Source organism: Halococcus sediminicola, assembly GCF_000755245.1.
In the GTDB taxonomy this organism is placed as follows: domain Archaea; phylum Halobacteriota; class Halobacteria; order Halobacteriales; family Halococcaceae; genus Halococcus; species Halococcus sediminicola.
Genome location: NZ_BBMP01000001.1, coordinates 115,344 through 173,014, shown reverse-complemented (window position 1 = coordinate 173,014; position 57,671 = coordinate 115,344). Strand labels below are relative to the sequence as shown.

Below are 57,671 nucleotides of genomic sequence, written 5' to 3'. Positions count from 1 at the left end.
GTAATCGTCGTAAGCGACCGTAAGCAGCCCGTCTTCGACAGTGAAAGTGTCGTTGTAGTTTTCGCCGGTAGGCTGTCCTGTGAACTTGGGCATCCAGCCGTTGAGATTCTCGCCGTTGAACAGTTGAATCCACTCGTCGTCGGTAGACTGTGCTCCGGCAGGCATGCCGGTTAAACTGGCCACACCCAGACCTCCGATCGCTTGTAGAACGCGTCGTCTGTTCGGAAGTCCGATTTGTTCTCTATCGTTTGTACTTGGATCTAATTCTTCCACGAAACCTTATCTGACCGAAAGTATAAATATTTTATGTCTATTTGGCTTCGTTAAAACTCCCTTCTACTTAAAAACACAATCACCATCGACATCCGGGCATTTTATCGGTTTCATCTGAATGGCATAGAAAGGGCTTCGACTTCCCCGGTAAACCGTGATCAGGCATCTCGATAAAAAACACTCGCCAGAAGCCGAACCGTGCCAGCAGTGGCTAATTCACGTTCTTAGCTGTTTTTCTTTTTACGCCATTCGACGATATCGTCGAAGTCGAGGCGGTCGTTGCCGTTGAAGTCGAAGTACTCGGCGTTGTTCTGCATCTCAGGGTCGTCGATGTGTTCGAAGAACAGTTCCCCGTCGACGTCGGTCACTTCGCCGTCACCGTCGAGGTCCTCGTAGAGTCCATCGCCGTCCGGATCGGTCGGCGCGGAATCCGAATCACCGATCACCGGTGGGCCATCGCTATCGCCGTCGTCCGAATGCTCAATGCGGTAAACCCCTGAATCGTTGTTCGGGCCGCCGAAGCCGCTTCCCCATTCGATGAGGTATAGCGCGCCGTCGGGACCGACCTTCATGTCCATCGGACGAAGGAATTCCATGTCCGGCAAAAATGGATCGATCTCGGTGACGTTGCCGTCGTCGTCGAAGGAGACGTACTTGATCCAGTTCTCGTTCCACTCCATTATGAAGAACTTCCCGTCGAACGATTCTGGTAGCGAGACATCGGAGTCGTAATCGTCCTGGTAGCGGAAGACCGGTCCTGCCATCGGCGCGCCGCCCTGTAGTTGCGGGAAGGGTGGTTCGTCAGGGAGGTATTCTTGAGCGTACTCAGGAGCGTCTAAGAGATCCTCCCAGGAGGCTCCAGAGTAGTATATCATCGCCTCCTGAGATGAAGGCAAATCAGTGAGGCCGTCGTTGTTCGGCGACTTGTTCACTGGATTGTCGGGGTCGAAGGGGTCGCCTGATTCTTCGGTCTCGAAGTCGTAGTCGATATACGGAATGCTGGGGCCAACGAAGTACGGCCAGCCATAGAAGCCGGGTTCGTCAGCTTGGTTGAACTCGACGATCCCCAGCGGGCCGCGCTCGGCGTTCCAACTGCCGGCATCGGGACCGTAGTCACCCCAGTAGAGCGTGCCCGTTTCCTGATCGACCGCCGCCCGATAGGGGTTGCGGTTGCCCATCGTGTAGATCTCGGGCTTGACATTGCCACCGCCGCCACCGCTGTCGCTTTCCTCAATCGCAACGTCACCGCGCATCTGGAACGGATGGACCGAACAGTAGTATTGTACCATTTCGGCCGTCGCCTCGAACTCGACCGAGGCCGTCCCGCCCTGCCCGGTCACGAGTTCGGTGCCGACGAGCTCGCTCTCGTTCTCATCGAGCATGTAGAAGTCGTGGGGTGCGCCGTCGAGGTTCTCGAAGGCGACTGTGTAGGTTGCGCCTTCTTGTAGTGTGAGCGTCGGATTGGTCTCACCCTCGATCGAACTCGGCGCTTCGCCGATCCATCCGCTGATTTCTCCGCCTAGCTCAATCGTCGTTCCCGGCTCGATGGCGTCGCTGTCACTACCGCCACCGCCGCTGCTGTCGCCAGGGAAGAGGTTGCTGTCGGGAACGGTATAGCTGCCGTCCTCCTGAGGGATGATTCGCAGGATTTTTCCCCGAAGATCGTTGGTGTTAGCAGCCGTACGCTGGCTATCATAGTTTTTCCGCCCGTCGCGCTCGTCAATCGGGGCATACCCACTCGATTCGAACGGATTGGTATCGTCGCCGGTGGTGAGGTAGAGCTGCTCGCCACCGGGGCCCCAGTGCATGTCCCCACCGGTGTGACAGCACGTCTCGCGCTGAGTGGGAACCCGCAGAATCTCGACCTCCGAGTCGGGATCTATCGTATCACCCTCCATCGTAAATCGCGAGAGGCGATTGTGAGGCCCGTCAATCTCGTCGTTGGTCGGCGAATAGTAGAGATACACCCATCCGGTGTTTTCGAAGTCCGAATCGAGCAGAATTCCTAAGAGACCGTCTTCTTGGCCAGCGTAGACAGTGAGGTCGAGGACCGTAGAGATTTCGTTGTCGTTTTCCTGATCAATCATGATTACTTCGGCGGGAGTTTCCTCACCGCCGCCGAAGTCACCACGCTCGATATAGAAGACACGTCCATCCGAAGCGATATCGACCATCGCGGGATTTTGGGTATCGGTGTCGAGGGGGATTTTCTCGTAGTTGTCCCAGACGGTGCCCGACGCGCCGCCACCGATGTAGCCCGCCGCCCACATCATCCCGCCCTTGAGGTGTTGACGGAAACGCCGGCTATCGTAACTGTCGTCGGTGTGACCACCGCCGGTGTAGAATGAGCGTGCGCCGTCGTAGTATTGCGCCCAGGCGATTGGATGGTCAATTCCGTCCATACCTTCGTTCTCGTAGGTGCTCTCGTCGAGAGCGGCAAGGACGTGAACGTCTCCACGGGGATTTTCTTGGTAGTCGTACCACTCATCGGTTCGTGTCCAGACGGCTGGGAGGTGACTCGTCGAAGGATGGGTCCGATCTGTCACATGCACTTCGGCCTCCTGGACCGAGGGGTGACTGCTGAAATACGCGCCAACGAGACCGCCGTACCACTCCCAGTCGTATTCGGTGTCAGCGGCGGCGTGGATACCCATGTACCCGCCGCCGGACTGGATATACTGCTTGAAGGCGGCCTGCTGGTCGTCATTTAAGACATCACCGGTGGTGCTGTTCCAGACCACCAGATCATACTGAGACAGCTCACCCGCATTGGCGGGGAACTGTGAGGCGTCGCTCTCGATGACGTTGACCGTAAAGTCGACATCGTTTTCGTTTCCGATTTCGGTAGCGAGTTCCTGAATCGCCTGATTACCCTCAGGAATAGAATTATGCCGAAACTCCGTAGTCGCCGAGAATACCAATATTGCAGGGTCCGAGCCGATCGCAGAGTCACCCATCTGTGCCTGAATTCTTCCTTTGGAGGCCTGCGAGCGAGCCGACCCGACGCCAGCGAGTCCAGCCACGCTGAGACCGCCGAGCCCCTGCAGGACTCGCCGCCGAGACGTGCTGGTTCTCGCAGTACTTTTTACGTTTGTAGCATCGCTGTTCACGATGTCACTAGTATCATAACTCATGCTGACAACACACATACAGTGCTCGCCACAGCACTAAAATGATTTCGGTTTGCGAACAAACATTGTAGTTAGAACAGATATACTAATCAATCGCCACCGTGCTCTTAGACTCAGGTTGACGAACGTTGGACGGTGCCAAGGCGTTCGAGCGGACCGAGGCGGCGTGGTGGGCATCGCTGGCCGAAACGCAGCTGTAAGTTCTTCGGGAGGGCGGTCACCACACGGCGTTTCGTAGCCGGAGCACTGACTGACGTCGATAATATTTGAAATTCACCCGACAATATTTGAACGGTTGCAACTTGCGGAGTAGTTCGTCGGGATTAGTCATCGCATGCAGCGAGCGGCGACGAGAGGCAATCGACAGGCGAACGTGTACCGGCCGTACGTCGAAGTAGCTGACAGAAGTCTTGCGAAGCCGCGTTGGCGTTCTTAGTTGTTGTTCTTTTTGCGCCATTCGACGACATCGTCAAAGTCGAGGCGGCCGTTGCCGTTGAAGTCGAAGTACTCGGCGTTGTTCTGCATCTCAGGGTCGTCGATGTGTTCGAAGAACAGTTCCCCGTCGACGTCGGTCACTTCGCCGTCACCGTCGAGGTCCTCGTAGAGTCCATCGCCGTCCGGATCGGTCGGCGCGGAATCCGAATCACCGATCACCGGTGGGCCATCGCTATCGCCGCCGTCCTGCACGACAAAGCGGAGCATCATCTCGTAGTCTTCGTGTTCAAGCATGTGGCAATGCCAGGGGAAATGTCCAGTATATCCATCGAAGCGTGTGAGGATTCGTACTGTTTCATTCGGCTCGACCCGAACGGTGTCCTTGTGCCCTCGTTCATTCGGGTCAGGAGGTTCGGTTCCGTCCGGTCCGCGCCCGATCACTCTGAACGTAACTAAGTGGAGGTGGATCGGATGTGCTCCGTTGGTCGTATTGGATAGCTTCCAGATCTCGGTCGCGCCGAGTTGCGGTTTCACGATCCCTTTCTCGTCGTCATCGACAGATTCGACGAACCCATATCCGTTCAACGTATGTTTGATCGACCCTACTTCTTGATTGTAGGTCAGATCGAGCGTCATCTCCCGCGTCACGCTCGCATCGTTCTCGTCGTATTTGCGAGAGAACGGCAGGTTCAAACTCGTCGGGTTCGCGCTCCTGTCCGCCGGTTCCTCGGTCGGGTTGGCAACTTGGAACTGCATAAGTTCGCTCAGATCGCTTCCCGAGTTGTTCCCTTCGTAGGGCAATTCGGCGTTATTAGTAAGGGTGAGTGTTTCTCCTGCGTAATCGGAGAAATCGACGATGACTTCGCCGCGCTCAAATGGCTGGATGACGAGCGAACTGAGATCCCCATTCGGACCGATCGGAACCACTGATTCCAGAAATCCGTGGCCAGGGGCGAACTGGTACATCATTGGGACACCTTGGCCCGACTCGTTTTCGAGTTTGAGGCTGAACGTCCGGTGGTTCGCGCCGTTGACGAGTCGAAAACGGTATCGTCGGGGTTCGACCTCCATGTACGGCCACACGCCACCGTTGATAACTGCGGTATCGCCGACGAAACTCGGAACAAACTCGTCGGGGTAGTACAACGAGCCATCCGAATTGAACGTCTTATCTTGTAAAAGAAGTGGTATGTCGTACTCGCCACTTGGGAGATTGAGGTCTTCGTCTGCTTGGCTCTGAATCGTGTACATGCCGAGCAGCCCGGCGTACGCGTTGAGCCGGACGATGCCGAGCGTGTGGTCGTGGTACGTCGAGGTCGTTCTGGCCTGATCCATCGGAAGCCGTTGCCACTCGTTGACGAATCCTGGACCTACGACGCCCTCGGGCGACGTCCACATCATGGACTGGCCGTCGTTCTCAGGCTCGACTTCGAGTCCGTGGAAGTGGGTTACTGCCCGGACTTCTGGGACGGAAACGTCCTTCCCGTATTGAGGATGGTTCTCGGCCGTCGTTCCGGGGATTGACTTGACGACCTTGAACATGTGTTCGGTCGGCAGCCCGCTATCGTCGAAGTGGACCGTTATCGGCTCGCCCCGCTGCGCTTCGATGAGCGGTCCGGGGTACGTGCCGTCAAAGCCCCAAACCGTGGTTTCCGGGAGGTCTGGATGTAGATTCTGAGTGAACTCCTCCCGCGAAATTCGGTAGGCGTCGGCTCCGTTTCTCGTGCCGTCAGGCTCCCTAATTTCCGGAATGGAAAGCGGTTGTACGAACTTATCGAGGTCGGGGGAAGCGGGGACCGATTGTGCGGCCGCTCTGACGGAGATCTGCGGGAGCGTCCCAGCGATCCCTACGGCTGCGCCGGTTCGAAGCAGGCGCCGTCTAGAGAGTCCCAGTTCTGTGTCCTCTGTCTGGCTATGGCGGTCTCTGTCTGTCATATCGAATCTTACTGAGAGATGCTAGCAGCCCGGACAAATTAATTTTCGGGATGAATCTGTAATAGTTCTACACGGGACGAACCATTGGCGTCCGTATAGTGGTCTGTAAAAGGATTGAATTCTGAGAGCGCGTAGAGGACTGATTGAGGGGGAACGTCAGCTGGAAGTCGCCGATTATTTCACTGAAAAGAGCTTGAACGAGCGATCAGTGAGTCACAGAAGATGGACGAGATGCGTCTCGTCCGCCGGTCTTGTTCCGGCAAGAACCCTACGCGGTAGATACAATTACGGAGGCTGGCCGTCACGCCAGTATTTCCCAGCAGACGACGAGCCACTGGGTACATATGTGGAACGAACATGGTGTAGAGGGCTTGATACCGAGCTCCGGGAGCCTACCGCCTTCGAAGTTCGGTGTCAGAACCCCGAGATTACCTCCCCTTCCCCATTCCAGCGATGTACCCCGCGAGCATTCGCCATTGCGTTTGTACACGGTTCAGGGGCCGAAATTAGGCTTTTGTCAGCGAGTGAAACAGAGGCGAGTTGGAGCTATACTAAGGTTTAGGGACGTCACGCCGCCTGTGGGGTGTAGGATGCAAGTCTAAAGCGGTCAGCGCCTACTCCTCGGTGTCGTATGGCTCGCCGACGGCGGCGGGAACCCGCGTGTAGCCGATGAACGTGAGCACCACGAGGACGGCCACGTAGGGGAACAGTCCTGTAATGCTTCCCGGCAGCGAGATGCCGATGGTCTGGAGCTGAATCTGGAGCATGTCCATCGCGCCGAACAGTAGCGAGGCGAGGAGGGTCCCGATGGGGTTGTAGTTCCCGAAGAGATACGCCACGATGGCGATCCAGCCCCGACCGTCGACGAGCGTCGCACCGGTGCCGGTGAACCCGTTTCCGATACCGATAGAGAGCGTCGCGCCAGCCAATCCGGCCATCGCACCGGAAAACACCACCGTAGCATAACGGACGCGGGTCACGTCGACGCCCGCGGTGTCGAGGGCGCTCGGGTTCTCGCCGGCCGCTTGCACCCAGTAGCCATACCGGGTTCGATAGAGTACGACCCACGCGGCGATGGTCAACAGGATAGTGAGCAACACCAGCGGTGAGGAATCGAAGAGTAGCCGACCGAGTACAGGTATCGAAGAGAGCAGGGGGACGGTGAGGTTGTCGATACTGGGAAGCGTCGGGCTGGACACGCCACCCCAGATGACGGTCGCGGTGAACGGCCCGAAGCCGAGGCCGATGAACCAGACCGCCAATCCCGCGACGATCTGGTTCGCCTCGTATGTCACTGTGAGCACGGCGAAGGCCACGGCCAGCACCGAACAGACGAGGATGGCCGCGATGATACCGACCCAGAGATCGGCTTGACTGATCGACCCACCGCCGGTGAGCAGCCACGGGACCGCGGCACCGACGAGCGCGCCGAATATCATGAACCCCTCCAGCCCGATGTTGAACACGCCGCTTTTTTCGGCGTACAGGCCGCCGATGGCCGCGAGCGCGATGGGCATCGCGGCCTGCAGCGTCCGCTGGAACGCACCGACAGTCAACAGCTCATCACCCGGAAACTCGAATAGCGTCGCGGCTCCCCCAACGAGTAATACAGCGGCGACGATGCCGGCGACGCCGACGGTGAGCCGGTTTCGGGTCGCGTAGTCAGCGACACTCATCGCTCCTCACCCCCGAGTCCGAGTCGCTGTCCGGCCATCCGAAACAGCTCCGGCGCGGCGACGAACAGCACCACGAGACCGACGACTCCATCGACCAGTTCCGGCGGCATATCGAGGGTGAACCCGATGTACTGGCCGCCAGCGTCCAACCCCCCAAACAGGAGTCCCGCCGGCACGACGCCGAGCGGGTTGTTCGCCGCGAGCAGGCTCACGGCGATGGCATCGAAGCCAAAGCGCGGGAACGTGTTCGGGTCGCTGTAGTAACCGAGGATCATGATCGCAAACAGCGCGCCCGCGAGACCCGCGACCACGCCGGAAAACGTCATCGTGGTCACGATAGTCCGCTTGGGCTCGACGCCCGAGTAGGCGGCGACGGACTCTTGGTGCCCAGTAGTAACGAGGTCGTAGCCGAACCTCGTCCGGGCCATGACGACGTAGACGACGAGAACGGTCGCCAGCGCGACGGCGAGACCGATGATCGAGAACGTGGCGCTATTGAATACCACGGAGGGAAGTTCGACGTATGACGGAAACGGCTCGGTGTTCGGTGCCGAGGCCCCTTCCGGACGGAGAAAGCCATCGACGAGAAAGAAAACGACGCCCGAGGCGATGAAATTCAACATGATAGTGGTAATGACCTCGTTCGCGCCCGCGTAGGCTTTCATCAGTCCCGGGAGCGCCGCGTACGCACCGCCGGCGACGACCGCCGCGAGCGTGCCGAGGAGAATGAGCACGACGCCGCCCACTGCTCCAGCGGGCAACACTGGCGCGAGAAAGAGGATGATGAGCGCCGTGGCGAACCCACCGACGATGAACTGACCCTGCACGCCGATGTTGAAGACACCGGCCCGAAAAGCGATGGCGACGGCCACGCCCGCAAGAATGAGCATCGTCGACTGGCGGAGCATGAACGCGATGTTCGAAGAGGTTCCCACCGCGCCGTAGACCAGCGCGGAGACGAACTCCACCGCATCGTAGCCCGACGCAGCCACGATGACCGCGCCCAACAACAGCGCCAGCGACGTCGATGCTACGGCGATTGCTATCCGTTCGAGCACCGACGCCTGGAGCATGCGGTCTGCGGCCCGTTCGAGGGCCGCACGCGCCCGCCCGCTGTCGGCGCTCACGAACGCACGCTCCTGTCACGCACCCGTTCGTCGGCGTCGGTCTCGGCGGCCTCGGACTCTTCGTTCTCTTCGATTTCCTCGCGCGTGCGCCCGGCCATCATGAGACCGAGCTGTTCTTCGGTGACGTCGTTGGGGTCGACGACGTCCACGAACTCGCCTTCGTACATGACCGCGATACGGTCGGATAGCTGTTGGATTTCGTCGAGTTTCGAGGAGACGAGTAGGATGGCCAGTCCCTCGTCGCGCATCTCTCGCAAGCGCTCGTGGATGAACTCGATGGAGCCGATGTCCACGCCCCGGGTCGGGTGTGTCGCGGCGACGAACGCCGGGTCGTGGCCGAGTTCGCGCCCGACGACGAACTTCTGTTGATTCCCACCCGAAAGCGATCCCGCCGTCGCGTCGCGGTCTGCGGGCTGGACGTCGTACGCTTCGATGATGTCGTCTGCGTGCTCGCGGACAGCCCCCCAGTCGAGGAACCCGTTGTGGGCGTACGGTTCGATGGTTTGGTTGCCCACGAGAGCATTCCGCACGAGGTCGTAATCCTGTACTAAACCTGTTTCTTGGCGGTCTTCCGGAACGTACGCGATACCCGATTCGATGCGGTGGCGACGGCTCGTGTCCGTGATGTCGGCACCATCGAACGTTATCGTCCCGGATGCAGCGTTTTGAATCCCGGTGAGCGCTTCGACGAGTTCGGACTGGCCGTTGCCCTCGACGCCGGCGATACCGAAGATTTCGCCCTCGCGGACCTCGAACCCGACATCCTCGACTCGTTCGAGACCGCGGTCGTCCGCGACGTGGAGACCATCGACGTCGAGGATGGTCTCGCCGGGCGAGGTGTCCCGGGCTTCGGTGTCGAAAAGGACGTCGCGCCCGACCATCATCCGGGCGAGTTCCTCCTGAGAGGTCTCGGCTGCATCGACGGTGCCGACGGCTTTGCCATCCCGGAGCACAGTGATATCATCGGCGGCCATCGCCTCGTCGAGTTTGTGCGTGATGAAAATCAGCGAGTGGCCCTCGGCGGTGAGTTCGTCCATCACGCCGAAGAGGTTCTCGACTTCCTGTGGCGTGAGCACCGCCGTCGGCTCGTCGAGAATCAACACGTCGGCCCCGCGATAGAGGCTTTTGACGATTTCGACGCGCTGTTGAATCCCGACGCCGAGGTCCTCGATGGGCGTGTCGAGATACTCGTCGACCTCGAAGCCGTAGGTCGAACAGATGTCCGCGATGGCAGAGCGGGCGTTTTCGGTGTCTACCAACCCGCCATCGGTCGGCTCGTGGCCGAGGACGATGTTCTGAACGACGGTCATGGTATCGACCAGTTGGAAGTGCTGGTGGATCATCCCGACGCCGGCGTCGATGGCGTCACGCGGCGAGTCGAAATCTCGATTCTCGCCATCGACGACGATCTGTCCCCCGTCGGGGTCGTAGAGTCCGTAGAGCACGCTCATCAGCGTCGATTTCCCCGCACCGTTCTCGCCGATGAGGGCGTGGACAGTTCCTTTTTCGAGCGTGAAGTCGACCCCATCGTTGGCGACGACATCGCCGAAGCGTTTGGTGATGCCATCGAGACGGACGGCGGGTGTTCGTGTGCTGTTCATGCTGTCTGTGTGGAAATTTGCGTCATCGATAGTGTGTGCGACGATGCTGACTTACTGGCAGCCGGACGCGGTACAGGGAACCGTGACGTCGCCGTCGAGGATGGCCTGTTTGGATTTCTTGAGGTTCTTCTCGACGACGCTCGGGAGTTCCGAGCCGACGGTCTGTCCGAGCACCACCGCGACGGCGTCCTGTTTGAGTCCGAGCACGTTGTTACCCTGCACGCTCTGCCAGTTGTCCTGTGTGACGGCTTTCGCCACCTGGTACGTGCCCTTGTTGATGTACTTGACCGCCGATCCCATGATGACGTCCTTGTATTTCGGAAGAGTCTTCGACTGGTCGGCATCGACGCCGATGGCAAACTGGTTCGCCCCTTGTGCGGCCTGGAAGACGCCCTGTCCGGCGGCCGAAGCAGCGTGATAGACGATATCTGCTCCGGCGTCGTACTGTGAGCTGGCGATGTTGTTCGCCGTCTGGGTGTCGGTGTAGTTGCCGATGTAACCGACCTTCACACTGGTGCTCTCGCTGACGGATTTCGCGCCGGCTTTGTACGCACGCTCGAAGGCGTTGATAAGCGCGCCGTCCTCGCCGCCGACGAAGCCGATGGTCGCGTTGTCGGGACTCGTCGAACTTCCCTTGAAACTGAAATCGCGCGTCGTCATCGTGCCGGCGAGAACGCCCGCCTGATACGACATCTGGTGATTCGCCCATGCGTAGCCCGCGACGTTGGGCTGCTCAACGTTGTCGTTGATGAGCATCCACTTCTGGTCGGGGTACTGGGTGGCGTTCGTTTCGAGGGCCTGCGTGTGATTGTAGCTAACGAGAACGATGAGGTCGTAGTCGGGACTTTGACTCTCGGCGAGCCGCGACTGCACAGTTTTATAATTCGATTGATTAGTTTCCTCGACCTGCTGGAGGTTGACGTTGAATTCTTTCTTTGCATTCTGGAGACCCTCCCACGCGAGGTCGTTGAACGCCTGGTCACCGAAGCCCGCGGGACTGGAGATGATGGCGATGTTCGTCGCGCCGCTTCCACCACCTCCACCGCCACCGCCGCCACCGCTACTGTTTCCGCCTCCGCCACCACCGCCGCTACCGTTTCCGCCTCCGCCACCACCGTCGCTATCGTTGCCACCGCCGCCGACACAGCCGGCGAGAGCCGCCCCACCCAGGAGTGCGGTCCCCGATTTCAGCACGCTACGTCTGCCGATACCGCTCGCTGTCAGTCGCTGCCTGTGCGTGCGCCCCGACTCCTTGTCCGAACTCCTGTTGTTTGCCATCTCGCCTCAAGAATTTCTTGGATTAGTTGTTAAATGTTTCGACAAAGTGTTCAGCTCCAACGGGGCTGATGGACGTGATGAACAGACATATCCGAGTGTTCTGTTCTGTTGCTATTGATCCGCTTAATCAAACCGGGCCACTTCGCCAATCTTGGTGTCGATCATTAACTCGGAACAAACTAAGTCGTAAGAATAACATTAACAGTTGTGTCTTCTCGGTGTAGTCGTCAAGAAATTCGAGCCATTGACTGAGCCATAGTTGTGCCAGTTCGTCAGGCGTGAATTCCCCACAGAACTCGCGCTCTTTCTTGGTCCAGAGCGACCCTTCATGGGTAATTTCGTTCTGATCGAGGATCGCGTGGGCTTTGTTCTTGCAATCGGTACGTTTCTCAAACTTTTTTCAGCCACGCGCTGGCGCGCGGCCTTTCCGTAGCTCGTCGGGCGGTATGTAGCTTTCGGCCGCTATATCAACCCGCAAGAGCTGAGCGAGCTTCTTTGCATCGACGTGATCGGCTTTTCGTCGGTTTCGGCGATCCAACGTGTCTTCAATGGCTTGACGAGCACCACCTCAAGATGCTCGTCAAGCGAGTCGTAGACTATAAAGTAGCTACCGGTAGCTTCAATCATGTCTTGTTGCAGCGGTAGCTGAGGCCGTTCTCAGCCGGTTTCTCTGGTGTTTTCGTGAGATTTGTGGGGATTTGGACGCCTTCTTACGATATGAGGTCGAAACGGCCACTTGCACGACAGTGTAAGAAGCTTGCCAAGCGCCACGTCGACGACTCAGGCGTACCCGCTGTCGCCGTTCGGCGACAGCGGGTACGCCAAATGGGTCCAGATCGCGTTGATTCTCATGCGCGTCGAACTCAACAAGAGCCTCCGTGAGACCGAGGCGTGGTTCAACGATTCAACCGTTATTCTTGACGAATTCGGCCTCGAACGCGCACCGCACTACAGCTCATTCTGTCGTTGGGAGCAGCAGTTCCAGATGCGTGAGCTACGCCGCCTGCTCCGCACTTCGGCGGAGCAGGCCGGCTGGAGTGGGAAAGCAGCCATCGACGCCAGTGGCTTCCAGCGCGATCAGACCAGCCACCACTACCGCAATCGTGCTGATTACTCCTTCCAGTCGCTGAAAACGACAACCTTGGTCGATATGAACACGCTGGTGATCGGGGACGTCCACTACACCACCCGAAAAAGCTGGGACGGCCACATCGGGATGCAGGTCTTCCGCCGGAACGCGGAAGACCTGCAGGTTCTGGCCGCGGACGCGAACTACTCGTGGAGTGCTCTCCGTGAGAAGTGTCACGGTGAGTCAACGCGACCGCTCATCAAGCACAAAGAGCACACGCCGTTGAAACAAGCACACAACGCGCGGATAGACGCCGACGACTACCACCAGCGGTGGATGAGCGAGACCGGCTTCTCGCTGCTCAAGGAAGACGATGGTGAGAAGCTCCACTCTCGGAGCTGGCACGGCCAGTTCCGAGAGCTCACTCGCAAGTGTATCGTCCATAATTTGTCGCAGGCGGCGAGTTAGGCTCGCCGCCTGCTCTCTTTCTCCAGCGTATTGGTCAGAGACATCGCCGTCATCACCGAGCGAAGTCCGAAGATGATGCTCTTCTGAATGTTCACAGAACGTTATCGGCGACAACTACTGCATCTTCTGATCGGAGGATCGTGCGTTTCTCGCTGTGAAGTAGCGGTCTACCGACCTCACCCCGCCGCTGTCTTGCGTTCAACAGGGCATTCAATCATGCTTCGCCGCCAGCGTATTTTTCGATGAATAGATAGTGTTTACAAAAACCCAAGCAATTCTGCGGTTTGGCGTTCGAACCGGCGACCAAACGGCTCGAACACGAATGTCTTCTGTGACATCCACACGAACAACGAGTCGTGCACAAGAGTGGCGTCATGCCTACGCGACTATTCGACATCGACCCACTCGCCGCGCTCATCGCTTCGCTCGATGGCATCGAGCACGCGCTGGACTTTGAATGCCGTCTCGAAGGACGGCTCGTAGCCCTTGCCCGCGGCGACCGCCGAGAGGAACTCATAGTCCTCGTGGACGAACGTGTGTTCCCAGCCCAGCACGTGGCCCGGCGGCCACCAGTGTTCGACGTAGGGATCCGATGCGTCGGTCACCAGAACGGTCTCGTATCCTCGATTATTCTCCCGGAGCACGGCCAGTTCGTTCAGCCGTTCGAGCGAGAACCGCAGACTTCCCTCCGAGCCGTGAACCGAAATGGAGTGGTCGTTTTTGTGCCCGCTCGCCATCCGTGAGGCCTCGAAGGTGCCCATCGCACCGTTTTGAAAGGCAGCCTGTGCGGTGTAGGCATCGTCGACGGTCACGGGTCTGGTTTCCGACTTGCCCTCTACGGGACGCTCCTCGATGAACGTCTCGGTGTGGCCGCTCACCCGCTCGATGTCGCCAGCGCGCTCGCCGACCAGAAAGCGCGCGAGGTCCACGGTGTGTGCCCCGAGGTCGCCGAGCGCGCCGCTGCCCGCGAGCTCTTCGTCCATACGCCACGTCCACGGGTCCGCGGGGTCGGTGCCCCAGTCCTGCAGATAGCTCCCGCGTACGTGGCGAATCTCGCCGAGTTCGCCCGCGTCGATGAGATTCTTCGCATACTGGATGGCCGGCACAAATCGGTAGTTGAACGCACAGCCCGCGATGGCGTCGCTTTCACCCACTACGTCGGCCATCCGTTTGGCATCTTCGATCGTGGGCGCGAGCGGTTTCTCACAGAAAACGGGAATATCAGATTCGAGCGCCGCAATCGACGGCTCGGGATGGAGGTGGTTCGGTCCGAGATTGTAGAACACATCGACGTTTTCGATGGCGGCCCCCCAGTCGGTCGCGGTGTTCGCAAAGCCGAACCGATCCGCAGCGTCCGCGAGCGCCGCCTCGTCGCGCCCGACGAGCGTGTGGCGTTCGATTTCGGGTGCGTCGTCGAAAAACATCGGGAGTCGCGCAAAGGCGTTCGAGTGGGCTTTGCCCATGAACCGATAGCCGAGGACGCCGATTCTAAGTGCCATGTCGGCCCTATTCCCGAGAGGGCCTTAGTCGTTCAGGGAACTACTCCGCCCAGTAGGCCTCGCCGGGCGTCGTTGCGAACATCGCTCTGTCGAGCACGTCCACCGCTTTTTCCAGGCCCTCCCGGGAACTCGTCAGCGAGTCCTCGTGTTCGATGCTGAGCGCGCCGTCGTAGCCGACCATTCTGAGGGTCGAAACGACTTCTTTCCAGTGGGATTCGCCGTGACCATACCCGACAGTCCGGAAGAGCCACGACCGGTCTGCCTCCTCGGTGTAGGAGGTCGTGTCGAGATAACCCTTCACGTCGGCGTTGGCCTCGTACAGGCCCGTATCCTTCGCGTGGGCGTGATGAATTGCCTCCCCCAAGTATCGAATCGCCTGCGGCACGTCAATGCCCTGCCAGTACAGGTGCGAGGGGTCGAAGTTCGCGCCGATGCGCTCGTTGGTTGCCTTGCGCAGCCGCAGCATGCCCGATGGCTCGTAAACCAGCATATTGGGATGCATCTCGATGGCGACGTTCACACCCTTCTCGTCGGCGAACTCGGCGAGGTCACTCCAGTATTCCTCGGCGACCCCCCACTGGTAGTCGTGTGCTTCTTTGTGTTCGGTGGGCCACGGCGCGGTGACCCAGTTCGGGACTTCGTCGTTCGGCCCGCCGGCGGGAAGCCCCGAGAAGGTCGTCACCGTATCGACACCCAACTGGTCTGCGAGTTCGATGGCTTCTCTGAGTTCCGTATCGGCCGTGGCGGCGTGGTCGTCGTCGGGGTGAATCGGATTGTTGTGCGTCGCGAGCGCGCTCACCCGGAGGTCGTGCTCGTCGAGGCGGTCGTGGAGTTTTTGCTGTGTGCTCTCGTTGTCGAGATACTCCGCGCGCGGGAGGTGGTCGTCGCCCGGACTGCCGCCACAGCCCAGTTCCACGGCACCGACGCCGAGGTTGGAGAGGTAGGCAAGTGTCTCGTCGGGCGACTGTCCGCCGAGGGGTACGGTGAGTACGCCAACGTCCATACGAACCTTGCCACGGGCGGGCGAATAAACCTTCAGGTTGTTATAGAGCTCGACCGTTGCTGGCGCTGCTCGCCCATGGATTCGCTATCGAACGGCTCTTCGAGTTCATCCACCACCTCCTCGAAGGCATCAGTGGTGGTAAACAACTGCCACCGTCTCGCTCTCGTCGACCACGAACGCAAGTTCCCGATATTCGTACTGGAAGCGGTCGATGGCCGCGCTGACACTCATCGTCGCCGCAAGCGTCATCGGCGACAAGGTAAGCGCCTCAAAGCTGATCCCCTCATCAACGAATTTCTCGAACCGACTCGTGACGGCCGGCAGATAGACTATCCCCTGGAAATAGTCCATACTCTCCAACCAGCGGGAAACATGAGGGGTTGGTCTTCGATGACCTCCAAGTTCCCGTCGATACCGTTTGCCGTCGAAAACAAGACGATCGACTCACGAGAACCAGACCCTCCCGAACAAGAATATCGCCAGCAGCAATACGGTCGTGTAAATGTAGGCGTGGGCCGCAATCATCCGAACTGAGCACTTGCACGAGGAGCGCTCCAAGGGCTGAATCAGCACGTTCGATCTCGTCGGCCGGCTGATCGTCAGCGCTTGCCCTTAATTACGCTGTGAAAGCACCGAGCAGGTTGGCCAAGTCGGTTATTCTGGGTTGTCGCTCAACCGTGGCGAGGGTGCGAGCTTCACGAAAACGTGTTCTGGGACTTGTAGACCTATATGGAGCTAACATGACCGATTGGCGGCAAACAGAGGACACTTGGGGCTTCGCCCATAAGTCACAACGCGAGCGGACGTCGCTAGAGCACGCTTACTGCGAGCATTTTGTGGTCTTTCCATCGAGAAGATTCGTGAGATGTACCGCGAGTCGATTAATCGATTACTGGACTGAGTAGCCGAGATGAAAGATTTCTACCAGCGAGGAGTTGTTGCGATCGATTTTACCGAGACTAACCCACTCACTGGAGATCAGTCTAGAAAAGGCTGCGTGTTCGGCCGCTGTGTCGGAGTTCTTAGCTGTTGTTCTTTTTGTGCCATTCGACGATGTCGTCGAAGTCGAGACGGCCGTTCCCGTTGAAGTCGAACGCCTCGACGTTGTTCTGCATCTCGGGGTCGTCAATGTGTTCGAAGAACAACTCCGCGTCGGCGTCAGTGACTTCGCCGTTGCCGTCGAGGTCCTCGTAGAGCCCGTCGCCGTCCGGATCGGTCGGTCGCGAGTCCGAGTCGCCGATCGCCGGCGGTCCCTCGCTACCGCCGTCGTCTACGGAGTCGATCTCGAAGCCGCTGAACTTCGAGTTGTGGACCACCGTGTTGGTGCTGATTGTGAGCGTGCCGTCGGTGACCTCAACGCCCTCGACCGTCTCCGTGAGGGCAGCATCGTGGCCGACCTGTTCGTAGATGTCGAGTTCGGAGAACGGCTGCTGGTCCTCAACGGAGACGTCGAACACGCGCGATCCAACGCCACCGTCGATTTGGCCCCCACCGAAATCACCGCCAAAGTAGATCTCGGCGAAGTAGAGCGTCACATCGTACATGCCGTTCTCGATGCTGACGTCGTACGAGAGGTCGCCGCCCCACTCCTCGCTCTGATAGAGTGCGTCGTGTTCAGTCCCCTCGATCGGGTTGCTGGTCGCACCGGTGTCAACGGCGGTACCGTTCACGCTCGCGTCGCCGTACGCTTCGACGGCGGGCGAACTATCGACGAACTCCAGCCCGTCGATCGAGACGATGTCGTCGATCTCGCCGCCGCCGGCGTCGTAGCCGAACGGCACCGACACTGTGTCGTCGCCAGCTCCCGGGCCGGAGCTTCCCGAGAGGTCCCCGTCGTAGCCGGGGCCGCCGATATCGTCGATCGTGAGACACTCCAGTCCGGGGGCGCCGTCGAGGAACGACAGCGCGCCCGCACCCGTGCCGACGGATCCGGCTGGGTTCGACGGCGCGTCGTGTTCGTAGAAGATGTAGTCGACTACAGCTTCCTCGCGCGCGACCCGCGAGACTTCCTCCCAGTCGACGGCACCCTCGCCAATCTCGGCGAAGTTGCCGTTCTCCATGTCCTTCATGTGGAGCATCTCGGTGCGCTCGCTGTACTGCTGGATGATCTCGGCCGGGTCGCGACCGGCGGTGAGCACCCAGCCGACGTCGATCTCGAAGACGATGCCGTCGTTGAGGTTCTCGTCGAGGACTTCAATGATAGGCCGACCGTCGTCAAGTTCATCGAACACCTTCGAATGGTTATGGAAACCGACACGCGATCCGTCCGGAAGGTTCGCGGCGACATCGTTGAACCGCTGGGCGAGGTTCTCGACGTCCTGTACGGATGGATCGTCCGGCAGGCGGAGGCTGGGGTCAATAAAGTTGGTGACGCCGAGTTGTCCGTACGTGTCGAGCGTGTTCTGGAGGCTTTCGCCCTCGAGTTGCGGGAGGCCGATGTGCGCCGACGGTGCCGTTAGGCCCGTCTCGTCAAGCGCCGTCTGCACCTCGCTGACCGTCGAGCTGCCCAGCGTATAGAACTCGACGGTGTCGTAGCCCGGGCCACCGTTGTTGTCGACGCTACCGATCCGGCGGATGATCTCGGCCGTCGAGTCGGGGAGGTCTCGAAGTGTGTACAGTTGGATACCCGTCGGCACGCCGTCACTGTCGGCGGAATCGCCCATCTCGACGCCGCTGAGCGAGTCGTCGTAGTCCGGGGCGCCTACATCGGCGAAGCTCAGGCATTCGAGCCCGGATTCGCCGTCGAGAAACGATAGCACGCCCGCGCCGGTGCCGGTCGATCCGGCAGGGTCCGTGGGCTGGTCATGCTCGTAAATGAGGTAGTCGACGTTCGCCTCCATTCGCGCGGTTTCCGCCACCTCAGACATGTCGACGGCACCCTCACCGATCTCGCGGAACTCGCTGTCCTCCATGTCCTTCATGTGGATAAGTTCCGTCCGATCGCTGTACTGCTGGATGACCTCAACCGGGTCGTAGCCCGCGGTAAGCACCCAGCCGACGTCAATCTCGAAGATCACGTCATCGTTGAGCGCCGCGTCGAACACCTCCATCGGCGTCTGACCGTCGCCGACGTCCTGAAACTCGCCGTCGTGGTTGTGGAAGCCCAGTCGTGTCCCCTCGGGCAGGTTCTCCGACACCGCGTTCATCCGCTCGGCGAGCGCTTCCACCTTCGCTACCGTGTCGATCGACGACGGGTCGATGTACGGGACGATGAACGTGTCCACGCCGACCGCCTGGTACGTGTCGACGGTGTCCTGGAAGCTGTCGCCCTCCAGTTCCCCGAGGCCGACGTGTGCCGAGGCGGCGTCGACGCCCACCTCGTCGAGCGTAGAGTTGATCTCCTCTGTGTTCGCCCCCCCGAGGCCGGCGAACTCGACGACATCGAACCCGGGCCCGCCGTTGTTGTCGACGGCCGCGACCCGGCGAAGCAGGTCGAGCGTCGTGTCCGGGAGGTTCCGGAGCGTGTACAGTTGGATGCCAACCGGGACGCCCGAATCGTCGTCCCCGCCTCTCGGCTGTGCGATCGCGTTCCCGACGGCACTGCTGCCCAGACCGAGTGCGGCGATAGTCTGGAGTACCGATCGCCGTTTCAGCGCGAACGGCGCGCCGTCTGCTTCTACGCTCGTGGGTTGTTCCGTGTGCTGGTGTCTCATGGATAGTTTCAGTCAATCGCGTTCGCGTCCCCGGACGCCTGTCGAGTGTGTGACCTGTGCAGAACTATTGTGGTTGGGTATAATAAAAGTGCCCCCGTTCGGTAATTAGATTATCAATCTTCCTTCTTGTGGATTCGATTTATTACGAATACATACACTTTACTGAGCTTCTCACGACGTAGACGATCAGCAGGAAATTCACACCCACATCTGGACACAAAGAATTCTGTTCGAACTACCGAACAGAGATCATTTATTTAGAAGTGTAAGAGAAGAACCGCGTGTTTGGACGCTGTATCGGATGGTTAGCTGTTTTTCTTTTTGCGCCATTCGACGACATCGTCGAAGTCGAGGCGGCCGTTCCCGTTGAAGTCGAACGCCTCTACGTTGTTCTGCATCTCGGGGTCGTCAATATGCTCGAAGAACAATTCCCCGTCGGCGTCAGTTACCTCGCCGTCGCCGTCGAGGTCCTCGTAGAGCCCGTCGCCGTCCGGATCGGTCGGTCGCGAGTCCGAGTCGCCGATCGCCGGTGGGCCATCGCTGCCACCAGTATCTCCCTCGTACTGGTACAAACCGAGAATCTCGGAACTTGAGAGCGCCCGGTTGTAGAGGCGCACGTCGGCGAGCATGCCGTCGAACCAGTCTTTCACGTTGGACTTCGAGGCGATACCGAGGTCAGCGTCGGACGCGGACGACTCCTTGGCACCTTCCGCGGAGGCCGCCAGCTCGCCGTCGATGTAGATGTTCGAGATGTCCTCGTCGGGAGCGTGACGATAGACGACATGGTGCCACTCGCCATCGGCGACATCGGTATCCGCGGTGAATGACCCGTTGTCGGCATTGTCGTCAGGGTCGAACCGCGGAGACGTTCCATCCGAATTGAAGCCGGTCCACATCGAATTGGACTTCCCGAGGATAACGGTGTACTGGCCCGGTCCGTCAGTCTGGAGCCAGGCCGAGATCGTGTATGCGACCGGGTCGAGTACGTCGACATCCGGGACGATAATAGTTCCGTCCTCGCCGTTGAACCCTGCGGCGTCGCCGGGGATCGAGGTCGTCTCTACGCCAGTCGTCACGCCACCGATTACCGTCCCCTCGTTGCCGTTTCCGCTCGCGTCCGAGACGGTGTCGCCGTCGACGTTCTCCTCGCCGAACCGCCACTGGCCGACGAGGCCCTCCGTCGGCTCCTCGACATCCGCCGGTCGGATCTCGATGCCGCTCATCTTCGAGTTCTCGACCGGATCGCTCATCGTGATCGAGAGTGTGTCCTCGGTGACTTCGACGCCCTCGACCGTTTGCGTGTAGGGCGTCGCAAAACCGACCTCCTCAGCGAGGTCAAGCTCTTTGATCACCTGCTCGCTCTGAACTGAAGCACTTATTATGCGGCTGCCGGATTGCTCGAAGGCGATCTCTGCCAAGTGGAGAGTCACGTCGTAGATCCCGTTCTCGATGGCGATGTCGTACGAGAGGTTCTCTCCCCACTCCTCCGACTGGTAGAGCGCGTCGTTTTCCGTCCCTTCGATCGGGATGTCTGGGAACGCCGACGGGCTGTCGCCCCCCTGATTAGAAACCTGTACGGCGGATGAACTTCCAACGAATTCGAGTCCGTCGATCGTCACCATCCCGTCTATCAGCTCACCGCCGGCGTCGTAGCCGAACGGTGCCGAGATCGGTTCGATCTCGCTCGTATCCTGGGTAGTGATGTAATTGAGGGAGCCGGGTTCTAAGAGGTAAAGCCCTCCTTGTTGGCCAGTGTGGAGCATCCTCGGACTACCCCCGGATAGTGAGAAGGGACCGATCTTACTCACATCGCCGTTGTCGTCGTAGATGGCGGTCTTGAACCAGCCCCGTGCCTCCATGAGGATGTGCACGCCGTCGTACGATTTAGGGAGTGCAACCTCCGAATCGAAGCCGTCTTGGTAGTTATAGATCTCCCCGATCATCGGCGAGCCACCTTCCGGCGGGTCGGTGTTCTCGATCGTGTACGGAATTTCGTCGGGAACGTACTCGTCGGCGTAGTCGGGGGTGTCGAGAAGTTCCTCCCATGAGTAGGGATTCGTAATCGTCGCCGGCTGGGCTGGGGGTAAATCAGTGAGACCGTCGTTGTTCGGCGAGTCATTGGTAGGGTTTTCGGGATTGAACGCGTCGCCCGACTCGCCCGTCGCGAAGTCGTAATCTCTGTAGGGGACGTTCATCCCGATGAAGTACGGCCAGCCGTAGAAGCCAGGTTCGTCCACCCGCACGAACTCGGTAATCCCCGGTGGCCCTCGCTCGGGGTCCCAACTGCCGGCGTCGGGACCATAATCGGCGATGAAGGGATCGCCGCTTTCCTCGTCAACCGTGAGCGTGAACGGGTTCCGAAAGCCCATCGCGTAGATTTCGCTTTTGACGAGGTCGTCCGCGCGCGCGTCGGCGTACTCATCGCCGGTGAAGAGGTTTCCGTCAGGCACGGTATAGCCGCCGTCGTCTTGGGGCGTGATCCGCAGCAGGCTCCCCCGAAGATCGTTAGTGTTGCCCGCCGAGCGCTGAGCGTCGAAGAACTGCCGGCCGTCGCGCTCGTCGATCGGCGCATATCCACTGGACTCGAACGGGTCGGTCCCGTCGCCGGTCGTAATGAGAAGGTTGCCATCGTTGTCGAACGAGAGCGCGCCGCCGACGTGACAGCACCGCTCACGCTGGGCGGTGATGCGAATGATTTCGGTCTCCGACTCGGGGTCAATCGTATCGCCTTCGACCGTGAATCGTGAGACGAGGTCGTACGGTTGTGGCCCATCCGCTGCCTCGCTCGGCGACTGCTGGTAGGTATTGAGCGATTCGAGGCCTTCTTGCGTGTCGGCAATGGCCTCGTTCGAGGGGTTATAGAAGAAGTAAATCCACCCATTCTCCTCGAAGTCAGGGTCGAGGACGATGCCCTGGGCACCTTCCTCAATGCCGACGTGAACGTCCTTTTCAAGGGCGGTGGTGGTCTCGCCGGTCTCGGGGTCGTAAACGCGGATTTTCCCGGTGCCTGTCGGCTCGTCGGGATAGCGCTGGAAGTCCGCTCCACGCTCGGTGAAGAAAACGCGCCCGTCAGGCGCGACATCGACTTTCATTCCGTTGTCCACTGAGGCGACCTGCGTTCTACTCAAATCGACCGTCTCAGGAAGCTCGCCACCACCCCCACCACCGCTGTTGTCTTCAGGAACCGGCTCGGTGTATACCGGGACCCGATAGCTCACCCTTTTTTGCTCGTCGACCGTATAGGATGCGTCCGTACTCAACAGATACGGGCCACTTTCCGGACTCGGCAGCGTCACCTCCCACGACAGTGACTTCGAGTCCCCGGGATCAAGCGAGTCGAAGCTCGTCTCACCTCCCGAACTCACTTCGACACCCGAGTCGCTCGGCGCGGTGAGCGTAACCTCCGAGTCGGTGAGTGCCGAGTCGTAAGCGTTGGTGACCGCAGCGTCGAACGTCGTGGAGGTTCCCTCATCGACGGTGAATTGGTCGTTGTTTTCGAATTCGAGAACCGAGGCCGACGTCGGGAGGTCCTGATACCAGATGTTGCGGTACTGGACTGGCTGGCCGTGATTCTGGAGCTGCAATGGCATTTCGGGAGGATGAGGACTGTACTCGGGAACGTCTTTGTAAGGGGTCGAGCCGTGAACGACTGTCTGGCTCTGAACCAAGACGTCGTTCCAAAGAACGGTAACAATCCCAGGAGAGTCCACTTCCCCGTTGTCGGTAAAGCGTGGTGCGTGCCAGATGATATCGTACTTTTGCCATTCTCCGGACGGGCGAGCGACGTTAATCAGCGGAGGGTGATCGCCGTAGAGTGCTCCCGCCGTGCCGTCGGCGTAGGTCGGGTTTTCATAGCTATCGAGGATCTGGATTTCGTAATTGCTGGCGAGCCAGACTCCGCTGTTGCCGGGGGTCTGGCTACTTCCGCTGAGACCCTCCGGAATCCGCCACTCGACGTGGTAGTGGGCGTCGCCGATGTCCGCTTTAGTTTGGAGCCATCCCTCATCGACTTCGGCGTAACTATTGGTGACGTTCCACTCGGGGGGGTCCCCGTTCCGCTTTTTCCAGTCATCAAGGGTGATCTCACCGCTGGAACCGTCGCCGAGCAGAACCGTCGCGTCCGCGGGCGGGTCATCGAACGTTATTGTTCCGGGATCAACGACTGGTGGTTGGGGGCGACAGGCGTCGCCGAACCGCCACCCCGACCACGGCTGGACGGGCGTATCGTTAAATCCTGGTCCATCGCAGGTCTCGGGATACTGGTCGGCATCGCCGCCGTGGCTTGCAACGACTGGGCCGGCGAACCCGCTGGCCATTGCGAGACCAGTCGCACTCAGTACTGTTCGACGCGTAACCCTGTTATTTTTGTTCGTCATCGTCTCAACTCGTCCTATGATTTTTACTGGTAGTATTTATCTTAGCGATTGCGGTTATAATTGCTGGATGATATCCTCGTTCCGGCCGCAGTACGCTCCGTCGATGAACGGCATACGGTATCATTGATCCGAGCGTGCTGTTACACCGGAGTGAAATCTCGGCTCATGGACGCGACGCGCGAAAAAGAAAGCGACGTTGTGCTTTGCCCGCCCGAGCTACATGTAATTCCGGAGCGCGATGATGTCACTGTACGACAACTTCCCGTCTTGGTTGAAGTCGTACTCATCGTAGCCTTGAATTGCGTCGCTGTTGAACTCCCGGAAGAATATTTGCGCATCGTTTCTGTTGACCTCGCCGTTGCCGTCGATGTCCTCGTACAAGCCGTCAGCATCCGCGTCGATCGGAAGCTGGTTGTAGGCGATCGGCTCGACGTTGTGAACTTCGAGGGTCGCGTTCGAAGTTGTCGCGTTGATGGTCTCCGCTTCGTCGCTTTCGAGGACGTTGACATCCGTGATGCTTATTTCGGCAGTTCCATCAGCACCCTCAGCACCGCGGACGTACGCCGTAGCGAGCGTGACGTTTTCCGCGCCGGCCTGGACGTTCTGGTTGAAGTCGAGCCCTCGGATCATCGCCGCATCCGCGTCGGTGTCGGTGACAGCCAGATCGAACGAGTCACCGACCGACGTAGCAACGATCGTCACTTCTTCACCATCAACACCGAGGGTCATATTGAACCCGGCCACCCCCTCGGGAGCTTCCGAAAGGACCACGCTCGCAGCAGTCTCGTCGCCGGCGGTCACGTGTTCACGATCGAGTCTGATGCCGAGATTCGGGGTCGCGTTTCCGTCACCGGGACCGTCGGCTGCTTCGACCGTGATCTGTCCGCTATCGGTGTTGACGTCGATTGGGTCACCGCTGTCGTCGTCGACACGGGTGATATCCTGAACTTCAAGCGCGGTCTCACCGGCCGATACGCCCTCAACCTCGACATCCGCCAGCGAGATGTTAGTCGCGCCTTCCTCGATGTTCTCCTGGAGATCGAGAGCGCGCAGGCGTACGGTCATGGTGGTATTGTCCTCGCTGATATTTACACTACTGTAGGAGAATTCATCGGGGATCGTCGCGTTAGTAATTGTTGCGACGGAGTCATTTTCCAGACCGAAGGTGATGTCGTAGCCCGCGAGGCCGTTCGGGGCGCTCGACATCGAGACGTCAGCATTTGTGGTAGACCCTTCCTCGACAGTCGCGTCGCCGATGGTCAATGTGGGAGTCTCAGCCTCTTCAACGGTGATTTGCCCGCTGTCGGTGGTATCCAGGTCGAGTGAGTCACCGCTGTCGTCGTCGACACGGGTGACGTCCTGAATTTCGAGGGCAGTCTCGCCGGTCGCCATACCCTCAATCTCGACATCCGCCAGCGAGATATTAGTCGCGCCTTCTTCGATGTTCTCATCGAAATCGAGACCGCGCAGGCGCACGGTCATGGAAGTATTGTCCTCGCTGATATTCACAAGGCTGAGACCGAACTCCTCGGCGATCGTCGCGTTAGTGATTGTCGCAACGGAGTCGTTCTCCAGACCGAGGGTGATGTCGTAACCTGCAAGACCGCTCGGGGCGCTTGACATTGTGACGCCGATATTGGCCAATTCCCCGGGCTCAACATTCGCGTCGCCGATGTTTAGAGCAGGAGAGGCCTCTTGAGCACTCGCGAGTCCGATCCCACCTACTGTGGGAGCGACAACTATCATTCCAGCGAGTACAACGATAGCGAGGAGCCTCACTGCCGACGCTGTTTTTCCTAATCGATACGACTGACTGGTTTCTTCTCTTTCTCTGTTACTCATGGAGTATCGTTGTTGTCGTTGTCGTCATCGGCCTCATGGTCTTATGTGCCTGCTGTGAGATTGATATCCTTCGAAGAGACGCACCGATATTCTTGATAAAGCGCATCCTTCGAATTTGCTTTTCTCACTATCGCCAACGAGTGGCACATGCCAACGCCTCATATGCTACCCTATTAATAGTTTCGGAAGATTCAATGTAGTTCTAATTACAATTCATACGGATGTTATATGGAAAACACGGACACGGGACGATCCCAGGACTTCTCAGTCAAAGTCGGTCGGATAGCGCAGCGAGTTGTACAAATACGAAATAGACCAAGACGCATTGGAAGCGAACGAAACCGACGAGGTAGTTTCAGTAGTTCACAAAGTGAGTTAGGTGAGTGGGCTGCTTGGTCGGTTGATGGAGCCAAACCAAGCAGCCAATGAACTCACTGAAAAGCAGGTGCTTAACTTTCTCGTCAACACCCTCGACGAGGAGATCGATATCGGACTCGGCGAAAACGCCGATATCGACTCCGAGGACATCTGGGACGTCCTCGTCGGCGCGACTGCCGACGAGGACTCGGTCAGTCACCTTTGCGAGATTTCAGAGGAGTCACCGCATGGCAATACGATTCTCCACCACCTCCAGACGAAGTTCGAGCTCGGAGAGCTCGAACGAGTCGGCAAGACGCTCATCCAGCAAGACATCCTTGAACTGCTTCCGGATCGGCCGGTGGAGGTCGTCGCCGACCTCCACCTCCGTCCGTACTACGGCGAGGAGTACGACTCCAAGACGGAACTCTACGAGTCCCTCGCCAAAGCTGGAACAACCACGTTCCACGGGTACGCTACGCTCTACGCCCGCGTACGTAACAAACGATACACGCTGGTGGTGCGCCGTCTGACCGACGGCGACACCGCCAGCTCGATCCTCGCAGAACTGCTCGGCGTGCTCGACGGCCTTGACTTCGAGGTCAAGGCCGTCTACCTCGACCGCGAGTTCTACGATACGTACTGTTTGACGCTGCTGGCCGCCCACAATTACGCGTACGTCATGCCGATAGTGAAGTGGGGAGAAGCGATCCAGGCAGAACTGAATCAGGGCTGGAGCCGTGTGATCGACCACGGCCTCCAAGGTGAAATCGACGGTCACACGTGGACCGTCGATTTCCCGGTCTATATCGACTGTACGTACCAGCAGGGGAAGTACGATGAGGAAGGTGTGGCGCGTCACGGCTACGCCATCGACACACCGCGTCAGACTCGACCCCACTACAGCAAGCGCTTCGGAATCTAATCGATCTACCGCCTCTCGGAGAAGACAACGATCTCAATGACAACCTGAGATGCGACGCGACGGCTGCCATTCGTCGTGACCAGCCTCTTGTTCCAGAGCGTTTGGCGGTATCTCCACTGGGAGTACGTGGCGATGCCGTGGCGGGTGTCACCTCCGGGAGTGATCACTCGAGGAGTTTTCCGACATGGTCACCTGGGCAGCGTAGACGGCCCGCCGCACCGCGAGGGCCGTCCCCGCGAATCAACCTCCGGACGACCGCTTCGAGCGATAATCCACCGACCGAGCATGCCTGCTTGATGAGTGGCAACGCCAACTGCGACAGGTTTGGTGCTCTCAGTACTGAACCGTTTCTTTCAGCAGGTTCTCAGCATCGATTCTTTCACCGGACTCACGTCTCAAGAACAGTCAGCCGAGGAGCTTTGTGAAAAAATGAAGGTGAAAACGACAGCACGTCGTCAGATACTGGCAGTGCCGTTACATGTCATCTTTCTTTTTGCGCCATTCGACGACATCGTCGAAGTCGAGGCGGCCGTTCCCGTTGAAGTCGAACGCCTCGACGTTGTTCTGCATCTCGGGGTCGTCAATATGCTCGAAGAACAGCTCCGCGTCGGCGTCAGTTACTTCGCCGTCGCCGTCGAGGTCCTCGTAGAGCCCGTCATCGTCCGGGTCGGTCGGCGCGGAATCCGAATCGCCGATCGCCGGCGGGCCATCGCTACCGCCGCCGTCCTGGATGGTGACGTCGCCACGCATCTGGATGGGATGAACCGAGCAGTAGTACTCGACCATCTCCTGCGAAGCGGTGAACTCGACCGAGGCCGTCCCGCCCTGCCCGGTCACGAGTTCGGTGCCGACGAGCTCGTTCTCGTTCTCGTCGAGCATGTAGAAGTCGTGGGGATACCCGTCGAGGTTCTCGAAGGCGACCGTGTAGGTCGCGCCTTCTTGTAATGTGAGCATCGGATTGGTCTCACCCTCGATCGAACTCGGCGCTTCACCGATCCACCCGCCAATCTCTCCGCCTAACTCGATCGTTGTTCCGGGCTCGATTACGCCACCGCCATCCGACGATCGGACCGCAAGCCCGGAGAACTTCGAGTTGTCCGAGAGCGTCTCAGTGGCGATCGACAGGATACCATCGGTGACCTCGATTCCTTCGAAGGTCTGCTGGTAGGCTTGGTTGTACCCGGCTTCGGTGGCAATGTCGAATTCCGAGAACACCTCGGTGCCTTCGACCGAGACGTTGAATACCCGTTGGCCCTCCGGGATGCCGGTGTTGGTCTCCGCGAAGTAGAGAGTCACGTCGTACGTTCCATTCTCGACACCGACGTTGTACGAGAGATCCCCGCCAAAGCTCTCGGTCTGATAGAGTGGATCGTATTCGGTCCCACCGATCGAATTGGGCGGATCAGGGAACAGGTTCGTCGTCGCCTCGGTGTTCGTCGAACTCGCACTCGCATCACCGTACATCTCCACAGCGGGGGAACTCGCCACGTAATCGAGGCCGTTGATCGTGACCGTACCGTCCAGCAGCTCACCACCCGCGTCGTAGCCAAAGGGTGCCGTGATCGTCTCAGACGGGATGGGTCCATCAGACGGCAGGATTGCAAAGCCCATGAACTTCGAATTGTCCGAAAGCGTCTCGCTGCTGATGTTGAGGGTACCGTCGGTAACCTCGACACCCCTGACGGTCTTGTTCAAGGCTGTATAGCGATCAGTCTTCGCCAAAATGTCGAGCGGCGAATACACCTGCTGACCCTCAACGGAGACGTTGAACACGCGGTCCCCTTCCTGTAACGTCGAGTTCGTCTCCGCGAAGTGCAGAACCACGTCGTACGTGCCGTTCTCCATCGTGACCTCGTAGCTGAGATCACCGCCGAACTGCTCGGTCTGGTAGAGTGCATCATTCTCGGTGTCGGCGATCGATTCGTCCGTCGAGTACGTGCCCACCGTCGTGCCCGTCGAGCTCGCGCTCGCGTCACCGGTGGCTTCCACGGCGGGCGAACTCGCCACGTAGTCGAGACCGTTGATCGTGACCGTGCCGTCTAGCAACTCGCCACCCGCGTCGTATCCGAAGGGCGCGGAAATCGACTGGACCTCCTGACGTTCGATTCGGGAAAGCTTGGAGCCCTCGCCCGAGAAGCCCCCGTACTCCGCGACGTACAGCATTCCTTCCGGACCGAGTTCCAGATCAATTGGAGAACTGAACTGTACCCCGGACGCGAGCGGTCGGATCTGGGAAATCCGGCCGTCAGCAACGTCGTCGTTCTCGAAGGAGACCGTCTTGAGCCAGCCCGCTCCCCACTCCGCGATGATGTAGTCGCCTTCGTGCCAGGCAGGCAGTCCACGCTCGGTGTAACTGTCCTGATGACGGTAGATCGGTCCACCGATCGGGGCCCCCCCTTCGAACGCGGGGAAGGGGACTTCCTCGGGCACGTCGAAGTCACTGGGGACGTTCTGCCGTGCTTGATCCCAGTTTCCGGGATACCAGATGAACGGGTCCTGGGTCGCCGGCAGTTGCTGGATGCCGTTGCTGTGTGGCGAGTCGTTGATCGGCGCGTTCTCGTCGAAGAGGTTCCCTGAGTTCTGGGTCTCGTAATCGTAGTCGTAGAAGGGGTACGGACCGGTGAAGTACGGCCAACCGTAGTTGCCCGCGCTGGTCGCGCGGTTGAACTCGTTGAATCCGGGTGGTCCGCGGATATCGCTCCACGTCCGCGAATCGGCGGAGTAATCCCCCCAGAGTAACGTACCAGTTTCCAGATCCACGCCGGCCTGGAAAGGATTTCGTACACCCATAACATAGATCTCGGGCAGGAACTCCTCCTCGGAATACGACTGTCCCGTCTCGTTTTCGTATTGCGCTTTGAGATTATCCTCGGGAATGGTATACGAACCATCGTCCTGGGGGATGATCCGCAAGATCTTCCCCCGGAGGTCGGCGGTATTGCTCGACGTGCGCTGTGCATCGAAGTAATCCCGGTCCTCGCGTTCGTCCAGCGGCGCGAACCCATTGTCAGCAGCGACCTTCGAGTAGGTGTTGTCCCCAGTCGTAAGATAGAGGTTATCGCCGTTGGGACCCCACTGGATGTCACCACCCTCGTGACAGCACGTGTCGCGCTGGACGGGGACTCGCAGAATCTCGGTTTCGGATGCAGGATCGATCGACCCGTTCTCCATGGTGACCCGCGAGAGGAGGTTGTATGGATTACCGATTGACTCGCTCGGGAGACGGGCGACATCGTCGCCGGTGTTCCCCGCTTGGTTGAGGTAGTCAAGCTCCTCCTGATTCTCAGCGACCGTCTCGTTCGAGGGAGAGTAGTAGATGTAGATCCAGCCGTTCTCCTCGAAGTTCGGATCGAGAGAGATCCCCTGCCCACCGTCTTCCATATTGATACCAGTGAAGACGTCGATCTCAAGGGCAACGGTGTCCTCGTCTGTCTCCGGATCGTACACCCCGACTTCCGTCGTCCCGCCGACCACTCCGCCGAAGAAGTCCCCGCGGGTAATGTAGAAAACGCGCCCGTCGTCAGCCACAGCGAGGTCGACCAAATTGTCCATCCGGTCGCTGAGCACCGTCTTCGTGTAGCTCGCTGGCTCGGATGGGGCCTCCAGAGACGGTTCGGGATAGACGGGGATCTGGAAGTCGATAGTATTAGTACTACCGTTGACAGAATAGGATGTGGAGGTTTTCAAGAGGTGTGGCCCGCTGTCGGCGTTGGGACGTGTTACCTCCCAGGAGACCGACTGGGAGTCACCGACGGCGAGCGGTCCGAAGCTCGTGCCGTCCTGTGGAGTGACCGTCACCTCGGAGCCGTTCTGTGGAGTGAGCGTGACGTTGCCGTTGGTCATCTCAGAGTCATACTTGTTGACGACAGAGGCATCCACACTACTGGATGTGCTCTCGGCAGTGAGCAAGTCGTCATCAAACTCTACCACCGAGGCGGGGGTGGGGCCGGACTGATACCAGACGTTTCGGAAATGTACCGGCTGGCCGTGGTTTTGTATCTGAATTGGAGCTTCGACGGGATGTTGGCTGTACTCGGGGGTTGTCCTATATGCAGTCGGACCATTGAGAACGGTCTGACTTTGGACGAGGACATCGTTCCAGTAGATGGTTACCACGCCCGGTGATTTGAGGTCGCCGTTGTCCGCAAAGCGTGGCGCTCGCCAGATGATGTCGTAGATCTGCCAGCTTCCCTTAGGACGGCTGGCATTAGCCAAGGGTGGGTGTTGGCCAAAAACTGACGCTGCGTACCCGTCCGAAAACGTTGAGTTCTCGTAGTTGTTCAGGATTTGGATTTCGTAGCGATTCGATAGGAAAAAGCCGCTATTGCCAGGCTCTTGGCCGCTTCCGGTGACACTTGTCGGGGTTCGCCATTCAATGTGATAGTGGCCATCCCCGAAGCCATCTCGACTCACGAGGGGTTCATCGCCGACGATCACGTAGTTGTCGTTGACCTCCCAGCTGCTCGAGTTGTTCCAGTCGTCGAGCGTAATGGATCCATCCTCGCCATCGCTCATGAGGACAGTGGCGTCCGCCGGTGGGTCGGGGAAGGCAGGTTCTCCCGAGTCGACGGCCGGCGGCTGAGGACGACACGCGTCATGGACTTGCCACGGTGAATCGGGAAGTTGTGGCGTGTCGTTGAATCCCGGACCTTCGCAAGTATCGGGATACTGAGCACCGGTACCAATGTCGTGATCTGCGGCGACCGGGGTGGCGAGGCCGCCGATCATCGCTAATCCCGCTGCGCTCAATACAGATCGACGTGACAATTCGTAGTTGTCGTCCATCATGGTATTACCTATTGTGCAGGCACAGTCAACGATAATAAACGTTATGCTCAAGCTGATAACGGGAATCTCGTATTCGAGAATACCAGCGAAATTTAGCCCAACGATATAGATTTCGTACTACACAATGAATTAAGAAACCCACCTAGCCATCATCAGAGTGAAGATTTTGAGATACTATTACGCTCTCCCAACCTGTTCGTACCGGGTTGTCACGAAATCTGCCGATATACCTCGTTGTAAAGCTTCAAGTGCAGAATCCGACGAGAACACCTGTAGCAAAGTGGGATAGAAACTCCACTTTCTCACCTTCGGTGTCGAGATATCAGACTCGTCAATCATCGTCTTTGTGGATATCCCTGAGTGGGACCCGATCAAGGTTGGGTGTGTCGGTCACGACCAATCGGTAGGATTCTCCGTCATCAGGCCGGAATCCCTCGGGGACGGCTTCGAACTGCTGTGTTGAATAGCTATTTTTCAAAGGTGTGATTGGGCAACTAAGCTGGATTTAGGATTATTGGACCCATGAACAATCGAGGATCATCTTGAATACCGACTCACATCAAGAAATCCAGCTTCCAAACTCCCATCTACAACACTAACTTGGCCTTCTAACGACCCCTACCCCGACGCCGTACCCCTATTCAACATAGCACGCTCGATGACGTTGCGGTCGCTAGATGTGGATGTGGCAGCTACAGTCGCTGGAATCTAGACAAAGCGATGATTCCGCAATATCGATATTTGCCCCCTAATGATAAGCGTAAAATGCCTCGGTATCGACCGCCGAGACGTATGGCGGACTATCGCACGCTTCGCGACCCGAACGCAGAGTACACCATGCGGGACCTCTCAGGCGAAACGATGGGGCTCACCGCCGAGCGCTCCGGCACGCGTAATGTAGAGATCACGGACGTTCAGACGACGATCGTCGACGGGAACTACCCGTGGATTCTCGTCCGCGTCTACACCGACACCGGACTCGTCGGTACCGGTGAGTCCTACTGGGGTGGCGGTGACGCCGAAATCATCGACCGTATGGCCCCGTTTCTCATCGGGGAGAACCCGCTCGATATCGATCGCCTCTACGAACACCTCATCCAGAAGATGTCCGGGGAAGGGTCCATCTCCGGAAAAGTCGTCTCCGGTATCTCCGGGATCGAGATCGCGCTCCACGATGTCGCCGGGAAGATACTCAATGTGCCTGCCTACCAGTTGCTCGGCGGGAAATACCGCGATGCTGTCCGCATCTACTGTGACTGTCACGCTGGCGACGAGTCCGAACCCGAGTCGAACGCCCGCGAGGCCGAACGCGTAGTTGAGGAACTCGGGTACGACGCACTCAAATTCGATCTCGACGTACCCTCGGGCCACGAGAAAGACCGTGCGAACCGACACCTGCGTGGCTCCGAGATACAGCACAAAGTTGACATCGTTGAGGCCGTCACCGACGTGGTTGGCGACCGTGCGGACGTGGCCTTCGACTGTCACTGGTCGTTCTCTGCCGGCAGCGCCAAGCGTCTCGCCACCGCCGTCAGCGACTACGATGTCTGGTGGCTCGAAGACCCTGTCCCGCCCGAAAACCACGACGTGCAACGGGAAGTCACCCAGGCGGCACCGACGACGCCCATCACGGTCGGGGAGAACGTCTACCGCAAGCACGGCCATCGACGCCTGTTCGAGGAACAGGCGGTCGACATCATCGCCCCCGATCTCCCGCGCGTCGGCGGAATGCGTGAAACTCGAAAAATCGCAGACTTGGCTGACACTTACTACGTTCCAGTGGCGATGCACAATGTCTCCTCACCTATCGGTACGATAGCCTCTGCACAGGTTGCGGCGGCGATTCCCAATTCGCTTGCTGTTGAATTCCATTCCTATCAGCTTGGTTGGTGGGAGGACCTCATCGAAGAAGATGACCTCATTCGAGAGGGCCGCCTGGAGATTCCCGAACAACCCGGGCTCGGAGTCACACTAGATCTCGATGCAGTTGAGAAACACATGGCAGAGGGTGAAACGCTGTTTGACGAGGCGTAATCAGAGAGGTGCGTTTCTAACGAGGTCCTACGGGCGTACCACTGCATTACGCGGCGGGTACGCCCTCGCGCTTCCTTCGTCTCATCATTTACTGACAGATTCGTCACGAACGTCCCCGTCGCATCCTCCTTGCGGTCCGAGGGAACCCCGACCAACGTCGGGTGACCGCTATCTTCTCCTCTCGGATGGTTTTCTCCATCTATGTCATCCACGAATCGGTCGACCCTGTCGTCCGAGGATTTCCGGATGAGGTAGGAAAATCAGGCTTCTTCGACCGCGTGCATCACGCCGATGCTGGCTTCGACAGCATCGGCATACACCGTCCCGATCGAGACATGCTCACTCGCTATGTCGAAAAGTTGCTCCATGAGAACCGCCCGAGGCATGTAGGAGGATGCGGTGGCACAGCGGCCGCATCCCCAGCGTGAATTTCACCTCCTTGCCGACGATCGAGATGGTCGCTATTTCGTAGCACCACGAATAGGATTTGTTCGATGGTGCGCCTACACTCATCTGAAACTCGTCGCAACCACCGTAGTACGCGATGTAGGTGACATCGATTGCCGCGTCGACGTGGCGATCTATCGAGTAGTAGCGGCGGTGGCGCAGAATGATTCTCATAGCGTAATGATTGGACTGGCGATATCGTTGTCTCGTTCGTGGTCTGTGAGTGCAACTGCGAGCCAAAGACACAGCACCAAGAAGACATGAGACTGGACACCCTGACTCGGCCTCGGAGTGGTCTGCGTAAGAAATGAATACTAATCAAAGAGCGAGCCAACGAATAGACAGACGTCGTTCGATTTTTCGTCCCACAGTGTCAAACCAGCGACTTGGATGAGTACGTCGGTGGCAGCGAGACCGACGCCGACCACTGTGAGGACGGGTCGAAGTGAAAAATTGGGCAGCGAACAAGAATTCCGTTGAAAACACACGACACAGAAGTTTCCAGTGTGGAGACATCCCGCAGAGACTCCCAAGTCGCCTGGTGCATCAATCTATGAAACCGACCAGGTGGCAGCTACGAGAGAGTAGCGAAATGGTTCTGGGGATGAACAAGTACATAAAATCTTATCCCACCATTAGTTTTATAAAGAATCATTACGTAGTTGTCAGGGTATGGCAATCAATGCCAAGACAGAGTATCTGAAGAGGCGTAGTGTACTCAAATCGATGGCGGTTGCTGGCGTCCTATCGATTGGAGCCGGTGAAGTAACGGCCCAACCTTCGAGTAGGCAATCTCAGCAAGCAAGTCGATTGCAGGATGTAGTGCCACGCCCAGTTGAGGTTGAGTCTTCTAGTTCCTCGTTTACCCTCACACACGATAGTAGAATTAGCGTTGATTCAGATGAATCACGTGAAGTCGCGAAACACCTCGCGAAAATTATCCGACCATCGACAGGCTACGAACTGCCGGTGGTTGAAGGTGAGAGTGACTGGGAAAATACAGAACAAGGTCCTACAGGCGGTCTGTCGCTTCGGATTTTCGACGCTCAAGGAGAGGAAGAAGACGACGAGGAAGAAGACGACGAGGAAGAAGACGACGAGGAAGAAGACGACGAGGAAGAAGACGACGAGGAAGAAGACGACGAGGAAGAAGACGACGAGGAAGAAGACGACCTGCGTGGGGTGGGCGAAGAAGGATATCATCTAAAGGTGACGTCTGACAGTATACTCATTCGCGCAAATGACTCGGCTGGACTGTTTAACGGTATCCAGACCTTTCGCCAACTTCTTCCAGCTGAAATCGAAAGCAATTCCGAGCAATCGGGACCGTGGACAGTACTGGGTGGACATATTACCGACTATCCGCGGTTCGATTATCGCGGCGCACATCTTGATGTCGCTCGTCATTTCTTCGACGTCGACACAATCAAACGATACATCGACCACCTCGCCCAATACAAGGTCAATTACCTCCACCTCCACCTCACCGATGATCAAGGGTGGCGCATCGAGATCGATAGCTGGCCGAATCTCACCGACGAAGGAGCGGACTCCGAAGTCGGCGGTACCGCCGGTGGCTACTATACAAAGGAGGAATACGTTGAACTCGTCGAATACGCCCAGAACCGCTTTGTCACGGTAATCCCAGAGATCGACATGCCGGGACACACCGGAGCAGCCCTAGAGTCGTACGCCGAACTCAACTGCGACGGCGAAAAGCGCCCGGAGGATACCGGTGTCAACGTCGGCGATACTTCGTTGTGTGTTGACAAAGAGATCACCTTCGAGTTTGTCAACGATGTCATCGAAGAGGTTGCTGAGATGACGCCTGGCCCGTATCTTCACCTCGGCGGTGATGAAGCACACTCGACCAGTGACGAGGAGTACGACTACTTTATGGACAGAGTAGTTCCAATGGTTCTCGAGAATGGCAAACAGCCGATTGGCTGGCATCAGATTCTCGGGGCCGATCCAACAGAAGAAACCATCGCCCAGTTCTGGGGAACGAATAGCAACGCACCGGAAGTCGCCGCAGCCGCCGAGGAAGGCCACGAACTCATCATGTCACCAGCAAACCGTGCCTACCTCGATATGGACTACAACGAACAGGACGGCGTGGGTCAAGATTGGGCAGGTAATACCTCCGTTAAAGATTCCTACACATGGAATCCAGGAGCATATATTGATGACGTCAACGAGTCGTCAATTATCGGTCCCGAAACCGCACTGTGGACCGAATTCGTCGAGACAGCAGATGAGGTCGAATACATGACATTCCCACGGTTACCTGCTATTGCCGAACTCGGTTGGTCGCCCGATGGGAAGACTAATTGGACCGAATTCCGGCAGCGACTCGCCGCCCAGGGTCCACGCTGGGACGTACAAGATATCAACTACTACAAGTCTACACAGATCCCTTGGCCCAAATAGAAATTACTACTAATTGTTGAAATATAATATTTACTACTCGGTTTTGCACATTGATGTGTGAACGTGATGCAGGCGGTGGTGAAGGCGGATGAGCTCATCCTGGATTTTGTCATGCGCGCACATGTCGACAGGTTCGAACCCCTGTCATCGAAGCAACGTCACCGTGTCAAAAATCCACGTTTCGTCAAATCCGATGCTTATCGATTCGGTGAGCGCGCTCTTGGGCGGCCTGACGGCGCTGTGGTTCACGTTCTTCGTGTTCTCGCTCGCCTGCGACTCACAATCGAGCGCTGCTTTCTAGCCTGCCATGCTCGTCATATTCGTCGGATCAGAGCGTCGCCACGAAGTTGTCGACGCGCTCAGTGTGTTCGACGGCGGTGAACGCTTCGCACCACTCCGAACGTTGCCGAGGAGTTCGTCACCAGTGTCCTTCACTGCGAGTGATTCGCGGTAGCGAACGTCCTCAACGTCGAGGGACGTGACCACCCCATCGTGATCGCTGTGGATAGTGAGCAGGATCTTGTACTGCCGATTTAGGTTGTTCGCCCAGTCGGGCTTTACGACTTCGCTAATAACCCTCAACGCGCACGTTGACGTGCTCCTCGGTGTCCAGAAGCACTCGTTTGTCCGCTCAATGAACGTGACCAGAACACGCTCTCGAGCGTACTCGTTGTCCTCGTAGTAGCGGGTGATTGGCTGGGATACCTCTGGAGCACCGAAGACGTACGCCCCGCCAACGCTATCGAGTGCGTAGACAACATCCCGGCCGCCGTAGAGGTCCGCGAAGGTGTCGATATACGCCTCCAGCGCCGCCTCGGCAGTCGCGTAGGTGTCCATAGCGAGGTTTAGGCACTGTGACTTGAGGTCGTCCGTGAGGTCGATGTCGCCCACGCGCTGATAGCGGCGCTATCCTTAATGGCCGGCGTGGGCTTTTGATTCAGGTACTCGTATGTACTCTCATCCTCGTCGAACCGCGCTGGCTCCCAGTTCGAACGCCTCTGGGAACTTGTAGAAGGTGAGCGCGTAGAGCGGTGTTTGAGCGAACCATCGACGACGTCGCCATAGTCGGTGACAAAGCTCCGCGCTCAGCGCTTTTTCGGGAACTGGCCGATTTCGTCCTCGGCAAGGTCGGTATTGTTGCGGGTGAGACACTACCCCTCCTGTCCGTAACTGCGAGCGTCGAGTTGCCATTGAGCGTGCCAAGTGGTGTAACGCTGTCCTCAATGCGTCGGTAGTGCTCACGAATGTCTGTCCGCGAAAGCGCGCTCGTGTCATTCTCAGACGTTGGCTCGGGATAGGCCTCAATCTCCACGTAGTGGGCAATGGTCTGCTTCCTCGTGTTCTTCATCGTCCCAGACTTGGCGTAAGAATGGTGTTCGAAGCTCGTCGGGCAGCACGTAGCTTTCGGCCACCATATCGACCCGTAGAAGCTGAGCAAGCTTCTTTGCATCGACGCGGTCGGTTTTCTGGTCGGCTTCAGCGATCCAGCGCGTCTTCAGCGGGTTGACGAGCACCACGTCGTGGTGCTCGTCAAGTGCGTCGTAGACGGTGAAGTAGTTGCCAGTAGCTTCGATTGCGGCTTCGTTGCCAGCGTATTCTTCGGCGAGTGTGTCGAGGTTCGCGTTCTCGACGCGAACCTCTCGCTGAATCTCACCGTCTTGATTGACGACCGCAACTTGCGATTCACGTTTGTGGAGATCAATTCCAAGGTAGTTCATGGCGTGGCCTCTGGAGTGTGTGCGTGAAGCGGAACGTCATCCGTACGGGCTTGCTGTCCGGCTTCGCAGCCGGACAGCGCCCAATTCTCTGGTTCCTTCGCATGTGAGGCCCGTCAGTGCCCCGCGCTTCGAACGCGGTGGCGCTGTCTAGTTAAGAGTGAGCAGGTCGAAGAGCTGGTAGTTCATGCCACTCAGCGACCTGCTCGGTGAGACGTTAGAGACGCCAAATAGTGACTGTTGGGACCGAGAGCGGACGGCGACGCCCGTCAGGGCGTTCGCCGTCCGACTCCATTCTGCGGGACTCTCGCTGCGTGAGACTGTAGCGATTCTTGACCTCCTCGACGTTGACCGCTCGCATGGAGCGGTTTGGGACTGGACGCACCGCCTCGCAGACGCCCAGAACGACCCGCCGCGGAGCGCTCCGCGGCGGGTCGCGGTCGACGAGACAGCGATCCAGATCGGCACGGAGTGGCGGTGGTGTTACGCCGCGATTGACCTCGATTCGATGGTCGTACTGGACGTTGAACTGTTCAGCCGCCGCGGGACCGATCCCGCGGCGGCGTTTCTTGCTCGCCTTGACGAGCATCACGACCTTTCGGAGGTGGAACTGCTGGTCGATAGCTTCGGGTATCGGACCGCTCTGTCCCGACTGGGACTGAGCGGTCAGGTGGAGTATAGCGGCCGGAACCACATCGAGCGGTGGTTCCAGACACTCAAACAGCGGACGGACCGCTTCTATACGACCTGGAACAGCGGTCCAGCCAGCACTCGACGCTGGCTCCAGCGGTTCGTTCACTACTACAACACCCAACGACCTCACCAAACGCTCAACGGCCGTACACCGGCAGAGGAGGCTTAACTAGACAGCGCCAACGCGGTCTAGTTGTCGACCTTTATACACCCTCTCGTACTTCACGCTTGAGGGACTTGAGCAGGATTCTCATAGAGTCAGCGCCGAATTCGGGATCCCATTGGGTTTTTCTGCCGATCGTTTCGCCGCACCTCCAACCGATCGAACCCGTATGGGGAGAATCTCAAACAACTCATCTCGCCTATTTCGACTGAGAGCGAAACCTCTTAACCGAATACGAATGGTGACGCTAGATCCTAATCAGCGAGCATAGTGTAGAGTTGCCAAGCCAGTATTACCAAATTAAATAATATAATAATTAACAATGAGCAATAAATCGCTAATTTTAATATGCTTTGGTATGTGGGCACATATACTATGCAGCGTCGAAAATACTTGGAAGGGCTTGCCGGTGCCGCTGGAATAGTTACTGTGACACCCACAGGTCAGGCTCATGAACACGATCTAGATCGTTGGGAAGAAGATGAGGAGGAAGATGAAGACGAGGAGGAAGATGAGGAAAGAAATTCTGTGATGGGGCTTACTGTCGACCCAATCCAGCCGGTGAGCGTTGGAATCATCGGTCTCGGGAATCGCGGATCGTCGGTAACACGGCTTATCGATGCTATGGCCCCCGACAAGGGAGTGATAAAGGCCATCTGTGATCTCCGAGAAGATCCGGTACAAGATACCCGGTCGTGGATCGAAGAGGAGGGAAACAATGAAAGTCCGGACACATATTCGGGATCGAAAAACAGTTGGAGAAAGTTGGTGCAGCGAGACGACCTTGACCTCGTGTTCATTTTCACCCCTCATAAGAAACATACCCCGATGGCCGAGTACGCGATGAAGAAAGGCAAACACGTCGCTGTCGAGGTACCTGCAGCGACGACAATCGAGGAATGTTGGACGCTGGTGGACACTGCGGAAAAGACGCAGAAGAACTGCATAATGTTGGAGAATGTGAATTACTTCGACAATGAAATGTGGGTGCTGAACATGATCCGGAACGGGGTGTTCGGCGATCAACTCACCTATGCGGCTGGTGGCTACATCCACGATCTCGTCCCGAACTACTTCTTACAGGCGTACTGGAACGACTGGCGCGCGAGACTCCACCGGCAGTACAAGGGTGATTTGTATCCTACTCACGGTCTCGGTCCGATCGCCTGGTACATGAACATCCAGCGCGGTGATCGCTTCGAATATATCTCCAGTAATGAGAGTCCAGAGACCCGCCTAACCCAAAAAGCCAGCGAAGTTGATGAAGACCACTGGGCTCACGGTCTCGATGACTGGGCGAACGGCGATAACACGAAGTCGCTCATCCACACTAACAAGGGTCGATCGATCGAACTTGAATTCGACGTGAAAACGAACCGTGGATACAGTCGACGGAACGAAATCGCCGGAACGGACGCCTATCATGAAGGGTTCCCGAGTCAGCTAGCCGTGGACAGCGAAGGCCACGGGTTCGTCGATGATACCACGTATGAAGAATATCGTGACGAACATAGACACCCGCTCTGGGAGCAAATGGGCGACCTGGCTGAAGAATACGGTGGCCACGGTGGCGGAGATTTCCTCGAAATCTACAGACTGTTCGATGCGTTCAATAATGGCCGCCCGCTCGATATGGATGTCTACGATGCAACCGCTTGGAGTGCCGTCAGACCGCTTTCACGTATTTCTATTGAACATGATGGAAAACCCGTCAAATTCCCAGATTTCACCAGAGGGGATTGGAAGAAAGAACGCGAATTACAGATTATGGACTTCGACACCATCTAGGTAGCAAACCACTCACATATATCGTCTTATCGATAAGATTTTGTTGCTTCACCAATCAAGTTAAGATTTTGTTTAGGAAGAAGACCATAGTTATAGAACGAAATGTGCTCTACCCCAGTATTCGCTAACCCGTCGACAATATCTTGCACCATCTCAGCACTATCAATAACTGGATAGCCTGGCAGAACGCCGGCGTGGAGAGGGATATCGGGTGTGAGTCGGTTCGTTGTTTGCACGCGCTCAACAGCCGCTTGCCGATTTGATTCATATGCAATGACAGTGTAGTAATCAAGATGTTCCGCCAGTATATCGAGATCAACCCCCTGCATCCATGTCTCCTCTATATCGAAAAAATCCACGTAGCGTCCGAGCCTGATACTACTGTCGAGTACCGAACGGATATCGTTGTACAGATCGGCCAGTGTCTTCATCCGTACCTCTATGTAGGCTTCAAGAGAAGAGTGGGCTCTGAGCCACGAAGCAGGCTGAGTATCGGATGGAAGGTTGCCATTAATGATAGCAGTCACGCCCTCTTGTGCACTCTTCCGGGCAGTATCTACGTCTACACCCGCTTTACGAGCGTTGTCACAGCACTTGTCACAGAAGCACAGTCCGAAGAGAAACTCACCCAACCTTCCAAGTTCAAGATGGTATTTGTCGTGGTGCCATCCAAATCCAGTGCCATAAAAGTAATCGAATGTCTCCAATTCGATCCGCTTAAATGACGAACGTGATGACAAATCCGATACAAGGGAACAGAGATATTTTTGTACTGCTGGTTGAGATGGACATAGTCCGAACAGGAGTGAATCACCGAACGGTGATTCAAGCGTCAGATCGGGATTAGCCATTCCCAACCGAGAGTTATGGCAACCAATAGTCCATGAGTTTAGCGTGAGATGAGTGTCTGCGATTTCATTAGAGATTTGTAATAGCCAGTCATCACCGTTCATCTGTTCGTTGGGAACAGGAGATAGTCGACCGTAGTCTTCTTTGTTAGGATGGAAGTACGAACTAGCTTGCGTAAAGAACGTTTTTCGCTTCGGATTGTGTGGGAGGAAGGACTGCACAGCATGGTAGTTAGTCGCGAGGTTAAGTTCCCCAATGCCGTTCTCAGCACAATATTCGGCAACAGAGTGAACTCCCTCATCAAGGAGGTCCCAGGGATAGACCCAGAGTGCGAAGTCCATGTTCGATATAGGGAGCGTGGTCACCAAAGCGATTGTGGTTATACGAAACCAGTCGAAAAGATGCCATCGGTGTCTGGGTTTCACCCGCTGATTTCAGTTCGATGCTATTGCCTCCTCTGAGGATGCGTTCAGCATCACCGCTCACCTTTCGGCGTTCGAGAGCTACTATCGCTCGGCGACGACCTCGATTTCCACGTCGATATCCACGGGGAGTCTGACGACCTCAACCGCGCTTCTCGCCGGATAGGGGGCAACCATGTGTTCGCTGTACGCTCGATTGATCTCGTCGTAGTACCGCATGTCCTTCGTGTATATCGTCGATTTGACCACCTCTTCGAGTGTCACTCCACCCGCTTCGAGAATCGCCTCGACGTTCTCCAGTGTGCGTTTCGTCTGCTCTTCGGGCGTCCCCGAGACGACGTCGCCGGTGTCTGGGTCGACCGGCCCCTGTCCGGAGACGTAGATCCTCTCACCGGAGATGATGCCTTGCGAGTACGGTCCAATGCTGTCGGGCGCGTCGTCCGTCGATAGCTCTTCCATGATCGTCAGCCACCGAGAGGTCGACTGGCAGGCGAGAAAAAGCTTGCCGTCGATTGTCGGTGGCGGAGCATTCACGCGCAGTATCGGTGTTTCACTCCCACTCCGGCGACTCTCCGGCCTGATAGATCTCGTTGACGAACGACGTCGAGAGGCCGCTCCTGAGACCACCGTCGAGCACCAGATTCTCGCCGGTGATGAAACTCGCCCGCTCGGAAGCGAGGAAAAGTGCCGTATCGGCGACCTCTTCGGGCCTTCCGAAGCGACCCAGCGGGTACTGATCGAGCCAGCGCTGTCGGGCGCTGTTTTCGTTCGCGCGTACCTCGGTATTCTCCATCTCGTCACGCCGGGATTCAGTTTCGATGGTCCCGGCCGAGAGCACGTTCGACCGGATCCCGTATTGGCCGTAGTGGGTGGCGATGTTTCGAGAGAGTGCCAGCAGACCACTCTTGGCTTCCGAGTAGCCCGACAGACCGATACCGAATAGACCGTTGACCGAACCTACGTGTACCATCGACCCGCCACCGGCGGCGACCATCGCCGGCAGTACCTTTCGGCTCAGCAGGAACTGGCTCGTGAGGTTCAACTCGACCATCCGTTCGAACGTCTCCTCGTCACAGCGATGGAGGAGGTCGGCGGACTCGTCGGCACCACCGGCATTGTTGACGAGCACGCTGATGTCTCCGAACTCTTCGACCGCAGTCTCGACGAGTCTTTCGACCTCGTCGTGGTCGGTCACATCACACTCGACAGGAATCACGCACCCGTCGTGGTCGGCGGTCAGTTCGTCGGCGACCGACTCGACGTGTTCGTACGTCGTCGAGCAGATGGCGACGTCACCGCCGGCTTCGGCGAACTTGGCCGCTATCGACCGTCCGATTCCCCGCGAAGCCCCGGTCACGATAGCTGGTCGGTCGTGTAACGATAGCTCTACCATCGGTAGTTGGAACTCTCATCCGGGTCCCTTCAATCTTGCTCCCGTCGAGCTATCAAACCCGGTACTTTTCGACGGTCTTCATATCGATCGAGACGCCGAGGCCGGGATCGTCCGGAACGGTCATGCGCCCGTTCGTGAGTTCGAACGGGTCGGTAATCACGTCCTCTTCCCAAGCGTAATACGTTGTATCCGGGGCGAGACTGAAGCCGGGAATGCCGTGGACCGCATGCAGGATGGCGGCCGTGCGAATCCCCAAATCGAACGCACAGTGGTGCGTGTGCGGAACGCCGGCGTTCTCGACGATGGCGGCCTGCTGGCGGAGACCGGCGATACCACCCGCGGGCGTTAGGTCCAACACGGCGACATCCATCGCGCCGGTCTCGATCAACGATTGCAGGTTGTGTGGAATATATGTATCCTCGTTCGGGGCGATGGGCTGACGCAGGCGCTGTCTGAGCGCCGCGAGCGACTTGTGGGAGTTGACACGGATCGGTTGTTCGATGTACTGGAGATAGATTCCCGCTTGCTCCAGTCGAGCACCGACACGGACGGCCTGATCGAGCGACCATCCCTGATTCGGATCGAGACGGAATTCGAGTCGACCGTCGACTTCGTCGTGCATCGCCTCGATGCGGGCGACGTCCTGTCGCCAGTCACGGCCGGCCTTCGTCTTCAGCACGGAAAAGCCGGCGTCGAGTGCCTCTCTGGCTTTCAGTCGCGACCGTTCGGGCGAGAGGATGCCGAGACAGAACGCGAACGCCACCTCGCGATCGGTCGCGGGTTCGTGACCTGCCGCATCGGCGTTTCTCGTCGCGGTCTGCTGTGGCGCAGTCGCACCCCCCAAAAGCTCGTAGATCGGCTTTCCAAGCGATTTGCCCATGATGTCCCAGCACGCTGTCTCGACTGCAGCGAAGAACAGTTCGACGTTGGTGTACTCGATGAACACTTGGCGGCGAAGCCGTTCGATTTCGAACGGGGACTGACCGCCGATGAGCGGTGCAACACCGTCCTCTATAATGGACTCCGTTGCCCGCGGAGAGAGGAAGGTACGCATCTCACCCCAGCCGGAGGTCCCCTCATCGGTATCGACACGGACGAGGACCCGTTCCATCGTCTCGACTTGCCCGTGATTTGTGACGTATGGCCGAAGGCCCAGTTCGTCGTCGAGATCGCGCAACGGTATATCGACAGTCGTCGCTGTGACGTCGGTGATCTCCATGCCCGCCGATAGACAGCAACTGATAAAGAATCTACCGACTGCTTCGCTCGCTGTTGGGAGTGAATATCGATCGAAGACGGCAATATGCCGTTATTCCTTGACCGCGCCAGTCGTCATTCCCGCAACGATGTACTCCTCGAGGAAGGCGAACAGGATCAAGATGGGGATGATGCCGATAACCGAGACGGTCAGCATCATCCGCCAGTCGGTCTGGAGCGCGCCGACGAACGAGAAGACGCCGCGCGGGATGTTGTATTTCCCGGCGTCGGTGAGGAACGTGAGCACGAACAGGAGTCGGTTCCACGCGTAGAGAAACGTGTACGTGATACTCGCCACCAGCGCCGGTTTGGTCAGAGGGAGAACGATCTTCGTCAGGATCTGGAACTGGCTGGCACCGTCGATGCGCGCCGATTCTTCCAACTCGATCGGGATCGTCTCGAAGTAGCCATACAGCATCCATGTGTTGAACGGGAGCGTGAACGCCGCTGCTGGGATGATGACTGCCAGATAAGAGTTGTAGAAGTTGAATTGCACGATGACGTCGAACAGCCCGACCAGCAGGACGACCGGCGAGAACATCTGTACGGCCAGGATTGCGAGCAGGAAGGTGCGCTTGCCGACGAAGTCGTTGCGCGCACACGAATAGCCCGCGGGAATCGCCAACACCAGCGCCAGCACTACGGTTCCGAGCGAGATGAGGAAACTGTTGGCTATCCAGAGCAATACGTCGGTCTGACTCCAGACCGAGAGGAACGCTTCCAGTGTTGGGTTCGCGGGAAACAGTGTTGCCGGCACGCTGAATATCTCGGAGTTGGATTTGAGCGAGCTCGATACCATCACGTAGAACGGGAACAGCATTACTCCTAACAAGGCGATCAACACGCCGTAGATGCGGACCGTGCGGAGTCTGCTCCGGCTCTGTCCGGCCATCGTCATAGGTCCTCACCCCCACTCGTGTAGATGCGGAGGTAGAGGACGGCAAACAGCGCCAGGAGAATGAAACCGATGACGCTGTAGGCCGCACCTAAGCCGAGATTCCCCTCCGCGAACGCTGTCTGGTAGATCCAGATGACTATCGTCGCAGTAGTGTTGATCGGACCGCCGCCCGTCATGGTCCAGATGACGTCGAAGCTGACGAATGACCAGATGGTCGAGACCAGCGTCGCGATCAGGATGACGCTCTTCAGCTGTGGCAGGGTGATGTGTCTGAACTGATGCCACTTCTCCGCCCCATCGACGGCCGCCGCTTCATAGAGTTGTTCGGGGATGGACTGTAGTCCTGCGAGGAAGATAATTATCATGAACGGGGTGCCGATCCAGGCATCGGCGACGACGACCCCGATCCACGCGATGTTCGGATCGGCGAGGATGCCGATTCCCTCCTCGATCACGCCTAGCTTTAGCAAGATCGCGTTCAGATACCCATACTGCGGGTGTTCGAACCAGCGGAAGATGACCGCCGAGATCGCGTACGGGATGCCCCACGGAATCAAGAACGCGGTCCGGAAGAACTTTCGACCCTTGATATTGTTGTTCAAGTAGACGGCGATGAGCAGTCCCACGCTGGTCTTCAGCGCCACGTCCAGGGCTACCCAGCGTCCGGTCTGCCACAGCAGTTGATAAAAGAAGTCGTTTTCGATGATCTGGACGTAATTCTGGAGACCGACGTACGTCTCGATGGTGCTCGATGCCGGTGCTTGATAGAGCGACAGACGGAACGTCTCCAGTATCGGGTAGCCGACTACCGCCAGAAGGAACAATCCTGCCGGCGCGACGAGTAGATAGGCGCGATAGTTGCGTTTGAGGTATGCAACCGTCTGCTCGTACCGTGACGCCGATGTCCGTCCTGTGTATTGCTCTGTAAGTCCCATATCGGATCTACTGACCCGACAGCATGGATTTCAGGTCTTTCTGAGCGTCGCCGAGCGCCTGTTTCGGTTCCTTTTGGCCACCGACTGCCTCTTGGATGGCCTGCACCATCCGGCTGTTGAACTGGCTGAACTGCTTCAGTTTCGGCCGTGCGCGAGCGTATTGAGTGGCTTCGACGAACGGGGCCCAGTTCTTCGACTCCGTGAAGTACTCGCGGTCGGAGACGGACTTCGTGACGGGTAGAAAGCCCTTCTGTTTGGCGTACTGGAAGTGCCTCTCGTCGTCGAGATAAAACTCGATGAGGTCGTAGGACAGCTTCTTGTTTTTCGTCTGGTCGAACACCGCCAGCGTGTCGATGGTGTTGAGGCTGTACCGGCCTTCGGGACCTTTTGGAACCTGTACGATGCCGTAATCGAAGTCGGCTTTTCCCTGCTTTTTGGCCTCTGCGATGTTGATTCCGGTATAGACGTGGGCGATGACCATGCCGAGTTCGCCGCTTTCGAATAGTTGACGGATGTCCTGCCGCGTCGAGGAGAGTGGCGAACTCTGGGTCACGCCGTGTTTGTTTGCGAGATCCGAATAGAACGACAGGGCGTCGACTGCCTCTGGTGTGTCGACAACTGGCTGGCTCTTGTCGTCAACGAGGTCGGCCCCATGTGACCAGTGGTAATGGTAGTACTGCGAGCCAGTCTCGATCGCATCCGCACCGGCGAGACCGAGCGCGGGCTTCGACACCTTGTCGCTGCTCTTGATCGCCTTTGCGGCCGAGAGCATATCCTGCCACGAATCGAGTTGTGGGTTCTCCGGATCCAGACCCGCTTTCTTGAAGATATTCTTGTTATAGTAGAAGCATTTGTTCGACGATGCCCACGGAACTCCGTAGTAGTGGTCCTGATACCGGACACCCTTTGCGATGCCTTCAGGGAACTTCTCGAGGAAATCGTCCTTCATCAAGTCGTCGAGAGGCATGAGGGCGTCCTTGCCCACCATCTGCGGGATCCAGCGCGCCGGCCACCGGGCAACGTCGGGTGCCTTGTTGCCATCGACTCGGTTGTTCACCGTTGTTTGGGCGTTGTCCCACGTCACGCTGGTGAACTCTAGCGTTGAGTCGGTCTTCTTCTCGAATTTTTTATTGTTTTTCTGAAAGAACGGTTTGATGTTGTCCTCGACGTTCATCGTGAGGAACTGGATCGCGTTGCCGCCACCCCCTCCACTACTGTTGCCGCCACCGTTGCCACCACTACCGTTAGCACCACTGTTGCCGCTGCTCCCTAAACAGCCAGAGACCGCAACGATGCTTCCAGCTCCCAGAGTCTCGAGCACACGCCGCCGGCCAATACTATTCACTTCGAACGCATCCGTTTTATCGTTCGACATCTACACTACCGGATAGCCCATTACCACTAAAATCTATCGGCAATTAACATCCTGTTGGCACGACTGGATGCTATACGCTCATCTGTTGTGCTCGTGGATGGCAACGATCACAGCAGCGAGTTCTCTCGTGACGATCTCGTGGATCCGCTCGCCTTTCCCGGCACTAGCCAATTCGGGAGCCCCTATCGCGCCGGATTCGGAGTAGGAATCGAACGGACGATAGACGGACAACGATCCTCCGTCGAGAAGGTCGCCCCCGCCCCATTCGTAGTGTTCGTCCCACAGCGTTCCATCCCGTTGGTCGGCGTCGGCGACGAGGTCCGGTCGCAGATGGAGCATGAGCGAGGTCTCGTACTCGCCGCCGTGAGCCATCCCGCCCCGCTCGCTGTCACGAACGGAACTCACTTCGTCGGTCGCCAGCGAGAAGTATGTCGTCCCGAGAATTTCGGCGTCCGTCCCGATGCCGACCGTACTCACGACGGCGTCGACGAGCGCCGCGTTCCCACCGTGGCCGTTCACGAAACAGACGGCATTGAAGCCGTTCCCAATGGCAGTTCGTGCGACGTCTTCGAGGACGGCACGCAGATCCTCGAAATCGAGCGAGAGCGTACCGCCGAATGAAAGGTGATGTGGAGAGAACCCGGTCCAGATCGGTGGTGTCACCAGCACTGGAACGTCCTCACCGGCGCGTTCAGTGGCACCATGAACTACCGCATCGACGAGGATGGTGTCGGTAGCAACCGGCAGGTGGGATCCGTGTTGTTCGATACTACCGACGGGGACGAGGAGGACCGAACCGTCGGCTTCGGCTATCTCTCGGATCGCTGTGGCGGACTTGCCTGCCCACTCGCTGTCGCCCGACCCGATTGTGTCGTAGATCATTTGTTCACGGTGTCGTCACCGGATTCGGTTCGTCATCGAGGGCCACTCGCTGTTGCTCCCCATCGAAGAAGTGGACATCGTCCGGATCGAAGCCGAGACCAACCGTCTCACCGGTGTTCGGGCGCACCTCGCTATCGACCCGTGCAGTAATTTCGCGGTCCTCGTCCGAAGCGAAATTCAAATAGAGGAAGTTGTCCGAACCCATCGGCTCAACGACGTCGACGACGGCTTCGAAATGGCGGCCGTCGGTTTCGATGGTGAAGTCTTCCGGACGAACCCCGAGGGTGTACTCGCCCTCTTCAAGCGAAATCGGAAGCGTCGTCTCGAACTCGGAGCCTCTCAATCGGACACCATCGTTGACCCTGGTTGCGGTGACCGCGAAGAAGTTCATGCTGGGCGATCCGATGAAGCCCGCGACGAACTCGTTGTTCGGGCGGTCGTAACACTGCTCCGGCTGTGCGACTTGCTGAAGTTCGCCCTCGTTCAAGATGGCAATGCGATCGCCCATCGTCATCGCCTCGGTCTGGTCGTGGGTCACGTAGATGGTCGTCACGCCGAGTTCTTCTTGGATCCGTTGGAGTTCGGTGCGCATCTGTGAGCGCAGTTTCGCGTCAAGGTTCGAAAGGGGTTCATCCAGCAAGAACACGTCCGGATCCCTGATGATGGCTCGACCGAGCGCGACACGTTGTTGCTGACCGCCCGAAAGCTGTTTGGGTAACTGGTTAAGCAACGCGGATATTTCGAGCAGTTCGGCCGTCTCTTCGACGCGACTCTCGATCTCTTTGTCCTCGTACTCCCCAGAAAGGCGCAACCCGAACGACATGTTGTCCCGAACGGTCATGTGCGGGTATAGCGCGTAGTTCTGGAACACCATCGCGATGTTGCGGTCCTGTGGTCGGACGTCGTTGACGACCTGTTCTTCGATAGCTATCTCGCCGGCCGTGACCGTTTCGAGACCACCAATCATCCGTAGCGTCGTCGACTTGCCGCATCCCGACGGCCCAACCATCACGAGAAACTCCCCGTCTCGGACGTCCAAGTCAATCTCCTCGACAGCGAGGATCTCGTCGTCGTACACTTTCGTCACGCTCGATAACCGAACTTCGCTCATGATAGTATACCCACTCCTCAGTTTCTGAGAGCAAAAAAGTATCGGTGAAGCCACGACGAGACTGCCGATTAGCGTCGTAAGCACTCGCTGCTCGGGTCCGTTCAACGGCTGTAGCCGTCGAGTATTCGATCCGGTCGTGATTGTCGTAGTAAATCCTTGATCGGATTGCGCATGGCGTGGTCGAGGTGATCATTTGGAGGTTCTACAGGGTAAACCCAACCACATCACGCACCATCGAGCGCTCGCCGCTCTTCCGCCGTTTCGGACCTCAACAACCGCTATCACCGTTCTCCACAAGCAGTCCTCGGATATCTGTCGGTCGGGAAACCGAGTTACGGTTCGGGTAGATACTGCATACGAAACTCATTGATTGTATATAATCGAAATAACATTTGATTTCTTCACTAGACGTTTCACATACTGGCCACATTTCTGTGGAGTGATCTTGCTCTTCGCTGCGGCGATACCTAGTGCGCCAATGGTGTCCTGCTCCCCAGCTTGAAGGGGCACTGACACGCTGCGCATCCCCAGTTTGTGCTCTTCGTCTTCTATGGCGTATCCCTGATTACGGATTCGTTCGATCTCTCCGAAGAGTTCGTCGGCTTCGACAATCGTTCTCCTGGTCGCCCGTGGAAGGCCGTGGCATTCGATTATGTTCTTGATTTCCTCATTGTTGAAACTCGCGAGCAGCACTTTGCCGAGAGACGTCCAGTGCATGTGGGTGAACTCGCCGATGTAGTTGTTGTCATTTACGGCATCCTCACCCTCGATCTGCCAGAGCTGAACGCGCTTGCCACCCTCCGCCACACCCAATCCGACCCGTTCTCCCGTCTGCCAGCACAGATCAACCATCTCTCGGCGCGCCGCCTGCAGGATGTTCAGGCGGTCGCGCACACGGCTTCCCGTTTCCAAGAAACGGAGGCCGAGCATGTACTGGTTCCCCCGTCGAATCACGTAACCAGTGTCCGTCAGTGTCTGTAGGTAGATGTGGACGGTACTAACCGGCATGTCCAGCGTACTCGCCAACTGCGAAACGGTCGCCTCACCCTGCTCGTTCAATGTTTCGATTATGTCGAAAGTTTTCTGGACTGATTTGACTCGACGACCCTCCGAGCCGCGTGAATCTCGTGCCATGGTCGTCGATATTCGGCCATAGTGAAAAAAGTTTCCACGAAACCGACTCCGATTCAACATCATCGAATCGGTGTGCTCGACTTGGAAGACTATATAGTCTCGGTGGACCGGCCATCGATCCAGATCTCGGTCGCACGCTGATAATCTTCATCAAGTGTGGCGGCGTCCTTCGACAGGAGCGCGACCACGAGATACGTCGCGTATTCACTGAAATGCTCGACGAGCGCCGCAATGCGGTTGGAATCGATGGTTTCGAGTGAGTCCACTACGATAAATGAAAGCGACTCATAGAGATCGAGAACTAGATAGCCCGCAAGCGCAAACACGAGTCTATGATCTCACGTCCGGATTCGCTGAGGTGCTTGATCGTATCCTCGTAGGTAGTCCTGGACTCGCAGTGAGAATCACGCACAGATCGAAGACGCTTGTCGGTACCTTGCGCGGCCCTCACAGACTTCGCTTTCGCGGCATTCGAGCCAGATCTGCCCGATGTTCGCGTACTCAAGCAATCCTAGCACCGTCCGCGTATGGCCGTTGAACTCGGTGATGGCTTGGCCTTCGATGTGCTCGATCTGCCCGTGGAGGTCGGTCCGTTCTGTTTGGAGTTGTTCGTGCTGGTTGTCGAGCTGTGCTTCTACAATTCGATTTCGTTGTTAGTCTCGTCGCGCTCGCGCTGGAGGCACTCGACAGGCGACAAGAAGATTGCCCCGCAGATATTCACAGACTCAATTGAACCATGGCAAAGCAAAACACCCAAACAAACTCCTCTCGTAGAAAAAGCACAAATGAATCAATCAGGCGGTACGTCGCGTGAGGCCAACCAGACTCTCTCATGCAAGATCGACCGGATGGCTGCTGACTACGATCTCGCCACGGAAGCTAGACGGTTAGGAGAGTACTGGACACGTGACGACGAGCGAAAAAGCCTTAGAGAGCTTGCCGTCCATTTCAATCATCAGCTTCTCCGCGCTGCTATGGAACAAGCAGGATTGAACCCACTCGATGGGGAAGTCGAAAACACCTATCGCTTGCTGACTGACGAGGACGTCAGCCAAGGAATGCGCACGCAAGCGCGCAACCGCCTCCAGAAGCAGAATATCAATGTCGACCAACTCCAGTCGGACTTCGTCTCGTATGGGACCGTCCGCCGTCATCTCAAGGGTTGTCTCGGTGTCGAGCGAGAGTCTTCTGAGACTGACGACGACCCTGCCGAAACCGGAGCTCAGCGTATCGCTGCGTTACAGAATCGGACGGTTGCTGTCACAGAAAACACGCTCTCACAGCTTGCTTCCGCCGGCGAGCTGGCCGCTGGCGATATCGATGTGTTCGTCGATATTACCGTCTCGTGCCCTGAATGTGGAATGCATGCTCCTGTTCGAGAATACATCGAGGGCAATGGCTGCGATTGTACCGAGTAGACAGCTATGTAACACCCATAGTAGTGTTATACTAGCTTCGCTCTGTTCTATAACACACACAGCTTTGTTACAGAACCACGCTGTAATCGCTGAGACGCCCTCTGAATGACAACGACTTAGTAAGACGCGCTATAAGAGATGGTTGAGAAATGAGCCAACCACAGACTTCGGAACAACTTGCCGAGATTCATGCCGAGAACATCGGTGGGATCGACGAAACCACCGTCTCGCTCTCACCAGGCGTAACTGCCCTGACTGGCCGCAACGCAACGAATCGAACATCGCTCCTGCGGGCGCTCATGGGGGCGCTTGGCAGCGACCGTGTTTCTCTGAAGGGTGACGCCGATGAAGGACACTCCGAACTCACTCTTGGCGGAGAGGTCTACACGCGCACACTCGCGCGTGAGAACGGCACGGTCGTGATGGGCGGCGAACCGTATCTCGACGATCCCGAAGGCGCTGACCTGTTCGCGTTCCTCCTCGAAAACAACGAAGCACGACAGGCCGTCGCTCGCGGAGACGACCTCCGCGAGGTCATCATGCGCCCCGTCGACACCAACGCGATCCAAGCCGAAATCAGCCAACTTGAGAGTCAAAAGCGCGACCTCGACGATCAACTCGACCGATTGGAATCGCTCGACGACCAGTTTCCTGATCTCGAACAACAGCGCACACAGCTCGAAGACCAGATTGAGGACAAGCGTGCTGAACTCGAAGACAAAGAAGCAGCCATCGAAGACGCTGATAGCACTGTCGACGATACTCGCGAGCAAAAGGCTGAATTCGAAGATGCACTCGACAATCTCCAAGAAGCTCGTTCGGAACTCGATAACGTCCGCTATCGCCTCGATTCCGAACACGAGAGTATCCAAGCGCTCGAGGACGAACGCGAGGAGATCAGTACGGAACTAGAAGAGATGTCAGAGACGCCGGCGGGCGACCTCAATGACATCGATGCGGAGATCGACCGCCTCCGTGACCACAAACAATCGCTTGAATCCACTATCAGCCAACTCCAGCGCGTTTTGCAGTTCAACGAGGAGATGCTCGAGGGAGGCAGTCCCGAACTCCAACAAGCGCTACAGAATACCACTGATAGTCAAAGTGCGGACGAGGGCGCTCTCACCGACCGGCTGCTTGCTGACGAGGGCGACACCACGGTCTGTTGGACCTGTGGGAGTGAAGTCGAACGCGAGACGATCGACGAGACGCTCGACAGCCTTCGCTCGCTTCGCCAAGAGAAATCCCACGAACGGAACGATCTCAGTAGTGAACTTGACAAGCTGACGAGCAAGCGAAACGAATTGCAGGCTGACCGTGATCGTCGCGAACGTCTTGATCGTAAGCTCGATGACATCGAGCGCGAAATCGACGACCGCAAAGACACCGTCGAAGAGTTGACTAACGAGCGAGAGAACCTCGAAGAGGAGATCAGCGATCTTGAAGCCGATGTTGAAGCTTTGGAAGCAGAAGAGCACAGTGAACTCCTCGACCTGCACAAGGAGGCTAATCAGCTCGAATTCGAACTCGGCCGCCTCGAGAACGATCTCGAAGACATCACCGACGAAATTGAAACCGTCGAAGCCGATCTCGACGAGCGTGAGAATCTGAAGGAAGAACGTACTGAGATCCAAGAAGAGTTGGCCGATCTGCGGACGCGGATCGAACAACTCGAAGCGCAGGCTGTCGAGGAATTCAACGAGCACATGCAGACCATCCTCGAAATCCTCGACTACGAGAACATCGAACGCATCTGGATCGAACGTGCCGAACGCGAAATGCGTGAGGGCCGACGCAAGGTCCAGCGAGGCGTCTTCGATCTTCACGTCGTGCGGAGTACCCAGGATGGAACAACTTACGAAGATACCGTCGAGCATCTCTCCGAAAGCGAGCGTGAGGTCACAGGACTCGTTTTCGCACTCGCGGGCTATCTGGTCCATGACCTCTACGAGGCGCTTCCATTTATCATAGTGGACTCGCTCGAAGCTCTTGATCCCAATCGGATCGCTGCGCTGGTCGAATATTTCGAGGAATATGCTGAGTATCTCGTAGTTGCGCTACTGCCCGAGGATGCCGCCGCGCTCGGTGACGAGTACCAGCGCGTGACTGAAATCTGAGTTCTAGCGGCTTCTCTCCCGCAGCGACAGCCCCATCGAATGGGGACGACCTCGAACACCTGGTGGGTGTCGGAGTGCGCTCGTTCTCCCAAACCTCATCATCGTCCACGTTCAACGTCTCTCTGAACAGGTCACCGGATTTCAAGGATGGTGCTCGCTACGACCTTGACCTACTCGTTTCTCAAACCACCTCAACTAGACAGTGCGCTTGACGTGGCTTGATCAACCGACCGAGATCTCCACTCAAATGATCTTTTCTGTGAACTACCGAGTATAGTACAGTGCGGTTCTTCAATATCTTCGAGGTAATGTAAAAGAAGTTCGTCTCTCAACAACGTGAAGAAGTGCCCGCCAACAATGCTACCACATTATCACAGACGCTCTTTTTTCTTCTGAGGACTGTTCCGTTATGTCCGGAAACGAACGCTGAGCTTCCCTATCTCAACTTCCTATATCATACTGGGAAAATCCACGCAATATTTGTGGTCAATTCATCTCTTTATCTAATAGGGTTTGGGACCACCTCTTGCTGACCTAGTATGAGCTCTTTTTTTTTATCTGTCCGAACTTCGGCCATGCCGGAGCATACTTTTGAAATAGATAACAACTTAGGGAGTACTTGGTAGGCGGTCGAAGCGATGTTGCTTATTCCTCTGGAATTGGCTCCTATCTATGTGATGGTAGCACACGATATTGAGGTTGTGCAATTGTACAGCGTGCTAAGCCAACTGAAACGGTGTATCTTTGAATAACACTGAAGAATCATAGCAGCCAATGATACCGGTTTACGAAATACTCCGCCCTATGGCTGGTCAACCCTATGCACTAAGAATGTGGCAAACATGGAAAAACATCGCTTATAGATTATCAAAATAAAACTACACCAAGCAAAACCAACTAAATTCACAACAAATCTATTGTGTATTATTATTTTCCATTGTTCGATATCATCGGGACTGTGACTCCGGCTATTCCGGAGATCGGATATTAATAGGAACCAAGCAAATGGCTTGACCGAGTTATCGAGGTTGTTTTATCAGTTCCGTTGACGATTGACTACCTCTTTGTTGGAAGCCTATTTGAAATCTATTTAGTAGAATTCGACAGCAAAAGTAATGGTTTACAGCAGATAGTGGCTCAACGGATGGGCTGCTAACCACCAACGCAAAGTGATGGAACGAAACCCTAGGTTTTTACTACTCGATGATGAGGCCGAGAGTATGGGACACTACTCGAAAGTTAATCTTGAGGACGTTCCTGACCGTACCCAGTCCGATAAGGAACCAGCGGTCAAGACTCTGGGATACGAACTTCGCGCTGCCGGCGAGCCCCGTCCCGAAAAGATGCGATACAATTATTTCCTGTACCAACCGGGTCAAGCAGTCCGTCGCCACACGCAAATCAACCAAGAAGAACTGTTCTTCGTCGTTGAGGGCAAGGGATGCCTTGAAATTGGCAACGAAGAAGTTGCCCTCCGGGCCGGCGATACTCTGGTGGTAGAACCTGGTCCTTGGCGTCGCCTCATTGCGGAGACTGAAATGCGAGTGTTCGCTGTCGGGGCGCCGAATCTCCCGGATGACGTCATTTTTGAAGATGAACTCGAAAGCGTAGACGACCTACCGGAGGGAGTTCCTGAACCGTAGCTCACAAAGAAGACGACTACCCTCATTACAGGCTACGAAGAGTCAGCTACCGTTATCTCAACTCGTAGGCGACGGGGGGAGGACTCCAGTGAAAGTAGACAGGCTACTACGACGTTTCTGTTCTGGATGGAATCAAATACACTTGCCGATAGGAAGCGACCTCGTCCGTTACAAGGCGTCGAGGACACGGTCACCGATGCGTTCGAGTTGCTCTGCTTGGGCCTCTACGTCCGTTGTATAGAAGTCGAGGTTGATCCGGGTCGTTCCCGCCTCAGCGTACTCCTCAATGTCGTCAGCAATGGATTCGGCCTCACCGACGAACAACCTATCGGTATTCATCTCGGTGTCCGTTCCGACGTGAATCGGGCGGGTGACAACCATCTCGGGTTTGCCGTCCCGGTCGAAGTCAGACCAGGCACGCATGATGCGGTCGCGGGTCTCGCTCATATCATTAGGTTTGTCCCAAATCGTCGTCCAACCGTCTCCGTACTCGGCGGTGCGCCGAATCGACGCGCCGGATTTCCCGCCTACCAGAATCGGGATCGGTTCGTCTGGGTTAGGGTAGAACCCGAGCGGTTCGAAGGAGTGATACTCTCCATCAAATCCCACGATCTCCTCATCTCGGATGCGCTCAAACAGCTCAAGGAACTCGTCAGTTCGGCCGCCGCGCTCCTCAAAGGGAATCCCAAGCGCTTCAAACTCCGAGGAGAGCCAGCCGGGTGCGACGCCCAGTTCGAACCGGCCCTCTGAGAGCGCGTGTGTGGTCAGGCAGTTTTTCGCCAGCAGAACTGGGTGACGATACGGAACCGAGAGGATGTTCGTTCCGAGTGTAATCTCCTCGGTAATGGCCGAGAGGTACGAGAAAAGTTGAAAGACATCGAAGATCGGTGTCGTTGTATCGAAGGGGGGTTCACCTGTTTTTGAGTACTCGTAGTCGGTTGGGATGTCTTCAGGATAGGCCACATGGTCGCCCGCGACCACTGCGTCGAGGCCGGCATCCTCAGCGGTCGTCGCTAGGTGCCGAACCGCTGACGGAATCTCCTCTTCCTCTAGTCCGTAGTCGTTACTCGCTGCGGTCAACATTACGCCGAAGTCGACTTCACCTACGCTACCGCTCATCTCCGAACACACCCCCAGAAACCGACCTAACTTGCTCCCTTCGAGTACAGGTCACCGTTCGGCTGTGAGACTCGTACACAGACATACGTTGGTACTGTCTTCCAGTCTAGTTATCTCTTTTGGTACCGGGTAGTTGGCGACCTAATGCACACACGTGACTCCGTTCGTCTGGCCGAGTCTTTTGTCTCTTGGCTCTGCGTCGGTGATTCGTCGATACCGACCGGCGAGTACGATATCGGCTATCTCGTTCACGGGCAAGAGGCGATGGGATCGGGTCTATAGAAAGCTGGCGAGGTCAGCAAGCAGATCATTACCGGAATCTCAACAACTGATCGCTGAACGTAGATCAGTTACGTCTAGCAACAATCGTTCGAAGTGAGTGTGAAATCACCCTATGGAAAAGATTTTTATA

General features: G+C 57.3%; 34 protein-coding genes and 5 pseudogenes (1 of these 39 only partly in view). 9 read left to right on the top strand and 30 right to left on the bottom strand.

Going from position 1 to position 57,671, the window contains the following annotated elements; translation table 11 throughout:
- From ACP97_RS00705 to ACP97_RS00675, 7 genes are all read right to left on the bottom strand, one after another.
- Positions 1–183 carry the start of a family 16 glycoside hydrolase gene (locus ACP97_RS00705; protein ID WP_154019868.1) on the bottom strand. It extends 3,270 nt beyond the left edge of the window, so 183 of the gene's 3,453 nt are visible here — the first part of the coding sequence; its start codon is at positions 181–183; its stop codon lies beyond the left edge, outside the window.
- 314 nt (positions 184–497) lie between these two features.
- A complete protein-coding gene (locus tag ACP97_RS00700) occupies positions 498–3,230 on the bottom strand; it encodes a ThuA domain-containing protein (protein WP_049995916.1) in 2,733 nt (910 codons plus the stop codon).
- Positions 3,231–3,836: 606 nt separating this feature from the next.
- On the bottom strand, positions 3,837–5,774 hold the full coding sequence (locus tag ACP97_RS00695) for a multicopper oxidase domain-containing protein (protein ID WP_079977482.1): 1,938 nt from the start codon (positions 5,772–5,774) through the stop codon (positions 3,837–3,839).
- Positions 5,775–6,388: 614 nt separating this feature from the next.
- The gene (locus tag ACP97_RS00690) at positions 6,389–7,450 is read right to left on the bottom strand and encodes an ABC transporter permease (protein WP_049995915.1); all 1,062 of its coding nucleotides are present in this window, start codon (positions 7,448–7,450) and stop codon (positions 6,389–6,391) included.
- Complete coding sequence (locus ACP97_RS00685; RefSeq protein WP_049995939.1) at positions 7,447–8,523, bottom strand: ABC transporter permease; 1,077 nt, start codon at positions 8,521–8,523, stop codon at positions 7,447–7,449. The genes ACP97_RS00690 and ACP97_RS00685 overlap by 4 nt, the downstream gene beginning before the upstream one ends.
- A 50-nt stretch (positions 8,524–8,573) precedes the next feature.
- Positions 8,574–10,178, bottom strand: a complete 1,605-nt coding sequence (locus tag ACP97_RS00680; RefSeq protein WP_049995914.1) for an ABC transporter ATP-binding protein — start codon at positions 10,176–10,178, stop codon at positions 8,574–8,576.
- A 51-nt stretch (positions 10,179–10,229) separates the two neighbouring features.
- Positions 10,230–11,372, bottom strand: a complete 1,143-nt coding sequence (locus tag ACP97_RS00675) for a BMP family lipoprotein (RefSeq protein ID WP_049995938.1) — start codon at positions 11,370–11,372, stop codon at positions 10,230–10,232.
- Between the two features lie 801 nt (positions 11,373–12,173).
- On the opposite strand from ACP97_RS00675, the pseudogene ACP97_RS00670 reads away from it, so the two are divergent.
- Positions 12,174–12,993, top strand: a pseudogene (locus tag ACP97_RS00670) (IS5 family transposase).
- Positions 12,994–13,379: 386 nt separating this feature from the next.
- Here ACP97_RS00670 and ACP97_RS00665 read toward each other — a convergent pair.
- The 6 genes from ACP97_RS00665 to ACP97_RS00640 all read right to left on the bottom strand — a co-directional run bounded on the left by ACP97_RS00665 (position 13,380) and on the right by ACP97_RS00640 (position 25,147).
- On the bottom strand, positions 13,380–14,492 hold the full coding sequence (locus tag ACP97_RS00665; RefSeq protein WP_049995913.1) for a Gfo/Idh/MocA family protein: 1,113 nt from the start codon (positions 14,490–14,492) through the stop codon (positions 13,380–13,382).
- Between the two features lie 40 nt (positions 14,493–14,532).
- Positions 14,533–15,495, bottom strand: coding sequence for a sugar phosphate isomerase/epimerase family protein (locus ACP97_RS00660; RefSeq protein WP_049995912.1), 963 nt, complete (start codon positions 15,493–15,495; stop codon positions 14,533–14,535).
- Positions 15,496–15,624: 129 nt separating this feature from the next.
- A complete protein-coding gene (locus tag ACP97_RS00655; protein ID WP_049995911.1) occupies positions 15,625–15,846 on the bottom strand; it encodes a hypothetical protein in 222 nt (73 codons plus the stop codon).
- A gap of 671 nt (positions 15,847–16,517) precedes the next feature.
- Complete coding sequence (locus tag ACP97_RS00650; protein ID WP_049995910.1) at positions 16,518–19,148, bottom strand: malectin domain-containing carbohydrate-binding protein; 2,631 nt, start codon at positions 19,146–19,148, stop codon at positions 16,518–16,520.
- A gap of 305 nt (positions 19,149–19,453) precedes the next feature.
- A complete protein-coding gene (locus tag ACP97_RS00645; RefSeq protein ID WP_079977480.1) occupies positions 19,454–23,524 on the bottom strand; it encodes a family 16 glycoside hydrolase in 4,071 nt (1,356 codons plus the stop codon).
- Between the two features lie 216 nt (positions 23,525–23,740).
- Positions 23,741–25,147 carry a dockerin type I domain-containing protein gene (locus ACP97_RS00640; RefSeq protein WP_049995908.1) on the bottom strand — a complete coding sequence of 469 codons (1,407 nt, stop codon included), beginning with the start codon at positions 25,145–25,147 and terminating at the stop codon, positions 23,741–23,743.
- Positions 25,148–25,766: 619 nt separating this feature from the next.
- Between ACP97_RS00640 and ACP97_RS00635 the strand changes: the two are divergent.
- Positions 25,767–26,919: pseudogene (locus tag ACP97_RS00635) on the top strand (ISH3 family transposase).
- 203 nt (positions 26,920–27,122) lie between these two features.
- On the opposite strand, the gene ACP97_RS00630 reads toward ACP97_RS00635, so the two are convergent.
- A complete protein-coding gene (locus ACP97_RS00630; protein ID WP_161782606.1) occupies positions 27,123–31,397 on the bottom strand; it encodes a malectin domain-containing carbohydrate-binding protein in 4,275 nt (1,424 codons plus the stop codon).
- An 831-nt stretch (positions 31,398–32,228) separates the two neighbouring features.
- On the opposite strand from ACP97_RS00630, the gene ACP97_RS00625 reads away from it, so the two are divergent.
- Positions 32,229–33,470 carry a mandelate racemase/muconate lactonizing enzyme family protein gene (locus tag ACP97_RS00625; RefSeq protein ID WP_049995906.1) on the top strand — a complete coding sequence of 414 codons (1,242 nt, stop codon included), beginning with the start codon at positions 32,229–32,231 and terminating at the stop codon, positions 33,468–33,470.
- A 14-nt stretch (positions 33,471–33,484) separates the two neighbouring features.
- Here ACP97_RS00625 and ACP97_RS20620 read toward each other — a convergent pair.
- Positions 33,485–34,067: pseudogene (locus ACP97_RS20620) on the bottom strand (ISNCY-like element ISHwa15 family transposase); the annotation flags it as partial.
- 522 nt (positions 34,068–34,589) lie between these two features.
- On the opposite strand from ACP97_RS20620, the gene ACP97_RS00615 reads away from it, so the two are divergent.
- Positions 34,590–36,347, top strand: coding sequence for a family 20 glycosylhydrolase (locus ACP97_RS00615; protein ID WP_154019867.1), 1,758 nt, complete (start codon positions 34,590–34,592; stop codon positions 36,345–36,347).
- Between the two features lie 297 nt (positions 36,348–36,644).
- Here ACP97_RS00615 and ACP97_RS00610 read toward each other — a convergent pair whose 3' ends face one another.
- Together ACP97_RS00610 and ACP97_RS00605 are read right to left on the bottom strand one after the other, a co-directional pair.
- Positions 36,645–37,238, bottom strand: coding sequence for a hypothetical protein (locus ACP97_RS00610; protein ID WP_049995904.1), 594 nt, complete (start codon positions 37,236–37,238; stop codon positions 36,645–36,647).
- 485 nt (positions 37,239–37,723) lie between these two features.
- Positions 37,724–38,065, bottom strand: a pseudogene (locus tag ACP97_RS00605) (IS110 family transposase); the annotation flags it as partial.
- A 184-nt stretch (positions 38,066–38,249) separates the two neighbouring features.
- Between ACP97_RS00605 and ACP97_RS00600 the strand changes: the two are divergent.
- On the top strand, positions 38,250–38,924 hold the full coding sequence (locus tag ACP97_RS00600) for an IS6 family transposase (protein WP_049995902.1): 675 nt from the start codon (positions 38,250–38,252) through the stop codon (positions 38,922–38,924).
- A 369-nt stretch (positions 38,925–39,293) separates the two neighbouring features.
- Positions 39,294–40,706 (top strand): Gfo/Idh/MocA family protein, encoded by a 1,413-nt coding sequence (locus ACP97_RS00595; protein ID WP_049995901.1) that lies wholly within the window; start codon positions 39,294–39,296, stop codon positions 40,704–40,706.
- A 26-nt stretch (positions 40,707–40,732) separates the two neighbouring features.
- On the opposite strand, the gene ACP97_RS18715 is transcribed toward ACP97_RS00595, so the two are convergent.
- The 11 genes from ACP97_RS18715 to ACP97_RS19505 form a co-directional block, all read right to left on the bottom strand.
- The gene (locus ACP97_RS18715) at positions 40,733–41,896 is read right to left on the bottom strand and encodes a hypothetical protein (RefSeq protein ID WP_079977477.1); all 1,164 of its coding nucleotides are present in this window, start codon (positions 41,894–41,896) and stop codon (positions 40,733–40,735) included.
- A 165-nt stretch (positions 41,897–42,061) separates the two neighbouring features.
- The gene (locus ACP97_RS00585) at positions 42,062–42,436 is read right to left on the bottom strand and encodes a Rid family detoxifying hydrolase (RefSeq protein ID WP_049995899.1); all 375 of its coding nucleotides are present in this window, start codon (positions 42,434–42,436) and stop codon (positions 42,062–42,064) included.
- Between the two features lie 91 nt (positions 42,437–42,527).
- Entirely contained in the window at positions 42,528–43,370 is an 843-nt protein-coding gene (locus ACP97_RS00580) for an SDR family NAD(P)-dependent oxidoreductase (protein WP_049995898.1), read from the bottom strand.
- A gap of 52 nt (positions 43,371–43,422) precedes the next feature.
- On the bottom strand, positions 43,423–44,589 hold the full coding sequence (locus ACP97_RS00575; RefSeq protein ID WP_049995897.1) for a mandelate racemase/muconate lactonizing enzyme family protein: 1,167 nt from the start codon (positions 44,587–44,589) through the stop codon (positions 43,423–43,425).
- 90 nt (positions 44,590–44,679) lie between these two features.
- On the bottom strand, positions 44,680–45,525 hold the full coding sequence (locus ACP97_RS00570; protein WP_049995896.1) for a carbohydrate ABC transporter permease: 846 nt from the start codon (positions 45,523–45,525) through the stop codon (positions 44,680–44,682).
- Positions 45,522–46,460: a carbohydrate ABC transporter permease gene (locus tag ACP97_RS00565; RefSeq protein WP_049995895.1), complete on the bottom strand. Its 939-nt coding sequence runs from the start codon at positions 46,458–46,460 to the stop codon at positions 45,522–45,524. Before ACP97_RS00565 ends, ACP97_RS00570 begins: the two co-directional genes overlap by 4 nt.
- Before the next feature lie 7 nt (positions 46,461–46,467).
- Positions 46,468–47,835 (bottom strand): ABC transporter substrate-binding protein, encoded by a 1,368-nt coding sequence (locus tag ACP97_RS00560; RefSeq protein WP_049995894.1) that lies wholly within the window; start codon positions 47,833–47,835, stop codon positions 46,468–46,470.
- 78 nt (positions 47,836–47,913) lie between these two features.
- Entirely contained in the window at positions 47,914–48,717 is an 804-nt protein-coding gene (locus tag ACP97_RS00555) for a creatininase family protein (RefSeq protein ID WP_049995893.1), read from the bottom strand.
- A 4-nt stretch (positions 48,718–48,721) separates the two neighbouring features.
- Positions 48,722–49,828 (bottom strand): ABC transporter ATP-binding protein, encoded by a 1,107-nt coding sequence (locus ACP97_RS00550; RefSeq protein WP_049995892.1) that lies wholly within the window; start codon positions 49,826–49,828, stop codon positions 48,722–48,724.
- Positions 49,829–50,191: 363 nt separating this feature from the next.
- Positions 50,192–50,962: an IclR family transcriptional regulator gene (locus ACP97_RS00545; RefSeq protein ID WP_049995891.1), complete on the bottom strand. Its 771-nt coding sequence runs from the start codon at positions 50,960–50,962 to the stop codon at positions 50,192–50,194.
- Positions 50,963–51,051: 89 nt separating this feature from the next.
- A complete protein-coding gene (locus tag ACP97_RS19505) occupies positions 51,052–51,288 on the bottom strand; it encodes a hypothetical protein (RefSeq protein WP_154019866.1) in 237 nt (78 codons plus the stop codon).
- Between the two features lie 201 nt (positions 51,289–51,489).
- Here ACP97_RS19505 and rdfA point away from each other — a divergent pair, with 201 nt between their 5' ends.
- Entirely contained in the window at positions 51,490–52,380 is an 891-nt protein-coding gene (rdfA, locus tag ACP97_RS00540) for a rod-determining factor RdfA (protein WP_237561038.1), read from the top strand.
- Positions 52,381–52,529: 149 nt separating this feature from the next.
- Positions 52,530–54,497, top strand: coding sequence for an archaea-specific SMC-related protein (locus ACP97_RS00535; protein ID WP_049995890.1), 1,968 nt, complete (start codon positions 52,530–52,532; stop codon positions 54,495–54,497).
- 15 nt (positions 54,498–54,512) lie between these two features.
- On the opposite strand, the pseudogene ACP97_RS19500 reads toward ACP97_RS00535, so the two are convergent.
- Positions 54,513–54,642, bottom strand: a pseudogene (locus ACP97_RS19500) (IS6 family transposase); the annotation flags it as partial.
- 1,075 nt (positions 54,643–55,717) lie between these two features.
- Between ACP97_RS19500 and ACP97_RS00530 the strand changes: the two are divergent.
- The gene (locus tag ACP97_RS00530; protein WP_049995889.1) at positions 55,718–56,140 is read left to right on the top strand and encodes a cupin domain-containing protein; all 423 of its coding nucleotides are present in this window, start codon (positions 55,718–55,720) and stop codon (positions 56,138–56,140) included.
- A 168-nt stretch (positions 56,141–56,308) separates the two neighbouring features.
- Here ACP97_RS00530 and ACP97_RS00525 read toward each other — a convergent pair whose 3' ends face one another.
- Positions 56,309–57,259 carry a TIGR03619 family F420-dependent LLM class oxidoreductase gene (locus ACP97_RS00525; RefSeq protein WP_049995888.1) on the bottom strand — a complete coding sequence of 317 codons (951 nt, stop codon included), beginning with the start codon at positions 57,257–57,259 and terminating at the stop codon, positions 56,309–56,311.
- Between the last annotated feature and the right edge of the window lie 412 nt (positions 57,260–57,671).

Bases quoted from the DNA above. Each gene is read 5' to 3' on its own strand.
- ACP97_RS00700 (WP_049995916.1), bottom strand. From the start codon at position 3,230: ATGGGTGACTCTGCGATCGGCTCGGACCCTGCAATATTGGTATTCTCG.
- ACP97_RS00695 (WP_079977482.1), bottom strand. From the start codon at position 5,774: ATGACAGACAGAGACCGCCATAGCCAGACAGAGGACACAGAACTGGGA.
- ACP97_RS00690 (WP_049995915.1), bottom strand. From the start codon at position 7,450: ATGAGTGTCGCTGACTACGCGACCCGAAACCGGCTCACCGTCGGCGTC.
- ACP97_RS00685 (WP_049995939.1), bottom strand. From the start codon at position 8,523: ATGCTCCAGGCGTCGGTGCTCGAACGGATAGCAATCGCCGTAGCATCG.
- ACP97_RS00680 (WP_049995914.1), bottom strand. From the start codon at position 10,178: ATGAACAGCACACGAACACCCGCCGTCCGTCTCGATGGCATCACCAAA.
- ACP97_RS00665 (WP_049995913.1), bottom strand. From the start codon at position 14,492: ATGGCACTTAGAATCGGCGTCCTCGGCTATCGGTTCATGGGCAAAGCC.
- ACP97_RS00660 (WP_049995912.1), bottom strand. From the start codon at position 15,495: ATGGACGTTGGCGTACTCACCGTACCCCTCGGCGGACAGTCGCCCGAC.
- ACP97_RS00655 (WP_049995911.1), bottom strand. From the start codon at position 15,846: ATGGACTATTTCCAGGGGATAGTCTATCTGCCGGCCGTCACGAGTCGG.
- ACP97_RS00650 (WP_049995910.1), bottom strand. From the start codon at position 19,148: ATGAGACACCAGCACACGGAACAACCCACGAGCGTAGAAGCAGACGGC.
- ACP97_RS00645 (WP_079977480.1), bottom strand. From the start codon at position 23,524: ATGACGAACAAAAATAACAGGGTTACGCGTCGAACAGTACTGAGTGCG.
- ACP97_RS00640 (WP_049995908.1), bottom strand. From the start codon at position 25,147: ATGTCAAGCGCCCCGAGCGGTCTTGCAGGTTACGACATCACCCTCGGT.
- ACP97_RS00625 (WP_049995906.1), top strand. From the start codon at position 32,229: ATGGCGGACTATCGCACGCTTCGCGACCCGAACGCAGAGTACACCATG.
- ACP97_RS00615 (WP_154019867.1), top strand. From the start codon at position 34,590: ATGGCAATCAATGCCAAGACAGAGTATCTGAAGAGGCGTAGTGTACTC.
- ACP97_RS00600 (WP_049995902.1), top strand. From the start codon at position 38,250: ATGCCACTCAGCGACCTGCTCGGTGAGACGTTAGAGACGCCAAATAGT.
- ACP97_RS00595 (WP_049995901.1), top strand. From the start codon at position 39,294: ATGCAGCGTCGAAAATACTTGGAAGGGCTTGCCGGTGCCGCTGGAATA.
- ACP97_RS18715 (WP_079977477.1), bottom strand. From the start codon at position 41,896: ATGGACTTCGCACTCTGGGTCTATCCCTGGGACCTCCTTGATGAGGGA.
- ACP97_RS00585 (WP_049995899.1), bottom strand. From the start codon at position 42,436: ATGGAAGAGCTATCGACGGACGACGCGCCCGACAGCATTGGACCGTAC.
- ACP97_RS00580 (WP_049995898.1), bottom strand. From the start codon at position 43,370: ATGGTAGAGCTATCGTTACACGACCGACCAGCTATCGTGACCGGGGCT.
- ACP97_RS00575 (WP_049995897.1), bottom strand. From the start codon at position 44,589: ATGGAGATCACCGACGTCACAGCGACGACTGTCGATATACCGTTGCGC.
- ACP97_RS00570 (WP_049995896.1), bottom strand. From the start codon at position 45,525: ATGACGATGGCCGGACAGAGCCGGAGCAGACTCCGCACGGTCCGCATC.
- ACP97_RS00565 (WP_049995895.1), bottom strand. From the start codon at position 46,460: ATGGGACTTACAGAGCAATACACAGGACGGACATCGGCGTCACGGTAC.
- ACP97_RS00560 (WP_049995894.1), bottom strand. From the start codon at position 47,835: ATGTCGAACGATAAAACGGATGCGTTCGAAGTGAATAGTATTGGCCGG.
- ACP97_RS00555 (WP_049995893.1), bottom strand. From the start codon at position 48,717: ATGATCTACGACACAATCGGGTCGGGCGACAGCGAGTGGGCAGGCAAG.
- ACP97_RS00550 (WP_049995892.1), bottom strand. From the start codon at position 49,828: ATGAGCGAAGTTCGGTTATCGAGCGTGACGAAAGTGTACGACGACGAG.
- ACP97_RS00545 (WP_049995891.1), bottom strand. From the start codon at position 50,962: ATGGCACGAGATTCACGCGGCTCGGAGGGTCGTCGAGTCAAATCAGTC.
- rdfA (WP_237561038.1), top strand. From the start codon at position 51,490: ATGGCCGTTGAACTCGGTGATGGCTTGGCCTTCGATGTGCTCGATCTG.
- ACP97_RS00535 (WP_049995890.1), top strand. From the start codon at position 52,530: ATGAGCCAACCACAGACTTCGGAACAACTTGCCGAGATTCATGCCGAG.
- ACP97_RS00530 (WP_049995889.1), top strand. From the start codon at position 55,718: ATGGGACACTACTCGAAAGTTAATCTTGAGGACGTTCCTGACCGTACC.
- ACP97_RS00525 (WP_049995888.1), bottom strand. From the start codon at position 57,259: ATGAGCGGTAGCGTAGGTGAAGTCGACTTCGGCGTAATGTTGACCGCA.